Source organism: Acinetobacter rudis (assembly GCF_031157835.1).
Classification (GTDB): domain Bacteria; phylum Pseudomonadota; class Gammaproteobacteria; order Pseudomonadales; family Moraxellaceae; genus Acinetobacter; species Acinetobacter rudis_A.
This window is the reverse complement of sequence record NZ_JAVIDR010000005.1, coordinates 57,672-115,342: the sequence shown is the minus strand read 5'-3', so window position 1 is coordinate 115,342 and position 57,671 is coordinate 57,672. Positions and strand designations below refer to the sequence as shown.

The 57,671-nt window shown below is 38.9% G+C and carries 47 protein-coding genes (2 of these 47 cut by a window edge); 25 read left to right on the top strand and 22 right to left on the bottom strand.

Going from position 1 to position 57,671, the window contains the following annotated elements; translation table 11 throughout:
• Nucleotides 1–349, bottom strand: the beginning of a protein-coding gene (locus tag RFH42_RS07310) for an O-acetylhomoserine aminocarboxypropyltransferase/cysteine synthase family protein (RefSeq protein ID WP_308974942.1). The gene continues 929 nt to the left of window position 1, outside the view; 349 of the gene's 1,278 nt are visible here — the first part of the coding sequence; it begins with the start codon at nt 347–349; the stop codon falls past the left edge of the window.
• A 309-nt stretch (nt 350–658) separates the two neighbouring features.
• Between RFH42_RS07310 and ettA the strand changes: the two genes are divergently transcribed.
• The 12 genes from ettA (at nt 659) to RFH42_RS07250 (ending at nt 12,069) form a co-directional block, all read left to right on the top strand.
• A complete protein-coding gene (gene ettA, locus RFH42_RS07305; protein ID WP_308974941.1) occupies nt 659–2,320 on the top strand; it encodes an energy-dependent translational throttle protein EttA in 1,662 nt (553 codons plus the stop codon).
• Nucleotides 2,321–2,497: 177 nt separating this feature from the next.
• Nucleotides 2,498–3,019: a type IV pilus modification protein PilV gene (gene pilV, locus RFH42_RS07300; protein WP_308974940.1), complete on the top strand. Its 522-nt coding sequence runs from the start codon at nt 2,498–2,500 to the stop codon at nt 3,017–3,019.
• Entirely contained in the window at nt 3,009–3,980 is a 972-nt protein-coding gene (locus RFH42_RS07295) for a PilW family protein (RefSeq protein WP_308974939.1), read from the top strand. The genes pilV and RFH42_RS07295 overlap by 11 nt, the downstream gene beginning before the upstream one ends.
• Entirely contained in the window at nt 3,973–4,641 is a 669-nt protein-coding gene (locus RFH42_RS07290) for a hypothetical protein (protein ID WP_308974938.1), read from the top strand. The genes RFH42_RS07295 and RFH42_RS07290 overlap by 8 nt, the downstream gene beginning before the upstream one ends.
• 77 nt (nt 4,642–4,718) lie before the next feature.
• Complete coding sequence (locus RFH42_RS07285; RefSeq protein WP_308974937.1) at nt 4,719–6,194, top strand: hypothetical protein; 1,476 nt, start codon at nt 4,719–4,721, stop codon at nt 6,192–6,194.
• A 257-nt stretch (nt 6,195–6,451) separates the two neighbouring features.
• A complete protein-coding gene (rpsP, locus tag RFH42_RS07280; protein WP_016657713.1) occupies nt 6,452–6,709 on the top strand; it encodes a 30S ribosomal protein S16 in 258 nt (85 codons plus the stop codon).
• 13 nt (nt 6,710–6,722) lie between these two features.
• Complete coding sequence (gene rimM / locus RFH42_RS07275; protein WP_308974936.1) at nt 6,723–7,271, top strand: ribosome maturation factor RimM; 549 nt, start codon at nt 6,723–6,725, stop codon at nt 7,269–7,271.
• 41 nt (nt 7,272–7,312) lie between these two features.
• Nucleotides 7,313–8,053 carry a tRNA (guanosine(37)-N1)-methyltransferase TrmD gene (gene trmD / locus RFH42_RS07270; protein ID WP_308974935.1) on the top strand — a complete coding sequence of 247 codons (741 nt, stop codon included), beginning with the start codon at nt 7,313–7,315 and terminating at the stop codon, nt 8,051–8,053.
• Nucleotides 8,054–8,199: 146 nt separating this feature from the next.
• Nucleotides 8,200–8,571, top strand: a complete 372-nt coding sequence (gene rplS, locus RFH42_RS07265) for a 50S ribosomal protein L19 (protein WP_016657710.1) — start codon at nt 8,200–8,202, stop codon at nt 8,569–8,571.
• A gap of 140 nt (nt 8,572–8,711) precedes the next feature.
• Entirely contained in the window at nt 8,712–9,617 is a 906-nt protein-coding gene (truB, locus tag RFH42_RS07260; protein ID WP_308974934.1) for a tRNA pseudouridine(55) synthase TruB, read from the top strand.
• Between the two features lie 65 nt (nt 9,618–9,682).
• The gene (locus tag RFH42_RS07255; protein ID WP_308974933.1) at nt 9,683–10,450 is read left to right on the top strand and encodes a sulfite exporter TauE/SafE family protein; all 768 of its coding nucleotides are present in this window, start codon (nt 9,683–9,685) and stop codon (nt 10,448–10,450) included.
• Nucleotides 10,451–11,166: 716 nt separating this feature from the next.
• Nucleotides 11,167–12,069, top strand: a complete 903-nt coding sequence (locus tag RFH42_RS07250) for a LysR family transcriptional regulator (protein WP_308974932.1) — start codon at nt 11,167–11,169, stop codon at nt 12,067–12,069.
• Between the two features lie 53 nt (nt 12,070–12,122).
• Here the strand turns inward: RFH42_RS07250 and RFH42_RS07245 are convergent, their stop codons facing one another.
• The 4 genes from RFH42_RS07245 to serA all read right to left on the bottom strand — a co-directional run bounded on the left by RFH42_RS07245 (nt 12,123) and on the right by serA (nt 17,029).
• Nucleotides 12,123–13,145 carry a hypothetical protein gene (locus RFH42_RS07245; RefSeq protein ID WP_308974931.1) on the bottom strand — a complete coding sequence of 341 codons (1,023 nt, stop codon included), beginning with the start codon at nt 13,143–13,145 and terminating at the stop codon, nt 12,123–12,125.
• A gap of 563 nt (nt 13,146–13,708) precedes the next feature.
• Nucleotides 13,709–14,614, bottom strand: a complete 906-nt coding sequence (locus RFH42_RS07240; RefSeq protein ID WP_308974930.1) for an EamA family transporter — start codon at nt 14,612–14,614, stop codon at nt 13,709–13,711.
• Between the two features lie 70 nt (nt 14,615–14,684).
• A complete protein-coding gene (locus RFH42_RS07235; RefSeq protein WP_308974929.1) occupies nt 14,685–15,602 on the bottom strand; it encodes an EamA family transporter in 918 nt (305 codons plus the stop codon).
• A gap of 194 nt (nt 15,603–15,796) precedes the next feature.
• Entirely contained in the window at nt 15,797–17,029 is a 1,233-nt protein-coding gene (serA, locus tag RFH42_RS07230) for a phosphoglycerate dehydrogenase (RefSeq protein ID WP_308974928.1), read from the bottom strand.
• A gap of 406 nt (nt 17,030–17,435) precedes the next feature.
• Here serA and RFH42_RS07225 point away from each other — a divergent pair, with 406 nt between their 5' ends.
• Nucleotides 17,436–18,848 carry an FAD-binding oxidoreductase gene (locus RFH42_RS07225; protein ID WP_308974927.1) on the top strand — a complete coding sequence of 471 codons (1,413 nt, stop codon included), beginning with the start codon at nt 17,436–17,438 and terminating at the stop codon, nt 18,846–18,848.
• A gap of 141 nt (nt 18,849–18,989) precedes the next feature.
• The gene (locus tag RFH42_RS07220) at nt 18,990–19,415 is read left to right on the top strand and encodes a hypothetical protein (RefSeq protein ID WP_308974926.1); all 426 of its coding nucleotides are present in this window, start codon (nt 18,990–18,992) and stop codon (nt 19,413–19,415) included.
• Between the two features lie 2 nt (nt 19,416–19,417).
• Here RFH42_RS07220 and RFH42_RS07215 read toward each other — a convergent pair whose 3' ends face one another.
• The 10 genes from RFH42_RS07215 to RFH42_RS07170 form a co-directional block, all read right to left on the bottom strand.
• Nucleotides 19,418–20,368, bottom strand: a complete 951-nt coding sequence (locus tag RFH42_RS07215; RefSeq protein ID WP_308974925.1) for a helix-turn-helix domain-containing protein — start codon at nt 20,366–20,368, stop codon at nt 19,418–19,420.
• 113 nt (nt 20,369–20,481) lie between these two features.
• Complete coding sequence (locus tag RFH42_RS07210; RefSeq protein WP_308974924.1) at nt 20,482–21,843, bottom strand: aminotransferase class III-fold pyridoxal phosphate-dependent enzyme; 1,362 nt, start codon at nt 21,841–21,843, stop codon at nt 20,482–20,484.
• A gap of 312 nt (nt 21,844–22,155) precedes the next feature.
• Nucleotides 22,156–23,166, bottom strand: a complete 1,011-nt coding sequence (locus RFH42_RS07205) for a fimbrial protein (protein WP_308974923.1) — start codon at nt 23,164–23,166, stop codon at nt 22,156–22,158.
• On the bottom strand, nt 23,163–25,718 hold the full coding sequence (locus RFH42_RS07200; RefSeq protein WP_308974922.1) for a fimbria/pilus outer membrane usher protein: 2,556 nt from the start codon (nt 25,716–25,718) through the stop codon (nt 23,163–23,165). The genes RFH42_RS07205 and RFH42_RS07200 overlap by 4 nt, the downstream gene beginning before the upstream one ends.
• 70 nt (nt 25,719–25,788) lie before the next feature.
• Nucleotides 25,789–26,523: a fimbrial biogenesis chaperone gene (locus RFH42_RS07195; protein WP_308974921.1), complete on the bottom strand. Its 735-nt coding sequence runs from the start codon at nt 26,521–26,523 to the stop codon at nt 25,789–25,791.
• A gap of 80 nt (nt 26,524–26,603) precedes the next feature.
• Nucleotides 26,604–27,137, bottom strand: coding sequence for a fimbrial protein (locus RFH42_RS07190; RefSeq protein WP_308974920.1), 534 nt, complete (start codon nt 27,135–27,137; stop codon nt 26,604–26,606).
• Nucleotides 27,138–27,487: 350 nt separating this feature from the next.
• Complete coding sequence (locus tag RFH42_RS07185) at nt 27,488–29,107, bottom strand: ABC1 kinase family protein (RefSeq protein WP_308974919.1); 1,620 nt, start codon at nt 29,105–29,107, stop codon at nt 27,488–27,490.
• Between the two features lie 12 nt (nt 29,108–29,119).
• Nucleotides 29,120–29,815: a ubiquinone biosynthesis accessory factor UbiJ gene (locus tag RFH42_RS07180; protein ID WP_308974918.1), complete on the bottom strand. Its 696-nt coding sequence runs from the start codon at nt 29,813–29,815 to the stop codon at nt 29,120–29,122.
• An 11-nt stretch (nt 29,816–29,826) separates the two neighbouring features.
• On the bottom strand, nt 29,827–30,774 hold the full coding sequence (gene ubiE / locus RFH42_RS07175; RefSeq protein WP_308974917.1) for a bifunctional demethylmenaquinone methyltransferase/2-methoxy-6-polyprenyl-1,4-benzoquinol methylase UbiE: 948 nt from the start codon (nt 30,772–30,774) through the stop codon (nt 29,827–29,829).
• A gap of 149 nt (nt 30,775–30,923) precedes the next feature.
• On the bottom strand, nt 30,924–31,637 hold the full coding sequence (locus tag RFH42_RS07170; RefSeq protein WP_308974916.1) for an FFLEELY motif protein: 714 nt from the start codon (nt 31,635–31,637) through the stop codon (nt 30,924–30,926).
• Between the two features lie 253 nt (nt 31,638–31,890).
• On the opposite strand from RFH42_RS07170, the gene pap reads away from it, so the two are divergent.
• On the top strand, nt 31,891–33,321 hold the full coding sequence (gene pap / locus RFH42_RS07165) for a polyphosphate:AMP phosphotransferase (RefSeq protein ID WP_308974915.1): 1,431 nt from the start codon (nt 31,891–31,893) through the stop codon (nt 33,319–33,321).
• A 16-nt stretch (nt 33,322–33,337) separates the two neighbouring features.
• On the opposite strand, the gene RFH42_RS07160 is transcribed toward pap, so the two are convergent.
• A complete protein-coding gene (locus tag RFH42_RS07160; RefSeq protein ID WP_308974914.1) occupies nt 33,338–33,850 on the bottom strand; it encodes a hypothetical protein in 513 nt (170 codons plus the stop codon).
• Nucleotides 33,851–34,229: 379 nt separating this feature from the next.
• On the opposite strand from RFH42_RS07160, the gene RFH42_RS07155 reads away from it, so the two are divergent.
• The 6 genes from RFH42_RS07155 (at nt 34,230) to RFH42_RS07130 (ending at nt 48,118) form a co-directional block, all read left to right on the top strand.
• Nucleotides 34,230–37,910 (top strand): exodeoxyribonuclease V subunit gamma, encoded by a 3,681-nt coding sequence (locus tag RFH42_RS07155; RefSeq protein WP_308974913.1) that lies wholly within the window; start codon nt 34,230–34,232, stop codon nt 37,908–37,910.
• A gap of 3 nt (nt 37,911–37,913) precedes the next feature.
• Entirely contained in the window at nt 37,914–41,630 is a 3,717-nt protein-coding gene (locus RFH42_RS07150; RefSeq protein WP_308974912.1) for a UvrD-helicase domain-containing protein, read from the top strand.
• 79 nt (nt 41,631–41,709) lie between these two features.
• Nucleotides 41,710–43,476, top strand: a complete 1,767-nt coding sequence (gene recD / locus RFH42_RS07145; protein WP_374990821.1) for an exodeoxyribonuclease V subunit alpha — start codon at nt 41,710–41,712, stop codon at nt 43,474–43,476.
• Nucleotides 43,477–44,187: 711 nt separating this feature from the next.
• Entirely contained in the window at nt 44,188–44,457 is a 270-nt protein-coding gene (gene rpsO / locus RFH42_RS07140; protein WP_308974910.1) for a 30S ribosomal protein S15, read from the top strand.
• A gap of 268 nt (nt 44,458–44,725) precedes the next feature.
• A complete protein-coding gene (gene pnp / locus RFH42_RS07135) occupies nt 44,726–46,813 on the top strand; it encodes a polyribonucleotide nucleotidyltransferase (protein ID WP_308974980.1) in 2,088 nt (695 codons plus the stop codon).
• 87 nt (nt 46,814–46,900) lie between these two features.
• Nucleotides 46,901–48,118, top strand: coding sequence for a magnesium transporter CorA family protein (locus tag RFH42_RS07130; protein WP_308974909.1), 1,218 nt, complete (start codon nt 46,901–46,903; stop codon nt 48,116–48,118).
• On the opposite strand, the gene RFH42_RS07125 is transcribed toward RFH42_RS07130, so the two are convergent.
• The 5 genes from RFH42_RS07125 to RFH42_RS07105 all read right to left on the bottom strand — a co-directional run bounded on the left by RFH42_RS07125 (nt 48,119) and on the right by RFH42_RS07105 (nt 54,319).
• On the bottom strand, nt 48,119–48,409 hold the full coding sequence (locus tag RFH42_RS07125; protein WP_308974908.1) for a YdcH family protein: 291 nt from the start codon (nt 48,407–48,409) through the stop codon (nt 48,119–48,121).
• 147 nt (nt 48,410–48,556) lie between these two features.
• Nucleotides 48,557–48,883, bottom strand: a complete 327-nt coding sequence (locus RFH42_RS07120) for a chaperone modulator CbpM (RefSeq protein WP_374990743.1) — start codon at nt 48,881–48,883, stop codon at nt 48,557–48,559.
• Between the two features lie 289 nt (nt 48,884–49,172).
• Nucleotides 49,173–50,048: an Hsp33 family molecular chaperone HslO gene (hslO, locus tag RFH42_RS07115; protein ID WP_308974907.1), complete on the bottom strand. Its 876-nt coding sequence runs from the start codon at nt 50,046–50,048 to the stop codon at nt 49,173–49,175.
• Between the two features lie 50 nt (nt 50,049–50,098).
• Nucleotides 50,099–51,985, bottom strand: coding sequence for a cation:proton antiporter domain-containing protein (locus RFH42_RS07110; protein WP_308974906.1), 1,887 nt, complete (start codon nt 51,983–51,985; stop codon nt 50,099–50,101).
• A 111-nt stretch (nt 51,986–52,096) separates the two neighbouring features.
• Complete coding sequence (locus RFH42_RS07105; protein ID WP_308974905.1) at nt 52,097–54,319, bottom strand: primosomal protein N'; 2,223 nt, start codon at nt 54,317–54,319, stop codon at nt 52,097–52,099.
• Nucleotides 54,320–54,469: 150 nt separating this feature from the next.
• Between RFH42_RS07105 and gspF the strand changes: the two genes are divergently transcribed.
• From gspF to RFH42_RS07085, 4 genes are all read left to right on the top strand, one after another.
• The gene (gspF, locus tag RFH42_RS07100) at nt 54,470–55,675 is read left to right on the top strand and encodes a type II secretion system inner membrane protein GspF (protein ID WP_308974904.1); all 1,206 of its coding nucleotides are present in this window, start codon (nt 54,470–54,472) and stop codon (nt 55,673–55,675) included.
• 76 nt (nt 55,676–55,751) lie between these two features.
• The gene (gene gspG / locus RFH42_RS07095; RefSeq protein WP_308974903.1) at nt 55,752–56,189 is read left to right on the top strand and encodes a type II secretion system major pseudopilin GspG; all 438 of its coding nucleotides are present in this window, start codon (nt 55,752–55,754) and stop codon (nt 56,187–56,189) included.
• A gap of 273 nt (nt 56,190–56,462) precedes the next feature.
• Complete coding sequence (locus RFH42_RS07090) at nt 56,463–56,816, top strand: hypothetical protein (protein ID WP_308974902.1); 354 nt, start codon at nt 56,463–56,465, stop codon at nt 56,814–56,816.
• Between the two features lie 129 nt (nt 56,817–56,945).
• Nucleotides 56,946–57,284, top strand: coding sequence for a tRNA-binding protein (locus RFH42_RS07085; protein ID WP_308974979.1), 339 nt, complete (start codon nt 56,946–56,948; stop codon nt 57,282–57,284).
• A 68-nt stretch (nt 57,285–57,352) separates the two neighbouring features.
• Here RFH42_RS07085 and lnt read toward each other — a convergent pair whose 3' ends face one another.
• On the bottom strand, nt 57,353–57,671 hold the end of the coding sequence (gene lnt / locus RFH42_RS07080) for an apolipoprotein N-acyltransferase (protein ID WP_308974901.1). 1,241 nt of this gene lie beyond the right edge of the window; the window shows 319 of its 1,560 coding nt (coding positions 1,242–1,560); its start codon lies beyond the right edge, outside the window — the gene reads right to left on this strand; the stop codon is at nt 57,353–57,355.

The following is a 57,671-nucleotide window of genomic DNA, read 5'->3' as shown; positions in this document are numbered from 1 at the left end:
CAAATAAGTTGTAACTGCCACCATAAAGTGTAGAAACTGAGGCAATGTTATCGCCAGCTTCAGTAATGGTTTGAATTGCATAAGTAATAGCTGACATCCCTGATGCTACTGCCAATGCTCCAATCCCACCTTCAAGTGCTGCAAGGCGTTGTTCAAGCACTGCAGTGGTTGGATTCATAATACGTGTATAGATGTTGCCTTGTACTTTTAAGTCAAACAAATCTGCGCCATGCTGTGTATCATCGAAGGCATAAGAAGTGGTTTGATAAATCGGAACGGCAACCGCTTTGGTTGTACTTTCAGGGCTGTAACCCGCATGAATAGCTAGGGTCTCATCTTTATACGTCATGATTCCATCATCTTTGAGTGACATTATTTGTGCAACAAGTGTAGCACTTATCCTTTGCAAAGAAAGAGTGTTTTTATCTCAATATTTATATTTAAAAATTATATAGATAGATCAAATTTTATAAAATATTTACCAATATTTTATAACTGTTATAGAGACATAATCTTATTTTACTTACGTTGATGGCGACTTTGTCATGTTTATCTTGATTGTAAAGACATGCCTTATTTTTTCGCTACTTTCATCGTATAATGCTGGGGAATTTTTTCGCATACGCGATATTTAGGTTATTTAACTGAGGAGTCCTACGTGGCCCAATATATTTACACGATGAACCGTGTGTCCAAAATGGTTCCGCCTAAGCGCGAAATCTTAAAGGACATCTCTTTATCATTTTTTCCTGGTGCGAAAATTGGTGTACTAGGTCTAAACGGTGCAGGTAAGTCTACATTGCTCCGGATTATGGCGGGTGTAGATAAAGATTTCTCGGGAGAAGCACGTGCTCAACCGGGGATTAAAATCGGTTATCTAGAGCAAGAGCCACCTCTTGATCCAAACAAAGATGTTCGTGGTAACGTTGAAGATGGTGTGCGTGAAGCACTTGATGCTTTGGCTCGTTTAGATGAAGTATTTGCAGAGTATGCTGCTGAAGATGCTGATTTTGATGCGCTAGCGAAAGAGCAAGAAAAGCTTGAAGCGATTATTCATGCTTGGGATGCACACAATCTGAATAACCAGTTGGAAATTGCTGCTGCTGCATTGAATTTACCAGCTTGGGATGCAGATGTGACTTTACTCTCAGGTGGTGAGCGTCGTCGTGTAGCACTATGTCGTTTGTTATTGTCTAAACCTGACATGTTGTTACTTGACGAACCGACGAACCATTTAGATGCAGAATCTGTGAGTTGGTTGGAACGCTTCCTTAAAGACTTCCCAGGCACAATTGTGGCAATTACCCATGACCGTTATTTCTTAGATAATGTTGCCGAATGGATTTTGGAACTTGACCGTGGACATGGTATTCCTTATCAAGGTAACTATTCTTCATGGTTAGAGCAGAAGAATGCGCGTTTAGAGCAAGAGCAGAAACAAGAAGAATCTTTTGCGAAAGCGTTGAAAAAAGAATTGGAGTGGGTACGCTCTAATGCAAAAGGTCAGCAAAAGAAAAACAAAGCACGTATGGAGCGTTTTGAGGAACTTAACTCTAAAGAGTTCCAACAACGTAATGAAACTTCAGAAATTTATATTCCACCAGGCCCACGTTTAGGCAATAAGGTGGTTGAAGTTGAAAACATCAGTAAGTCATTTGATGGTCGTTTACTCTACGAGAATTTAACATTTACTGTGCCACCAACTGCGATCGTTGGGATCGTGGGTCCAAACGGTGCGGGTAAAACAACGTTATTCCGTATGATGACAGGCGAACAAACACCTGATACAGGTACAGTAACTCTAGGTGAATCTGTAAAAGTTGCTTATGTTGGTCAGATTCGTGACACTTTAGATAACAATAAGACTGTTTGGGAAGAAGTTTCAGGTGGTCTTGATATCCTAAAAGTGGGCGATTATGAAATTGCTTCACGTGCATATATTGGCCGTTTTAACTTCAAAGGCCAAGATCAGCAAAAACGTGTAGGTGAGTTATCTGGTGGTGAGCGTAACCGTTTACAGTTAGCGAAAATCTTACAGCAAGGCGCTAACGTAATCTTACTCGATGAACCATCAAACGATCTTGATATTGAAACTTTGCGTGCGCTTGAAGATGCTATTTTAGTCTTCCCTGGTACAGTTATGGTTGTTTCGCATGACCGCTGGTTCTTAGACCGTATTGCAACGCATATTTTGTCATTTGAAAATGAGCAACCTGAATTCTATACGGGTAACTATGCTGAATATGAAGCATATCGTCGCGCTAAATTGGGTGATGAAATTGATTCAAAGCGTAAGAAGTACAGAAAGATTACAGGTTAATCTGACCGTGATTAAGCTTTTATAAGCTTCAATAAAAAATTCCAGCTTAGGCTGGAATTTTTTTATATAGATGTTTATTTTGATCATCCGATTTTTTAGCTATCTGATCAGCATTTGATTGGTATGTAATTCAGAATGATTATGATGCTTGGAGGCCAATAATAAAAAGAACTCACTATGAACATGGCATCCAATTCAGACCTGAAGTCTCAGCAGCAAGGTGTTGGTTTGGTCGAAGTTTTAGTGGCCTTATTTTTACTCATGGTCAGTATTTTGGGGTACACCACTTTACAAGTACGTGCATTATCGGCAACTCAAGAGGCGGGTCATTATATTGAGGCTTATCATTTAGCACGTGATTTATCAGAGCGCATTCGCGTTAATCCTCAAGGGTTTATGCATAAAAAGGATTTTTTATCTAATGGGGTAAATCACTCTTGTATGGCGCCCATATTTTGTTCTGCTGCAATGATGGCTGAGTTTGATTTTATGCAAGTGAGGCAAAAAGCACTGACGAAATCAATGAATATTGCACTTTTACCTTGTAGACCGGCTTGGACAAATAAGCAGTGTATTTACATCGCTTGGCAGAAGAAGGCATTAGCATCAACTCAAGACATAAAAGATTGTACTCAAACAGCAGTTTATTCTACCCATACACGTTGTATGGTGCTGGAGGCCTATACTTATGTGGATTAGCTCAGACGGCTTCAGTTTGTTAGAACTCACCATGGCTTTGGTGCTTGGCGGCATTGTGATGTTAGCTGCTATAACCTTATTTATTCATACTCAGCGTGTGTTGCAGACACAATATGCTTTGGATGATATACAGCAGCAAGAAAATTGGGGAGTCGGAGTACTCACAAAAGATTTAAGACAAATTAACTTCAATACGCTTTCTAGAGGCCACATAAGCCCACATGTTGAGGGATCTGGCATTATTTTTATTCAAACTAATTTACCTCAAAGTATTAAGCAAAATATTGATGCATTTGTGACTAAGCATGCATACAGTGAGGGTGGGACCGTAGAAAAAAGTGATCAACTCCTTATCCAATATCAACCACCCTATGTCGCAACAGAGACTGAGCAAATTAAACCACAGCATATGAAAACATCTGTTGTGGGTATTGATTGTGAAGGACGACAAATTGAGAGAGATGAAGTAGAAAATGAAAGCACCAAAATGATTGTTAATCGTTATTTTATTGCACCAGATCGACAACAGATGACTGAGGGGAGGGAAAGTTATTCTCTATTTTGTGAAAGTGGGTGGTATAGATCAGGTGATAGCACAATTCATGGTTTAAATGGTGGAGGACAACAACTGATCAAAGGGGTTGAGGCATTCAAGATAAAGTTGGGGGTGCAAAATATTAAGGGGCAATTAACCTATATGGGTATTGATCAGTACCAGACTGCGATGGCTGCACAAGTATTTGATTCGACACAGCCCTATCAGGTGGTATCAATTGAAGTCGGGCTATTATTGCGCTCAAATTTGCCAAGTATGAGTTCGAGGCAAAAAAGTGTACCTCCTCATTATCCATTACTTGGGCAGAATTTAGTTTTAAAAAAAGAGCAGCAACAGCATTTGCGTAGAGCCGTGAGTCAAGTGGTTATGTTACGAAATGTGCAAGGCCAAGTGGGTCATGATTAGACAGAAAGGTGCAACTTTATTATTGGTCTTAGTCGTTATTTTGCTTTTGTCCTTGATTTCAACAATAGCAATTCGATCGAGCATTTTGAGTTTGGGGCAAGCACGTCAAAGTCAACTTTATGTTCAATTATGGCAAAACTCCGATGCAGTTTTATTTGCTTTAGAAGATAAAAAACTGATCAATCAACCCATGGCTTGGCCCGCGATATGGGTATATTTTCAGGATCATCAACACGACCAAAATGAATTGGTGTCCTGTTATAGGACAACAGTTCTAGCACTTGATATACAGCAGATGGGAGTGATTAATGACCGCGGAAAAGTGAGCAGTCGCCGTGGTTTTTGTCAGATAAATTCATCAAATATAGAGCATGGTCGAGTGTTATCTCAGTTGTATATAAGAAAGAATCATCATCGGCTTCCACCTTTGATGGGGAGTCCTGTTGCAATGAGTTTAGGACAAAGTCACTTCACAAATTTAGCTCAGCAATTTGAAGTCACAGTAATTTCGGTTGTCACTCAATCGGATCAACAAGCCTTATCACATATAGAAGGTTGTTTACAACAAGCTCAACAGCAGGCGCAGTTTTGTTTATCTCAATCAAATGCTAGGTTTAATGTGCAGCATGCAGTTTATGGTATATATGGGCGTATTGGGTAGGTGAATGAATTAGAGTAATTTGCTTAAGGAATAATGTGAAGATAAAACAAAGAATAATAATATTTATATGCACTTTGATGTTTGTTGTCGGTTTAGGGCAAACTGTACCCATAACAGATCATAATGAAACACAGTGCCAGCCAGCAGTAGAAGCATTCAGTGTACCTGCTGAGGCAACGTTATTGGCTGTAACAGACATGCAAAAGAGGCGCTATGTTGGAGCAGGATCTACAGGACGTCGCTATCAGATTGAACAGATCAGTGATCGAGAGAATACGTCGCTTCCTTTGCTGAGTATTGAACCAGATCAACAACAAGTCGTCATGGGGAATCATCGGAATACTTTTGCAGCTTTACGCTATATGGGGCAGAGCTGGTCTAAGCCAAGTTTGGGTTATATTAACTGGCAAGGGCAACCCAAATTAGTCTTCTTTGTTGGTGGTGGTTATGATGCGATTGGTGCTGTAAATTGTAGAGATGTTCGATTTCAAGATCAGGGATATTGGTGCCCACATTACAATCCAGCCCTTGCGAATGGTGCGGGTATTTATATGTTTGATGCCCAAAATGGAGCGTTATTATGGTGGGCGAGTGCAAATGCAACCCAGACATTAGGTGCGGCCCAAGCTACATATCATGCAGCATTAAAATATAGTGTGGTTGCTCAGATTAATACGATTGACCGAGATGCAGATGGTTTGGTGGATACATTGTATTTTGCAGATTTGGGTGGGCAAGTTTTTCGTGTGGATTTGAATAATCAGGTGCGAGCAGAACAGTCCTTGGTTAAACGTATTGTAAAGATATTAGATGTGCATCAAGAGCAAGGGGCAAGCCCTCGTTTTTATCATATGCCTAGTGTGTCAATTCATTTGCAATCGAATCAGCAAACACCGTATGTCAGTATTATTCTACATTCAGGCCATCCTTTAATTGCTTTAAATGAGGTTGAGACAAACAAGTATGATGGTTTATTTGCAGTTTATGATTATGATCTCGGACGGCCAGATTTGTACTCTACAAAGCAATTAAATACAGAGAGTGTGAAATTTGATCAACTTGTCCGTATTGAATCAATGGATAATGCTTTAAAAAATAACCCTAAGCAATATGGTTGGTGGTATCCATATCAGGCACCAATACAGCAGGCTGAGGTAAATACAGGCATTGGCAATATTATTGTCATGAATAATGTCTTATATGCGCATGTTTATAGGCAAACAAAACAAAACTTGAGTCTGCATCCATATTTAAAACAGTGCCAAAATGATTTTAAGCAAGGGCAAACTTATTTATATCGGTTGTGCTTGCCTAGGCAAATATGTCTTGCTCAAAATTTGAGTCCTTCAGGTGTTGAACAAGTATTGCTTGGTGGAGGCATGATTACAGATCATTTTTCATGGAAGCTCAAACAAGAGACATGGAGAAATATTTTATTGAATGGATTATTTAATATACAAAATAAAATTTGTCAGAGTCTAAATCAAAATCAATGTCTACAACTTGATATGCAGTTACAAAGACTTAATTGGACAGAAACTCAACCTGAATAAGTTTTAGGGTATATGTGTTGAGCACTTTTGATTTCAACTATTATGTGACTGGAAAGTATTTAAAGTTGATGTAAATAAAAACATTACCAAAAGACGAGGTTAGAGTTAAAAATCGCGTTGGCTTAGACAAGAATAAATTCAAAATTGCGGATAACTCAAATATTGAGCTTTCACTTATCTTTAAAATATCGTAAAATATCCGCCTTTTTAGGTTCAACCGAATCTAAAAAGTTTTTCCTTCATGTGAGAGTATTAACATGGTCGTAATTCGCCTAGCACGCGGTGGTGCTAAAAAACGTCCGTTCTATCAAGTTATTGTAACTGATAGCCGCAATGCGCGTGACGGTCGTTTCATCGAACGTATTGGTTTCTTTAACCCTACAGCTCAAGGTCAAGCAGAAAAACTTCGTTTAGATGCTGATCGTTTTGCACATTGGGTTGCTTTAGGCGCTCAGCCGTCTGAACGTGTTGCTTCTTTAGCTGCTCAAGCTAAGAAAGCTGCTGCAACTGCATAAGTGTAGGTAACCCATGATACCAGCACAGAATGTTCCAGAAGATCGTATTCAGATTGGACAGTTACGTTCAGCATATGGATTAAATGGGTGGCTCTGGGTCTATTCCAATACAGAACCTATGAGCAACGTGTTTGATTACCTTCCTTGGTTTATTGAAACTAAAGCAGGTTGGCAGACAGTAGATGTTAAACGTTGGAAACCACATGGCAAAGGCTTGGTGGCTTCGCTAAAGGGCGTTACAGATCGCACTATGGCGGATAGCTTGGTTGGCGCTAATATCTGGATTGCAAAATCACAGTTACCTCAACCTGGGGTCGATGAATACTATTGGTCTGATTTGAAAGGGTTAGTTGTACTAGGCCTTGATGATCAAGAGCAAGAAATTAATTTCGGGAAAATTCACGAATTATTCGAAACAGGTGCCAATGATGTCATGGTCGTTCATGCAACGGCTGAAAGCATTGATGGTGAGGAACGTATGATTCCATGGCATAAAGATGTGGTACAGCGAGTTGATCTCGAAGCTGGTCGTATCTACGTAAATTGGGGCGTAGATTATTAGTCCGAAAGGACCAACACAGCAGGAAAATTGAGGAGTCTGCGGTGTATTTTGCAGTCATAACGCTTTTTCCTGAAATGTTTGAAGCGATTACAGCCTACGGCATTAGCGGACGCGCAGCAAAGCGTGAATTGATACAAGTTGATTGTATTAATCCTCGTGATTTTGCTGAGGGCAACTACAGAAGAGTGGATGAACGTCCATTTGGTGGTGGTCCAGGTATGGTGATGATGGCAGAACCTCTGTCTAAAGCGATTCAGCATGCCAAACAGCTTGCAAAGCAAGCAGGATGTGTTCATGTTCCTGTGGTGTATATGTCGCCACAAGGTAAGACCTTAAATGAGTCAGCAGTGCAACAATTTGTCAATTATGACGGATTAATTGTGTTGTGTGGACGATATGAGGGCGTTGATGAACGTTTGATCCAGAAATATGTCGATCAAGAATGGTCGATTGGTGATTATGTTTTATCAGGGGGTGAACTTCCTGCGATGGTTTTATTGGACAGTATTATTCGGCGTTTACCGAATGCAATGTCTGATGAACAATCGGCAGAGCAAGATTCTTTTGTGGATGGTTTATTAGATTGCCCACAATACACCAAGCCAGACCAGTTTGAAGGTTTGGATGTGCCTGCGGTTTTAAAATCAGGGCATCATGCAAATATTGAAAAATGGCGGTTTTTGCAGCGTTATCAGCGTACACAACAACGTCGACCAGAATTGGTTGAACAGGTGGAACTGACAAAGCAGCAAAAGAAATGGCTCAAAGATTTGAAGTCTTAAGAATTTAAATCTTTTCATATAGGCCCTTTATTGTTTGAAAAGGTCAACAATAAAAGGGAAAGATAACCGGGTCGATACGCGTTTTAGCCTCTATCCCCAGCAGTCATCAGACCTCTTCTGATCTGCACATATTGGAGATTCCCACAATGAGTGGTAAACATCCTTTAGTACAAGCTGTTGAAAATGCACAGTTAAAAACAGATATTCCTGCTTTTGCACCAGGTGATACAGTCATCGTTCAAGTAAAAGTAAAAGAAGGTGAGCGTGAGCGTCTTCAGGCATTTGAAGGTGTTGTAATCGCTAAGAAAAACCGTGGCTTGAACTCTGCTTTCACTGTTCGCAAAATCTCTAGCGGTGTTGGTGTTGAACGTGTTTTCCAAACACATTCACCAATCGTTGCTAAAATCGAAGTGAAACGTCGTGGTGACGTTCGTCGTGCTAAACTTTACTACCTACGCGAATTGTCTGGTAAAGCTGCACGTATTCGTGAAAAATTGCCAGCTCGTAAACAAGGTTAATCAACCGCGTTTATTTGCAGAAAAAAGTGCGCCGATTGGCGCATTTTTTTTGTCTAAAAATCATTGCAACCAGCTTTTTCCTATAAATATTGCACATGAATTGTTAACATGAGCGCACCTTGGATCAACTCAGCTTTTTTATGAATGTAGCTCGTCCCAAAATTAAGCGCCGTCAAATTAGTGGTGTATTTCTTCTGAATAAGCCATTAGGTTTAAGTTCTAATGCAGCCTTACAAAAAGTGCGCTATTTATTTCGCGCTGAGAAGGCTGGTCATACAGGGGCACTTGATCCACTCGCAAGTGGCCTATTACCGATTTGTTTGGGTGAGGCGACCAAATTTTCACACTTCTTACTTGATTCAAATAAACGTTATCACACAGTGGTAAAGCTTGGCAGTTGTACTACAACAGGCGATATTGAGGGAGAAGTGTTGGAAGAAAAAGCTGTACCTGTGCTGAATAAGGCGATGATTGAACAGGTGCTTGCACAATTTTTAGGGGAAACTCAGCAGATTCCACCAATGTATTCGGCTTTAAAAAAGCAAGGACGTCCTCTATATGAGTTGGCACGTCAGGGTATTGAAGTTGAACGTGAAGCGCGTCCGATCAAGGTGCTTTCTATTGAGCTTCTTGATTTTGATCAGGATAGTATTCATCTAGATATTTGCTGTTCGAAGGGTACATATATTCGTGTATTAGGTGAAGATATTGCTAAGGCCTTAGATACAGTGGGGCATCTTACATATTTGCATCGTGTACAAACCGGTGATTTTGAGTTATTACCTGAATATACCATTGAATATTTAGAATCTTTAACTGAAGCCGAACGTGAAGCATTATTACTGCCTTGTTATGCTCCGGTTGCTCATTTACCTCAGATCCAAGCGCCAGAAGGTCGTGCGGAATATTTTAGTCGGGGTATGGAGAGTAATATTGAACATGCTGCAGCAGCACAAGTGTTGGTATTTGATGGCGAGCGTTGTTTGGGGCTTGCTGAGATTAGTGATAAAAAACGTTTAATCCCTAAACGAGTACTTAATCTTTAAAAATATAAACTTATATATTACACATTAAAGCTGAAATCATTGTCCTGCCAAAAGAGTAAATACGCATGGAATTAGATTTAGTTCTGACTTTGGTGTTCTTTGCCTTTTGTGCAGGAGCAATTGATGCCGCTGTGGGCGGTGGTGGTCTAATACAAATTCCCGCATTAATGGGTGCTTTGCCTTCTACTGCACCTGCAACTATTTTTGGTACCAATAAACTGGCCTCGATTTGTGGTACGGCATCTGCTGCATTTTCATTTATGCGTCGGGTGCGTTTGCCTTGGCGATTATTGCTGGTGGTTGGGGGCTGTGCTTGTATTGGGGCTTATATCGGGGCAATGGGCGTAAGCTATGTACCGACTGAGGTACTTAAGCCTTTAGTTTTAGTGATGCTTATAGTGATTGCGCTTTATACTTTTTTAAAGAAGCAGTTTGGGCAAGACCATGTTGAACAGGTAATTACTACTCAGATCTTATTATTGGCTGGGCTAGGTAGCTTGTTGATTGGTTTTTATGATGGAATTTTTGGCCCAGGTACGGGTAGTTTTTTTATTTTCTATTTTATTCGTTATTTAAAAGTTGATTTTTTACATGCTTCTGCGCTGTCTAAGATTGCAAATTTTATGACTAATTTTGCAGCATTAAGTTTTTTTATTCCTGCTGGGCACATTATTTTTCAATATGGTTTAACTATGGCGGTCGCTAACGTATTAGGTGCAATTGTTGGGGTTAAAGTTGCTTTAAAATACGGTAGTAGTTTTATCCGAATTTTATTTTTAATCTTGGTTAGTGTATTAATTTGTCGTTTGGCTTATCAGGTTTTTTTAGTTTAAGTTCAGCTGTTTTTTATGTGAATACTCTGAATAAAGTGATATTTGATATTGTCTTTCAAGTTTCATTTTTTGGCATTTTACAGTGGACACAATGTTTTCGAAATAGCAGATTACTATCCATACCCATCCCTGTGCTAAAGAAATTTTGTTTACACCAAGGACAAATATCTTTAGCTAGAAAGAAAAGTTGACCAAAGAGCATACTTAATAATGCTGATATAAGACATGTGAGAACAATGATAGAAGTTCTAATTTCAAAGAACGTCATAATTTGGAAAATACCCCATAAAAAAGAGGCCATCCAAAACCTGCACTTATAATAAAAAGCGTTCTGAATTTTAATAGCTGACGATATTGTTGTTGCATTTTATATTCGTTTCATAGAGATAAAAAAAATATAGCAGAAGTTTTTAATGCTGACGAGGTATTTGATATTTAGAAGGAAGAATTGGGCATGACTAGAATGAAATCATGTCATGCCATTATAGTTAATCAGTAAGAAGATCTATAGAAGGCGGCTCTGTACTGCTATGGGTGCCAGTATAAGTATCAAAAGACTGAGCCAGCAGACAGATGCCTACAACAATAATGAAAGCGATGATTTTACTTTTAAGTGCCATATCTATCTCAGCTAAGAAATACTTTATGAAAAAGATATAAGAATTTAATGATCTAATCTAATATGGAAATAGTCGCCATCTATCTAATTATGAGATATGTTAACATTCAAACAATGCACTTATTTGATTACGATCGTTGAGGAAGGGAGTTTTATCTCAGCTTCTGAAAAATTATTTATTGCCCAATCGGCTTTGAGTCGGCAAATTAAAAACTTAGAGGATGAATTGGGTTTTACTATTTTTGATCGCTCAGAAAAGAGAATTAAATTAACTGCAGCAGGCTCTTTTCTTTATAAGAATATAAAAAGGAATTTGGAAAATTTTAAGCATTCAATTGAATTGGCAAAAGGAATGAGTCGAGGTGAAAACAGGACACTTAACATTAGCCACTCAAGTAGTATTATTTTAGATCAAAGAAAACTACAAATTTTCGATCAGTTATGTCAAAGCTACGATATTAATATTGAGCTAAATACACTGTCTTCTGAGCTTCAGATTGAGGCAATACTGAGAGGTGATATGGATCTTGGCTTTATTCGCCCCCCTGTTTACCATGCCTTGGATGAAGTAAATGTCGTTGATTTATATACCGAGCCTTTATATGTGGCGGTGTCATCTTTAGATCCGCAATTTGATGGAAAAAGCAGTGTGAGTCTAAGTGATTTAAAAGCGTCAAACTTTGTATCTACTCCGCATGCTGAACGTGGAGGCTTAAGTTATTTAGTCTCTAATCTTTGCCTAAGTCATGGATTTTCCCAGAAAAAAGCACGAATATCTTCTAGAAAACTATCTCAATTAGACCTGGTCGCACAGGGTTTTGGTGTGTGTATTGTGCCTGAAGAATTTTCAACGGTACTCCCTAAAAATGTTAAATTGCTCAGAATAATTGATCATAATAGTTTGTCAGAAGTTAAACTTGTATGGAAAAAAGATCATGACTTGGTCGTAGAGCAGTGCGCTGAGTCGATTCAGAATTTTTATAAACTTGATAACTTTTAAATTAAGCCATAAACAATCCCTTACTCTAGCCCAAGTAGAGTAAGGGGGCTTGATTAAAATGATTTACTGATAGACATATTTAGAATATGCCCCGTTCTTTGTTGAACACCATTTAGATTTTCATGAAGTGGAATCATGTATTCGGCACCTACACGAAGCCCGCCTGCAGTAGGAAGAAGGGTATTTATACCTAAGCCTGCAAAGGTCTGCTCACCACCATAGTTCGTTTGAATATCTGCAGGAGAACCATGATTGTGAGAAGACTTATAGTGTCCTTGAATAGTATCTGTATTGTTATATTGAATTCGTACTGAGGTACTTAGTGATGGATTCCATAAATAGCTTAACCATGCAGTCGCACTTCGTTGATCACCAGCATAATATCCCAATCGATTTAAACGGTTAAAAATGGGCTGTCGAGTGAGAAGTTGTAGGCCTATTTTTAGGTTGTCTACACTATAGGTGTAACTGATACTTGGAATCGCTTGCCATACACCTGCACCTATTTGCATACCATAGTGAACTGGATTGCCATCGGGACCATATTTTTTATAGTTTCCAGTTGGTGTTGATAAACCTAGCGTTGTGATCAACTGATGTCTGTCATCTTCAAAGGCACGATAGGATGCGCTGAGAATGGTGTCTCCCCAGCCAGATACACCATGAGATGCAGAGGAGCCATGAGCCATATGTTCATTGTCATTCACAGAGTCTGTTTGCTGCGGATTGGTTTGCATAGACATATTCATACTCATGTACATCGGCATGAGGGTTAGCGTGAGGTTATCTGTAGGCGCATACATGAAGTGCAACATATGCATATACATTTGGTGTTTGTGGGTGAGCATGCTGTAGTTCTGCATTTCATTGCTTGCTGCTAGATGGGAGCCGCTATAGTAACGACCACCTTGTTGTTGGCTTTGAATATTATAGCCCAACATCAGTTCACCTTTTTTATGCATATGTTCGTACATTACCCCAGCTGGCGCATGTAAGTCTGCACGAGAGTGAGCGAGAGCATAAGAGCAATTTAGCCCAGTGAAACAGAGTGTGAGGAGTATAATTTTAAAATTCATAGTGCTACCTATATTTATAGATTTGAATAGCTTATTAGGAGATCAATGTGAGAGGGCATGATAGATATACAACTGGAGGGGCATGTTTATAAGGATGTTGGAAGGTGAGAGGCGTGTATGGTTGGGATACATCGCGAAGTTGAGGTGTATTTATAATAAAATAAGCTTTAAATTTTTTTGCCTGATGCATAAGGCAGCCAAGGAGTCTGTTCTGATTCTTAAGGTGAAAATAGCAGTTGCTTCAGTATTACAACTTATAAGAAATGTAAAAAGTGATGAATAATATGTTTATATAAATCAATAAATTATATTTATTTTTTCTTGTTATTTAGGTCGCAAAAATATCTGATGATGTCTAGGTAATTGCTAAATTACGAGGTGTAATATGATTACGATCATGCATTCAGAGATATTTTGTTTGCTTGTAGCTGTGGTGAATTATGATTGGGCTGTAATTCATTGAGCAGGTGATTGACTTCATTCATGAAGAATAAATAGTTGTTTAGAACAAATTGTGGATAACTTTAGTGTTGTCCACATTGCTATTAAATATACAAAATAGATTAATCTTTATTCTGTTGGTTTTTGGGTGTTAAAATTTTTTGTTCAGTTTTTTGACGTGCCGAACCGATGGTTACACCAATCGAAGCAATAATAATGCAGCTTAGAGCAATAATTTGTAATGAGCTAATACGTTCATTAAGTAGCACAAATCCTGCTAAAGCAGCGAGTGCAGGAGAAAGGCTAGATAAAGTGCCATAACTAAGCTTGTTCAGACGTTTGAGTGCCATAAGATCAAGTGTATAGGGGATAGCTGTTGCTAATAATGCAATCAACAGGGCTTGTCCCCAGTACTGCGTATCTAATACAGCTTCGGCATTATGGGCTAGACTAAATGGAAGTAAGCAAAGTGCAGAGATACAAATGGCGATACTTAAAGCATGCATACCAATATTTTGGTGTGCAACACGTTGACCAAAGTAAATATAAATGGCCCAACATACGCCTGCTCCCAAAGCATAAGCTGCACCAAGATAAGAAAAATGCGCTTGAGCTGCATCTTGCCAAGGAACCATTAAACCGATACCTGCAATAGCAAGGCATACCCAAAGGAGGTCCATGCGTTGTTTAATAGAGATCAGTGCTAAAGTCAGTGGTCCCATAAACTCTAAGCCCACAGCAATACCTTGAGGAAGTTTACCTAAAGAAGCGTAGAAGAGCACATTCATCAGCGCAACAGCACCAGAGTATAAGAGTAAATCTCGCCAGTGTAGATCACCTAAGCGTTTGATAATACGCCAAGATCGAAACATGACAAAAATCATGATCGAAGCAAAACATAAACGTAAAGTGACGACAGTTAGTGGGTCTAATACTGCAATTAGCTGTTTTGCATACGAGGCACTAACTTGATAAGCCAGCATTGATAAAATCATAAAACAAATGGCAGTGAGCTGAGTATTAGGCATGGACAAAATTCATATATGAGGGTGGAGGCTATGGTTTGATCTATACATCAGTATAGATCATTACTTGAGGTTATTTAGATTCAGTAGATGCAGCTTTTGCCAATAGTTCTTGTTGTTCACGTTGTTGTCGCGCACGTTGGGTGGTGTAAGTACAACCCATAGATGCCATGACAATCGTGAGCAATGCGAGCCACTGTGTCCAAAGTAAATACTCACCTAAGAAGATAAAACCAGATAAAGCAGCAATCGCTGGTTCTAGACTGGTGAGTGTACCAAAACTAAGTGGGCTAAGATTACGTAGAGCAACCATTTCTAGGCTAAATGGCAGTGCGCTGGCTAATACAGCAAGGGCAATAAAATAAAATAGTGCAGGAAACTCAGCCACTTGTGCTAGTGCTGGCGAGAAGAGTAAAAAGGGCAGCATGACTAGCATACCAATACACATGCCTAAACAGACAGTGTGATTTCCAGAAACACCTGAAGGTTTTTGCCCTGCAACGATATAGAGTGCCCAACAAGCGCCTGCTGCAAGCGCGAGCGCAATACCGATCAAATCTAGGTCTTGTGCCGTTTTTTCAAAGGGAAATAATAAAACAATACCTAAAATAGCCATGCCTACCCAAACAAAATCAAAACGTTGTTTTGCATAATAGAGCGCGACGCCTAATGGGCCAATAAACTCAAAAGAGACAGCGATGCCTAAAGGTAAGCGACTAATAGAAGAATAAAATAAAATGTTCATGCCTGCTAAAGCACAGCCATAACTGACTACTGACTTCCAGCGTACTTTACTAAAATCAATTTTCCATGCTCGGAATATGACAGTAAGAATGATTGCGCTGAGTAGAATGCGCATAGCTGCAACAGTGAGTACAGGGAACTCATTAAACAAGATTTTAGCTAATGAACCACTACTTTGTAGTGAGATGATCGCTAAAAGTAGCAAGCCGATTGCTCGCAACTGTGGAGTATTTTTAAGGACGGACATAGTCTCACCAAGTCGATAGGCTTGTGGCTTGAGATCACTTTGGAGATCTGATCATGCTCTAATGTTAGAGCCAAAAAAAACCACAGCTTGCATTTGATAAAAATAACACGATATCAAAATGCAAGTGTGGTTTTTAGCGTGAAAATGTATTGCTAAATTAGCTCTAGCTCAATATTTTCAAGGGATAGAGATGTTTAGAATAAAACACGAACGCGGATTGTTCCTTCAACTTCGTGTAAAGTATCTAAAGCCTCTTTAGATGCAGTTGCATCTACATCCATAACTAAATAACCCACATCACCTTTAGTCATTAAAGATTGACCAGAGATATTGATGCCATGTTCTGCAAATAGGTTGTTAATTTTTGACAACACACCTGGAACGTTTTTATGAATATGCAGTAAACGATGTTTGCCTTCTGTTAATGGTAAAGCAATTTCTGGGAAGTTAACCGCAGACAACGTCATACCTTTATCAGAATAAGCAACGAATTTTTCAGCAACTTCAAGACCAATATTGGCTTGAGCTTCCATAGTTGAACCACCAACGTGTGGTGTCAAAATCACGTTATCTAGGCCACGAAGCGGAGAGATAAATTCTTCACCATTTGCTTTTGGTTCTTTAGGGAACACGTCAACTGCTGCACCAGCAATATGACCAGACTTAATTGCATCAGCAAGATCTTCAATAACGACACAAGTACCGCGTGCTGCGTTAAGGAAAATTGAACCTGCTTTCATTTGTTCAAATTGAGCTTTGCCAAAGAAATTACGTGTAGATGGTACATCTGGCACATGTAAAGTCACAACGTCAGCATTGGCAAGTAATTCATTAAGACTACCAACTTGACGTGCATTACCCATTGGTAATTTAGTCACGGCATCATAATAAATAACGTGCATACCAAGACTTTCTGCTAACACAGAAAGTTGAGAACCAATAGAGCCGTAACCTACGATACCGAGCGTTTTTCCACGAGTTTCAAATGAACCTGCTGCAGACTTGTTCCAACCACCACGGTGACAAGATGCAGATTTTTCAGGCACACCACGTAACAATAAAATTGTTTCAGCAAGTACAAGTTCAGCAACTGAACGTGTATTTGAGTATGGTGCGTTGAATACTGGAATTCCACGTTCCATTGCTGCTGTTAAATTCACTTGGTTTGTTCCGATACAGAAACAACCCACAGCGATGAGTTTATTGGCAGCTTCAAATACTTCTTCAGTCAATTGCGTGCGGGAACGGATCCCAACAAAGTGCGCATCAGCAATAGCTTCTTTAAGTGCATCGCCCTCAAGTGCTGTTTTGCGATAATCAATGTTGGTATAACCTGCTGCATTTAAGGTGTCGATTGCATTTTGATGCACACCTTCAAGCAATAGAAAACGAATTTTATCTTTAGGTAGTGAAAGATGTTGACTCATTACGGCTCCGCTACAAAGGCCAAATTTAGTGGCAGTATATTAGCACACCAAAGTGAGGTTAAGCATTTGCTTTCAATCGTTGTATGCTGATATTTTTTAAACATATTTAGTTTATAGGGTTAGTTTTAATCACTTTGAGCGAGCACAAGGGTGGAATATCAGCAGTTTAAACCTTGGCTTGAGGCTTATATGGCGGTTTTTAATTAGGATTAGGATGAGCCTAGGCAATTCAAACAAGCCGATCGCTTAAAAATACCTTATACTAAAGAGCCTAATTTGGCAGTATTTGCACTGCCGAGTCAAACTGCATGTTTTTGTTTGTATTTTAGACAAAACCCGACTCGCTACTGCTCATGATTTTGCTTAAATTTTATCTCTGTGTCTTACTTTGCTAGGTCTGCTGACAATGAATGCTCCAGTCGCTTTAAACCCCGAATTACTGACCCAATTGACCGCCATTGTTGGTGAAAACCGAATTAAAACGGATAGCGATAGTCTCGAAAATTGGGGACGAGATCATACCAAACACTTTGATCCAAATCCGTCGGTTATTGTGTTTCCATCAAGTACTGAACAGGTTCAAGCTATTGTCCAATTGGCAAATCAGTTCAATGTGGCAATTACACCAAGTGGTGGCCGTACTGGTTTATCGGCAGGTGCTGTAGCGAGTAATGGTGAAATTGTAGTGAGTTTGGACAAGATGAACCAAATCCTACAGTTTTTCCCTGCTGATCGCATGGTGCGTGTTCAAGCTGGTGTTGTGACTGAGCAGTTGCAAGATTATGCCGAGCAGCAAGGGATGTATTACCCTGTTGATTTTGCCTCTGCTGGTTCCTCACAAATTGGTGGCAATATTGGTACCAATGCAGGTGGTATTAAAGTCATTAAATATGGCATGACACGTAATTGGATTTTGGGTCTTACTGTTGTGACAGGTAAAGGCGATATCATACGCTTGAACAAAGGCATGATTAAAAATGCAACAGGCTATGCCATGCAGCATTTGTTTATTGGTGCAGAAGGAACTTTGGGTATTGTTACCGAGGCTGAGATTAAGCTTGAGCGCCAACCGCACGACTTACAAGTTTTAGTATTGGGTGTACCTGATTTTGCAGCTGTAATGCCAGTACTACATGCTTTTCAAAACAAAATTGACCTTACTGCATTTGAGTTCTTTGGTGAACTTGCTATGCAAAAAGTACTTGATAATGGCCATGTGCAACGTCCATTTGCGACAGAATGCCCGTTCTATGTACTGCTTGAGTTTGAAGCACCTTATGAGCCAATCATGGATGCGGCAATGGAAATTTTTGAGCATTGTATGGAGCAAGGATGGGTGCTGGATGGGGTGATGAGCCAGAGCCTTGAGCAAGCACAGAATTTATGGCGCTTGCGTGAAGATATTTCAGAATCAATAGCACCGTTTATTCCATATAAAAACGATATCTCAGTTTTGATTACACATGTTCCTGCATTTATTGAGGAAATCGACAAGATTGTTTCTGAGAATTATCCTGATTTTGAAATTTGTTGGTTTGGTCATATTGGCGATGGTAATTTACACCTGAATATCTTAAAGCCTGCTGATTTGAGCAAAGATGATTTCTTTGCAAAATGTCAAATCGTAAATAAACACGTTTTTGATACAGTAAAAAAATATGATGGCTCGATTTCAGCAGAACATGGCGTTGGTATGACGAAAAAACCATATTTGGATTACACACGTAGTGCAGAAGAAATTGAATACATGCGTGCACTAAAACAAGTTTTTGATCCTAATGGTGTGATGAACCCAGGAAAACTCTTTGATTTAAAATAGTTATAAATTGACTGTTTAAATGAGAGACCGCAGGGACCTTGGTGTTCTTGCGGTTTTTTTAATGGAAATGTAAGAAATATTGCATGGTCTATTCATATGGCTTAGATTGTGGAGACAAGATTTATAGATAGAGATATCAATATGCGTTTGATTGTTGCTGCAGCATTCGTGACAACATTGGGTTTGACTGGCTGTAATAGCTTTCCATCTTTTTATAAATCAGTGAATAAAACTGAACATAAAGTAGAATCAAAAACAGTAACTCAGCAGGTACAAGTCAAGGTACAAACCCCATTACAACAGCTCTTTAGCTTGCAACCAGAACTGGTCAATGAGCTGAATCAGGTTTCAATTCAACAAGTTTTTAATCAAGCAGAGTCACCTACTGCTGCTCAAGTCACTGTACTGCGTACTGGACTTTTAGATGATTCAGTACAAGCAATCCGCACGGTATATCAGTTTAAACTGCAAGATACAGGGCATTGGCAACTCAAACAGGTACAAAGTAGTTATCAATGTCAACGAGGAAAAAATAGCACTAAGTTTCAATTAGAACTTTGTTCCTAACCTTATTTCATAATTAAAGTTTTGGATGGGCTCTCGTTAAAAAGGCGTTTGTAATCGGTTGAGAATTGCGAAAGATGCCAAAAACCCCAATCACTTGCGGCATCACCAATGGTGACTTTATTTTTCGCTTGTTGGAGCATTCGACGTACACCATTGAGGCGCCAATTCTTTAAAAATAACGAAGGGCTTTGTCCTGTAACAATTTCAAAATAATTCTGTAAGGTACGTTTCGAAGTTTGTGTGAGCTCACAACATTTTGCTAGTGAGATCGGTTGGTCTTTATTTTGAATCAAATAATCAATGAGATATTTAACGACCTCATAAGCTTTGCTTTTAGTTATTACGTCATGAAAAGGGCGGTCGTGTTCTGTATGAAAGAAACGATAAGCTAAGTCCACTAAATCAGATTTAAGATATTCACATTGCAATGAACTCAGTTGGCTATGAGGGTGATGCTGAATAAATGTAATCATTTCTGACATCTTTAAATAGAGTTGCATATTCAATCTTTTGTTTTTAATAATATTTTTTGTATTTTCTAATAATGCTAAATCAAACTCATGAAGTAGATCGAGTGGAAAATGTAAGGCATAAAATAATGAATTTTCAGGTGTTTTAATTACAACTTCCTGATCTGGATAAATACACATTACATCATGCTGATCGATGGCCTTGCCCATCCATAATACAGGTTGTTGAATTTGCCTGAATAAACCAATACAAATAACATCATCTTTCGCTTTACCTTGTTGAAAGATACATGGTGAAAGATGCTCCTCATAAATACCAATATTATCGAGCCAAAAGCTGTTGAGTTGACTTGTAAACTTTCCTGCTGAGACTTGATGATATAAAAAGTCCCATTCATTGATTAAAGCAGTATGCTGCGAAAGGTTGTTAATATCACGATAGGATTGATAACCTAAGTCGGTTGCTTGGTATTGTGTCATCATCACTAGCTCCATCTAAATACAGTAAACTCATCCTAAATTCACTTAAAATATCAATAGACTCTAATGTACTGAACTCATACATAGATTGCTATGAGTTCAGCAATAGATAAGGTTTACAGCGAAACTTGTTTAAATGCAGATTTGAGTGCATTAATTAATACATCACAACCTGCTTGATCAATAGTGAGGGGTGGCGCTAAACAAAGTTTTGTACCAATTGGACGAATTACTGCACCTGCATCACGACAGGCTTCAGTTAAACGACTTGCGATATCACTTTGAGCATCAATTGGTTCTCTGGTTTTTTGATCTTTAACAAGATCTAAGGCCAACATTAAACCTTTGCCTCGTACTTCACCAATAAGTGAGTATTGCTGCTGAATTTTTTGTAGTTCGCTTAATAAATAGCGGCCCATTTGTGCTGCATTTTCTGGAAGATTTTCTTTTTCTACAATATCAAGTACGGCTAGGGCAGCGGCGCAGCCTAACGGATGTCCACCATAGGTATAGCCATGCATGAATAGGCCTTTATGATCATTATTGTCATAAAATGCTTGTGCAATACGATGATTAAATATGGTGGCAGAAAGTGGGACGTACCCTGAGCTGAGGCCCTTGGCTAGAGTCATCATATCGGGTTTTACGCCCCAACCACGTGAGCCAAACATACTGCCTGAACGTCCAAAACCCGTAATGACTTCATCAGAGATAAGGAGGATGTTATGTTTATCGCATAATTGGCGCAACAAAGGCCAAAATGCATCTGGTGGAACAATAATGCCACCTGCACCCTGAATAGGTTCTGCAATAAAGGCTGCGATACTTTCTGCGCCGTGATATTGAATGGTTCGCTCTAATTCATCAATGACCAAGTGGGCAAGCTGATCAGGATCATCACAATTCCATGGGTTTCGATATAACCAAGGGGATTCAATTTGGATACATTGTTCAAGAAGAGGACCATAGTTCATTTTAAAAACAGGCATTCCATTTAAGGAAGTTCCTCCAATATTTACGCCATGATAGGCATTTTTAAGAGAAATAATGCGAGTTCGTTGTGGTTGGCCTTTGAGTACCCAGTATTGACGTGCAATTTTAATTGCTGTTTCAACTGCATCTGATCCACCACTGCCATAAACGACATTGGCCATGTCCTCTTGGGCTGTCATTGCGATTAACTTGTTAGAAAGTTGTTCTGCAAGTGGGTGGCTTACTCCAGCAAATAACTGATAATAAGAGATTTCGTCCATTTGTTTTTTTATGGCATCTTTAACCTCAGTACGATTATGCCCAACATTGACACACCAGAGCCCCGCGAATCCATCTAGCATTTTATGGCCTTTGTCATCCCAAACATAAAGACCATCACCTTTGACAACGCGGAACGGTTGTTGGCTGCGCCATTCATTTGGGTGTGATAGTGCATGCCAAAATTGATAAGTGCTCTGTGTTTTGTTTTCAACAAACTGATTCATAATGTCTTTCCTGATCTATATTTTTTGATTCATCGCATGAAATAAAATTATTGCGATTGCTTAGAGCATAGAAAATAAAAAAACCTCAGGGTTATCGATATTATGCAAAACGACAGATTATTTTTTAATGTGTAGTAAACTGAATATAAGTTTAATGATTGTGATTGAGTATTTGTTTGATTTTTATATAATTTATGAGAAATTATTAAGGTGGTAATCATTTAGCCTGCTTAAAATAGATCTATCTCAAGCAGGCTATGATTGTAAGACATTTCCAATTCGATGAGTTGGAAATGAGAGAGGCTTTAAGCTCTAGTCATACTGAATAGTCATGGTGGCAAGTCCTGTGACTTTACCTGGTGTTACAGTTGCACCACTTTGATAGTAACGTGCAGTCATCGGAATTTGATATTCAATGGTTTGATTCGAGTTTACTGTGCCCAGATGGAACTTATCTTTATTGTTGATGACTTGTTTATTTGGGCCATCCCATACCAATTGAGTGGATACACCTTGTGCTTTTGAACCATTTGCAGCAATGTTTTTAATTGCATTTTGTGTATTTGCTTCAGGGGTAAAATCATAGCTTAAACTAATAATATTTTTTTCCATGTAATCAGTAGGGTTTGCTCCACCATTACATAAAATAGTCATATTAAATGCTTGTTCTCCTTGAGTTGAACCAATGCCTTTGAAATCAGACTTGCTTACAGGTGCAAGTGTAATAAAGCGGTTTGTGTTACCTTGAATTTCACAAGAAGAAGATGCAATTGTGATTGCATTACCATATACCGTTGAAGTGAGTGCTGGTTCAGTAGTATTGGGATAACCATAACTACTATAACGACCTGGGGTAAAAGATCCAGAACCCGTTGTTGTCGCTGTTTTAATAATTTCTACAACAAAATAACCATCTGCTAGATTATAAGTTGTAAAAGGCTCTGTATTTCGAACATATGGGTAATAGCCTGAAAAGTAAGAGGCGTCTAAGGCTTCACGATAAAGTCGAATACCAATACCTGGAATATTGGTATCATACACAGAATTGCCTACAGCACTGAGTTTTGGATTTTTACTTAAAACGGCATTGATGGTTCCACCATAAGCATCACAGACTGCAGTAGAACCATTGGGTGTAATAATAAAATTGGCTTTATGTATTACTTCACCAACAGCATGACTTGGACGCACAACAACACGTCCTACATTCATTGGGATATCTACAGATGTAAAGCCTCGCTGTGGGATACATGTTGCACTAATTCCTTGCCATGCACCAAAGCATAAAATTGATAGGGCTGTTGTAGTTAAAAGCTGTTTCATTGACAAACTGCCTCCGTGACAATTGCATCCTGCTTTTTATTCTGCAGTTGTTGGCTAATGTCATAGTTAATATGACACTGGATAGAATTATTCTCACCCCAAAGGACCGTGATACGGTCTTTACTAAGTGGAGTACGTAGATAAATCATGCTACCTTGAGCAACCATGCCAATCACTTGTTGATCTTGGTTCATGACTTGTGCAGCGAAAGGTAGATGGCCTCCTTCAGGTGTACGTGCATTAATATAAATGGCGTAACCCTTTTTAGTATTGAAATCGACTTTGGCAATTGCCCCAGCAAAAGGAGCAATACGTTGACTACTTTCTTCGAGCTCTACACGAGTAGACATGTTTTGTGGATCTAAAGTGACATCATTTAGACGATATGGTGTTACGTACGGAATAACGGCATAACCTGATTTATTAATACTGAGTCCTGAAACATTATTCACTTTGGCACCGGTTGCATCTGGTGCATAGACTAAGACCATTGTTTGTCCTTGTTCAGCCCCAAACAACACTCCATCTGCGTGGGCAATAATATTACCACTCGCATTCAACATTGCTTGTTGGTATTGATCTGCAATGCTATAGCTACCACTGAGCGTGGCGTAATTGGTGCGATATCGAGCATTGACGTTCAGCGATGGATTATAAAAATCTTGATGAGCAAACGATGCGCCATAACTGAGGCGATCATTGACCATACTGCTGATTCCAACGTTTTGACTGTGCTGAGTTGTGATTGTATTGACATTGATAGATTGTTTTTTGAAGTCCAGTGGGAAGGACAAACTCATCATATATTCAGTATCATTACTGGTACGTTCAGAACCATATTGTACTTCACGTTTGTTTGCAGATAAGCCATAGGTTAGCCCATGGTAGTTGTTTGCATAACCAATTTGGTATTGTTGCGTGGTCTCGTTACGATTCCAATAGTCTAGCCATGAGCCAACAATATATAAGTTACCCCAATTCTTAGGTAAACCTTGGTTAAGTGTAATTTGAAACTCACTGCGTTGTTTACCATGCGCGTGCGTATCAACACCTCTACTTTCTAAATCTCGTACCCAAAGTGCATCTCGTAAACGATAAAAATCTTCAGTTGAGTAGCGGTACGCAGCCAAGGTTAGGTTGGTATTGGTTGGTGAAATAAGTTTGCTATAACTGAGTTTAAAACTCTGCCCAACTTTAGAACCTTGGTTTTCAAAGTTAGCATTTGAATGGGTGATATCAAATGCAATTGAACCAATTGGTGTTGCAACAGCACTACCAACTAAAGCTGCAAAATAATTTTCAGAAACTTGTAAACCCGTATAACCAGTTAAATAGTTATTAATACCGTGCTGATATTTGATTTGGCCAAACCAAGGTGTGTCATCAATATTACGATCACGAAATTGGCCAACTGTTGCAGAATAGCGATTGAGCCCAGGACGGAGCATTTGCACAACGGATGAATAAGGTACAGAAAAACGTTGTATCTCACCATTCGCTTCAATGACCGCGACATCTAACTCACCACCAAAGCCTGTTGGATAGAGGTCATTAATTTCAAAACTACCCGCAGCAACTGTTGTTTGATACAGTAATTGGCCTTGTTGACGAATTTCTACTTTAGCATTTGTTTTTGCATTACCACGAATCTGAGGTGCATAACCCAACATACTATTCGGTAACATGCGGTCATCACTTGCGAAATCGACACCACGATAACCAATAGAATCAAACACTTCACCATCAGTAAAACTATCACCAATCGTGAGCATTCCTCGATAATCAGGAAAAGCGCGCTGTAAGTAAGTACTATTGGCTTGATAGTCAGATTTAGAGTGGCCTTCTGCGGGTTTATCTTGCCATTGCCACTGACCATTATGGCGAAGTTGCCAACCTGCTAAGTTTAGACCCGTACTTAGACTGACAAAAGCATTCGTTGTTTCTCTGTTTTGATTTGAGGCTCGATTAAATATTTTGTAGGCACTACCACTATATGACAAAAAGCCCGCATTGATACCACGATTCCATACACTAGGATCGATATAACCTTGCGCATTTTTTTGTAATGCGATTTGAGGTATAGAGATATCCATACGTAAACGGGAGCTATCAAAATCATAAAAAGCAGAATCTACCCACTGTTCAATGAGATAACACCCAGTAGGAGATAAATTACTTTGCTGTGTAAGTACGTGTTTTTTCACCCCAAATTCGAGTAGTTCTGTTTCAGTAAAACACGTTTGAGCTTTTGCTTTATTTTCACTCGCTTTAAACATCATCCGACGTTTACCAAACCAAGTATTGTTAACATAAATATCAACGTTGTATTCACCTGGTAAGACTGGGTTTCCATATTTAAAATTAGAAATATCAACTTTTTGTGCATCACCAATCAAGAAACTAGAGTCAAAATCAGCTTCTGTAACTGGAGCAGGGGAAGTTGAATTTTCCGCATGCAGGCTAAATGGAATCGCTAATGTTATGATGCTACTGGCAAAATAATAGCGAATACGATGTCTAAGGAAGCGAGAGGGTGAGCTGTATGTGGACATAATTACCCCGCCTATTCAAAGAAATAGGTCTTTTATGAATGTTTAGAATTTTTAGATTGTTGGTAATCTGCTATTGCAGCTTAATTTTGTATTCAACCCGACCACCATAGTCGTTGATGTTGATAAAGCTCATGTCTTCAACTGTATTGCTTTGTAATGCGACTTCTTCAGTTGAAAATGGTTTCAACATCAGGCCTTGAGGCAGTAAATCTACTTGCTTATCGCCTTTTTTCTGGCGAATCGTTGTCAACGTGACGTGAAAAGGTGTTGGGTTTTTTACGTTGAGCATATTGCCCGACCTTGACCATTGCAACTGTTCTGGGGCAGTACGGACATCTTCTTTAATGGAAGCGGGACGGTAGAAAAATTTAATCCGTGAACGAATAGCCAACTGTAAAAAGTTTTCAGGTGCATCAGCAGCACCATCTGTGCTTGGTTTTGGTGGAATATCAACCACATTGAGCCAGAGTACAGTTTCTTGGTTTTTGTTAAATTGAGCAGCTTGAGGAAGTGCAGTTATTCTTAGTGTTTGACTACGTTCTGCTTCCACGCGTGCAATCGGTGGACTGATCATAAAGGGAACTTTCGATTGATCTGGAGTGCTTTGAGGGTCTCCTTCATCAATCCACGCTTGGACTAGTGATGGTTTAGTACCGTTATTACTCAATTGTAAGGTCACTTCCCTAGCATCCGAAGGATAAATTACCCGTGTACCGTGTAGGATAATTTCGGCATGAGAGGAGGTAGCCATTACAGCAGTGCTAAGTGCGGTTGCTAATAATATATTACTCAGATTAAATTTCATTTCAGCATGCTCATCAGTGAGGAAAGTGCGCAAAAAATTACAGAGTTTTTATGCGAACATAAAAACTCTGTAAGTGTTTCTTACTGATAAATAATGCTGTATTGAACTGAAGTTTTAACGAAACCAGCAGTTGCAGGAGCAGTTGCATAGTATTCAGCATAATAGTTTAGGTCTGCACCTGCACCATCAGCAACCGCAATCCATTGTGAGTTATCTTGAGCACCAGAAGCACCTTTCGCTACTACAGGAATAAACAAGTTATTACTACCTAAAAGCTGAACATTTACGTGTTTTGCACCAGCAGCTTCAGTGTTAAGTAGACGGCCTGTATTAAAATCAACATTCACACCTGGTTCAAAGTAAGTTGCAACTTTACCTTCTGAGCAGTTTGCAAGGTTAATTTGGAATGGTGTACGACCTGCTACATTTCCAGCAGCCCCTAGTGTAGTTTTAGAAACAGTTGGTAATGAAACCGTAAAGTCTTTACCTGCTGGTGTTACGATGTCACAGGTTTTATCAGTAACTAAACCGTTAATTGTAATTGTTCCGTCTGCTGCATATAAGTTAGACATTGCGGCTAAAGTTACTGTTGCGATTAATGCAATTTTTTTCATATCGTTGTCTCTGAGTTAATTTTAATCATCTCTTGGTTAAGAGGGTAACCAAGAAGTGTTATGAAATTAACATTTTTTTATAATATGTCTACGCAATAGGTATTTGATATCTTAAACGATTGTTTGTATTAATTTTTTTAAATAAAGCATGATTTAATCACACTATTTTTGTCAACATGGCACTTTAAAATAAGTTTACATACCTGTATATACAGATTGTGAATTAAATACTTGCTATTCTTTGTTAGATAATTTAAAGAAAACATAGAATTTATTAATAATAATTGATAATAAAAAAGCCATGGGTTTACTCCATGGCTTTCAACTTAATCTTGTATCTGTTCGAGATGCTATTTACTCATGCGCCAAACTGCAAAAAGCGAGCTTAGAACAATAAGAATAATAGACACATACCATGGGCTAATGATTGCAATACTCAGTAATATTGCAATTAAACTGCCAAATATCCAGCTACGTTTTTGCTGATATTCCATCTGTAAACGCATATTTTGTAGTTCACGTAGCTGCTTTTCATGCCATGCAGATTGATTTTTTAAACCATTCAAACTATCAATCATTAGACTCGGTAAGTCGTGGGCACCCAGCAATAGATCTGGAATCTGTTGGCCTATCTCTTTAATATTTTTAACTGGATTTGCATTAGATTTAATCCATTCAGTGAGTATCGGTTTTGCTAATTTCCAAATGTCTAGTTGCGGATAAAGATCAGTTCCTAAGCCTTCTACATGAACTAATGTTTTGAGTAATAACATCAGTTGAGGTGGAATTTCCAAACGGAAGCGGCGAGCAATATCCATGATCTGCACCAGAATACCAGCAAAATCTAGTTGATCCATTGGTTTTGATACCATTGGGCCAACTGTACGGCGCATTTCACGGGCCAATGCATCTTGATCTGTGTCTGGTGGAATCCAACCTGCTTGATGCACAATTTGAATGAGTTGCATGAAATTACTGTTCATAACTGCAAGCAGCATACGTGCTACAGTCATTTGATCATGCTTAGACAATTCACCCATGATGGCGCAGTCAAGGGCAATGAAGCGTGGGTTTGATGGATTGATCGTTTCAACAAATACATTACCTGGATGCATGTCGGCATGGAAGAAGTTGTCACGGAAAACTTGGGTAAAGAAGATGGTTAAACCTTTTTCAGCCAAATCAGCACGATCCATAGCTAAACGATCAAAAGTTTCAACCTCAGAAATAGGCACACCAGTAATTCGTTCTGCAACCATGACATCTTTACTGTCCATATAGACTTCAGGCACATACATCATGCTTGAACCTGTAAAGTAGTGGCGCATACGACGAGTATTATCGGCTTCTAAGGTAAGATCCAGTTCATTTAAAATAATTTGACGATAATCTTGAATAATTTCAGTTAGGTGCAGAGCTCTTGCCGCTTCCAAACGTTTTTCAAGGCGCTCACCTAACCATTGTAGGATTTCAAAATCTTGTAAAATTTGTTGACGAATATTAGGGCGTGTAACTTTGACAACCACTTCACGCCCATCATGTAGGGCAGCTGTATGTACTTGCGCAATAGATGCAGCTGCAAGTGGTTGTACATCAAAACGAGCAAATAAAGTTGAAATATCTGCCTTGAGAGATTGCTGAATTCTATTTTGAGCAACCTGACTGTCAAAAGGTTTTACTCGATCTTGTAGTAAAACCAATTGCTTTAAAATTTCAGGGTCAATTAAATCACGACGGGTAGAGAGCAGTTGTCCCATCTTGATGGCTAAAGGTCCCATTTCCTCAAGCGCGAGTTTGAGTTTTAAGGGGTTCTTACGCTCTTTACTAGACCATGCCGCAGGATGTAGACGGATTAATGCTAGTGCATGCCGGGCTTTTTCAGGTAATTCATCCGCAGGAAACAACGTGTCGAGTCTATAGTGCGCTGCAATACGCCAAAGTTCGAGTAAACGTGAAACGTGCGGAATCATAATGCGTATTACCTAGTCTTGATTGGGAGAAGTTGGGGCTGCGATCTTTTGCAGTTTTGAATTTAATTTCACTTTGAGCTGTGCAACTTTAGCTTCAAAGCGATCTAGTTCTTGATTAAGTTTGCGAGTCTGTTGCTGTAAATCATCTAGCTGCCAGCGTGCAGCAAATAGACCACTGTCTTCTTTAATGAAATCCTGAGCAAAAAATAATTTACTTGAGAGACTACGTTGCAATAGTTTTGGGATTGCCTGTAGTTTTCCAATTTCATGTGCCAAAGCCGGGCTAACCCAAGGACTAAGTTGAGCTGCTAGATCAGGCTCAGCATTTTGCATAATATGCTGAATTTTCTGGAGCAGGTGATAATCACCTTGAACTGGAATGGTTCCAACATCGGTGTTTAAAAGCAATTTTAGTAAACTTACAACATTATCAACATGTAATGTTGCATTCGCTTGAGTAATGGGTGTTGCTTGATCAAAAGGACGTTGTTCAAATATTGAAATATGCTGAGCATGTCCTGTAATCGTTGGCTCAAGGCGAACTTTATTTTCATCGAAAAAAACATCGATAGAAAGCTGAGGGGAGTCAATGACTACCCTCAACATTTGGCCTTGTAATTGGTTAACTTGGATACGAGCAATTGCATCCAAGTTAATTGTATGATGAATGATTCGTTCAATTGCACCAAGTGCTAGAATCGACCACATAATTAGAAACCTTAGAGTTTAAAACCACGGTGTACAGCAACAATACCGCCAGTTAAATTGTGATAGTCACAGTTTTGTAGGCCAGCATTTTCCATCATCCCTTTTAATGTACGTTGGTCTGGATGCATGCGAATTGATTCGGCTAAGTATTTGTAACTTTCGGAATCATTTGCTACTAATTTACCCATCAACGGTAGAGCAGTAAAAGAGTAAAGATCATAAAGTTTTGAGAAAGGTTCAAATACGGGTTTTGAAAATTCTAAAATCAGTAAACGGCCACCTGGTTTGAGCACTCGGTGCATGGCTTGTAATGCTGCATCTTTATCTGTGACATTACGTAGACCAAAACTAATGGTCACGAGGTCAAAACTGTTGTCTTCAAACGGTTCTAAAGTTTCAGCATTAGCTAAAACAAAGTCGACATTGGTACAGCCAGCATCAATTAAACGATCACGACCAACATTGAGCATTGATTCATTAATGTCTGATAAGACCACATGACCAGTAGGGCCAACTTCACGACTAAATACTTTGGCTAGATCACCTGTACCGCCTGCGATATCAAGTACACGTTGACCACGGCGTACACCAGACATATTAATTGCAAAGCGTTTCCAAAGACGATGAATACCAAATGACATTAAATCATTCATAACATCATATTTTGCTGCAACAGAATGGAAGACTTGGGCAACTTTTTGTTCTTTGTCAGATGTATTAACTGTTTCGAAACCGAAGTGAGTTGTTTCACCAACATTACCCGTTTGAGCTCCACGCGGTAAGTTGTAATGTGGAATATTTTGATTTGTTGAATTTTGCTTGGTTGTCGTTTGCGCTAAACTTTGCTGTTGACCTTGAGCTGCACCTTCAGGAAGTGTTTGGTTGAGAAAAGGACTTTGTGTCTCATTGGGTTGTGTTGCTTCAGGCGTTGATTGCGGCTTTTGATTTTCATTCGACATTCGAGTCATTCCTCAACACAAAAAAATTAATATCTCGCAAGGTATTGCATATTGCTAGATTGTTCAAGTTTTTCAGCTTTGATCTAGCAATCGTTGTTCATTATATACTGCAAAAACAACAAAAGGTTGTGCTGTTTTTTATACAGTTTCTAGTTGAAATTTTGAAAAGGTGTAAGGTGTCCGCTGTGTACAGCATCAATGATTAAACGTTCTTTTTCAATAAACTGTTGTAAAAATTTACTGGTTGATTTCATAGGTTTTATGGCTGCAAATCCTTCACCAATAAAACTGTACATTAAGTCAAATTGATATTTATGAGCGATTCCTTTACACATTTTAAAGGCAGTCAACAAAATAAATGAACGTAGATATTTATCTAAACTATGTCCTAGATCATCAAGTAAAGCGAGTTGTTGTAATCGTGCTTGTTGTTGGTTGAGCTTGATTAAAGTCACTCGCATCATTTCGTCATCAATCGTTTGTTCAGCTGGAAAGTCTGCCAATAATTGAGCCGCAACTTGTTCGTCCAGCTGCATGGCCAGAAGGGCGAGTTGAATGCTTTTAACGCCAGTTTGAATTGCTGTATCGGGGATTTTTTTTTCTGCTTTGTGAGCGTATTTGAGTAAACGTGCAATCTGCGCAGCTAATGCATCAAACTCAGGACCACCATAGAGACGATTCATAAAGTACTCAGCCATCAGCTGATTTGCTGGTTGCGCAAAAAGTGCTTGATGAGTACGTTCGATCCGTTGTTTGAGCCAAGCTTGAGCTTGTTCTAAGCGAAGCTTGAGCTGTGGATCTTGATGATAAGCCAGTTGTTGGTACTGTTGTAGTAGTTCATCAAGTGCTGCAAGTTTTGACATATAAAAGACCAAAGACCAAATAATTCGCACAGCATAATAGCTGTAGCATTTTATCTCTATGGTCATGTGTAAAAAAAACAACAAATTGAGTCAGTAATAATCAAAAATGTATTGAATTTAATTTAGACTTATTGAAATCTTATCCAAGAGTATCGTTTGGTAAATTTTTATACATTCTTTATTTTACAAAGTTGTTATACACTTCGATCAACTTTAACTCTAAATATTTTCAACACGCTGGTTGAACATCATTATGCTAAAAAATAATACCCATTTTAAGGTTATGGACAAGGACGAATTGACCTTAAAACTGATAGAAGCACAATATGCTTTGCTGAACTCGGCTGGGCGAGATAATGCAAAGAGTTTAATCATACTTGTGAGTGGTATTGAGCTTGCTGGTAAAGGTGAAGCAGTTAAACAGCTTCGAGAGTGGGTTGATCCTCGTTACTTAGGGGTTAAAGCTGATCCACCAAACCTTTTTTCAGAGAAAGAGTGTTTTTGGCAGCCTTATGTACGTTCAATTCCGGGTGAAGGGCAGATTCAGATTTTATTTGGTAACTGGTATAGCGATTTACTTGCAACGGTCAGTCATGTTTCTCGACCTTTAACAGATAGTGTTTATGATGCATATATTGAGCAAATGCGTGCTTTTGAACTCGATTTGAAAAATAATAATTGTGAAGTCATCAAAATCTGGTTTGATCTTTCGTGGAAAACATTACAAAAACGATTAGATGAAATTGATGCCTCTCAACAACGTTGGCAGAAGTTACATGGTCTAGATTGGCGTAATAAAAAACAATATGACATGTTGCAAAATTTAAGAAAACGTTTCACGCAAGATTGGACCATCATTGATTGTGAAGATGGTTGTATGCGTAATCAATTATTTGCACAGTATATTTTGCATGTATTGAAGCAGTTACCTCCACATAAAACGAAATTAGTTGGCAGTACTTGGCAACAAAATGTAGTACCTGAGCAGCTGCTTAGTCCTGCTGTAGAAAAAATGGATAAGGCAGAATATAAAAATCAGCTAAAAGATCTTAGCGCTAAAGTTGCACGTAAGTTACGTAAAGATAACCGCAATATTCTTATTTTATTTGAAGGGATGGATGCTGCAGGTAAAGGGGGAGCGATTAAACGTATTGTTAAGCAGCTCGATCCACGTGAATATGAGATTTATAGTATTGGGGTTCCTGAGAAATATGAACTACGCCGACCTTATTTATGGCGGTTTTGGACACGTTTAAAAGGGAATGGCACCATCTCAATTTTTGACCGTACTTGGTATGGTCGTGTTTTGGTTGAACGGATTGAGGGGTACGCTAAGCCAGCTGAATGGCAAAGAGCGTATGATGAGATCAATCGTTTTGAGGAAAATCTAAGCTTAAATCAAACACTCGTGATTAAGTTTTGGTTGGCGATTAGCTTAGATGAACAGGCAAAACGTTTTGAATCTCGAGAAGAAATGCCACATAAACGTTTTAAAATTACACCTGATGACTGGCGTAATCGTAGCCATTGGAAAGAATATTTAGACTCCGCAGCAGATATGTTAGAGCTAACACATACCTCTTATGCCCCTTGGAATGTAATTGCTACAGACGATAAATACACGGCTCGGATACAAGTTTTAAATACTATTTTACAGCGACTTCAGGCGGATGAATCGGCCTGAAGCCAATAAGTTAATTTTATACGGTGTGTGCTGTAGACATCTGTTGTTTTGAACGGATGTCTTTGGCAAGCTTATAACAGTCTTCAATATGTGCCTGAGCAATCTTTTTCATAATGATATAACCAAGACCAGCAGCGACAATTTGTCCTCCCAGGGGGATAAATTTAGTTACTTGTTTCGTAATAGTTTTGGTTGCAAAATTATTGATTGATTTTTTTATTGCTGTGCGTGCAAGGACAAAACCAGAGAACTCGAAGCCACGTTTACGTAATTCATTCCAGTGAACTTGTTTCGTTTTAGGATCATAAACACTGATTTGCTCAGGTGATAGACCAAAGCGATTATTAACCTCGGGAATAAGTATGGAAAGCATACTGACATCAATGAGGACATCAAAAAAAGGAATCGGTACAATTGCAGCGCCAGCAGAAATATAGGCACGTTTTTGTACTAGAGCCAAACATTCAGTACGAATGCGTTCTAAATCTAAGTTTGGGTCGATTGCATCTGGAATATTATCTATTTTCATGAAAGTACCCACAATAAAGTTAAGGGTTAAAATACGTGATTTTTACCAGTAAGTGAACTGTTAGTACTTAGCCCACTTTTGTTTTAGCTCAGACTAAGTTAAACAATTTGAATGAATACACTCAAGTCTTTGGTCAAAATACAATGTTGATCACAAGAGCTTAACCATAACACGCTTAAATTGTAGTGCTCATTGGCTGAATTACTATCGAATTCACAAAAGCATGATAGTTGTTTGTCAATAATGAAGATAAAGCCGATTATACTAGAGCGATTATGCAGAAAAACAACAAGGATTGATTATTCGGTCCAGAGATTTTTGTTTAGATGAGTGTTATTGATTGCCATAGTTGAAAGCTTAAGTATTAAATCGAGGGAATATGGGGATTCATGTTATTCAAAGTCAGCGTATTGACGTTTTATTAAATGCGACTGTAAATATGACTACACGCTCAAGTCGTGATGTATTTACAGTATTTAAGGCTCAGCACTTTGTAACTCCCTCAGCCGCAGTAGAACAGTGGTTAATACAAAAAATTTCTGAGCATCAAGGTATTAGTGCTAACTATCAATTTCACCAAAGTATTCGAGGCTTACAATGGTATGCCTATCAGCAGCTGCTTGAAGATAAGGATAAAGTCCGGAAATCGAATATTCCACGTCTGATTATCAAATGGCGAGTGTTTCAAATCTTAAAACCAATGATCGAGCCGGATGTCATAGATTTAGATGAAAATCATCCTGCATTTCGCTTAATTCAGCGAATTTATGACAGCGCAGCCCTTCTAGATCATGGCATTGAAAAGCAGTTGAAGAAGCAACGAATGCTTTATTGGATTGCTCAACAAGTTGCACGATTATTCAGTCATTACATGGTATACCGTGGGCATTGTCAGAGGTCCTGTCCACCAGGACAATGTACTTGTCCTTCTAACTGGTTACAAATTTGGGGAAAAGATCAGCCTTTAGATATTGAGAAGTACTTTGGCTTATTTGATCAACAACTTTCAACTTTTCAATTAGAGCAAGCGCAGCAATTAGAGCAGTGGCAGCGTTGGTTATGGCAGCAAGGCTTTCAACAAGACTTAACCGATATTGAGCAAATTGACCAAGAGTTTTGGCATGTTCTAGCAGATCAAAACCAAGTTAAAAAAGCATTAACTCAATTACCTTCACAATTAATTGTTTTTACTTTACTTGAGCTTCCACCAAGTCAACTGAACTTTTTAAGACGCTTAGGACAGTACATTGATATTCTTATCTTGCACTACAACCCCTCGCAAGAGTATTGGGCGGATAGTGTCGATCCAAATTGGAAAAAACAATATGACCTGAAAGTTAAACAGCGTTTTATTGATAAGCATCCGCAGGCAAATGATGCTGAGATTGCTCATTTTTTTCAGGCATTCACAATGAATTTTAATGCCGAGGTACGTGAGTCTAGACACCCATTACTCACTCGTTTTGGTAAACAAGCACGTGATCACTTCTCTTTACTCTCTCACTTATCTTCAGGTGAAGAGGGGAAGTGGATTGATGCTTTTGTAGATGAGCAGCCTAAGCATTTATTGGGTCAAATACAGTCCGATATTTTATATTTGGCTGAACCTGTAGCACAGTGCTATTCCTTGGCAGCAGATGATGAGTCTATACAACTGCATGTTTGTCACTCAACATTACGTCAACTTGAAGTTTTAAAAGAGCAACTTAGTCAATGGCTGGCGCAGTCTACGCTTGAACAACCACGTCGACCAAGTGATATTTTGGTTTTGCTACCGAACTTGGCTGATACTGAGGCATTAATTCGTCATGTTTTTCCACATGTACCACAGGCGAATTCAGTGTTTATTCCAGTAAAAATTGCTGGTGTAGTCGCTTTAGATGTACAAAATGCTTGGTATGCAGTTGTTGGACGCATTCAAATTAGTCAAGGACGTTTAGGTTTTGACGAGTTTGCTGAGTGGCTAGCATTGTCTGCTAATCAAATCCGTTATGGTTTAGATATAGATATGACTGAACGCATGTTGAATTTGCTCAGTCAGGCAGGTTTTAAACGTGGCTTAGATGAGGTACAACTGAGCCGCCATTTACCAGCAGATGATCAAGACTATCGTTATAGTTTTAAATTTGCGTTGGATCGTTTGGTGCTAGGGGTGGCTATTCCTGAGCAACGAATTTTCGCAGATGTACTTGCGAGTACAGAGGTGGGGCGTGATGATTTTGAATTGGTGAGTAAACTAATTGAAATTTATCAAGATATTTCATCTAGACGTGATTGGATGATTCTGCATGAATTAGGGCAAGCTCGTTCAGTGGATCGTTGGCTTAGGTGTCTACTACAAGATATTAATGAGTATCAACAGGCTGGAGTAGAAGTTCTTAAAGTCGTTGCTGAGATTGTACAGAAGCAAGAGACTATGCTGACATTAGCGAGCTTTTATGCTGGGCAAGAACAGTCGAAACTATATCAGTTTCAATTACCTCTACCGTATTTATTAGATGAAATTCAAAGCACTTTAGATATGCAGGTAGATCAGGCTGTACCAACAGGGCAGGTAACTTTTTGTCAATTAGGGCAGATTCGACCACTCCCTTATCAACTGATTGTAATGCTTAACTTAGATAGTGGTACATTTCCAAATCGAAATCAGCAAATTCCTTTTGATTTAATGCAGTTGTTACGGCCACAGTTGGGTGACCGCTCTCGTCTTGAAGATGATCAGGGGGCTTTTTTAGATGCGCTTTTGCTGGCCCAACAGCAGGTATGGATATTTTATAATGGTTTTGATATGCAAGATGCTGAACCACGTGATCCATCGAGTGTGGTGCAAGAACTTTGTCAACATTTAGCTTTGATTTGTCAGCCAGCAGAGACAGATGTTGAGGATAATCAAAGCATTGTTAAAGATGAGCTTGAGATTCCGACACAAATTCGTCAGTTATATCATATTCATAGTTTGCAACCATTCGATCCACTGGGCTTTCAAGTTGAAGAGCAGATACGTTATCAAGATCATTGGTTCGATTTGGCAAAACAGCTGTATACGAAAGAAACAAATGCACAGCGTCAGTCTTGGGTCGATACAAGCTTAAGCATTGAGACAATGCCAGTAAAAGTTTTACAGGCAAAGCATTGGATACAAGATATTCTTTTTCCTGCACGTTTGTATTTACAGTGTTTGGGTGTGGAAAATATTGCGGCAGTAGATGATCTTGATCAAAGTGAGCCTTTGCTCCTTGATGGTTTAGGCCGATACCATATCCGAGCGGCTTTACAAAAACAGTATTTAACTCAAAAAGATATGGCAGTCTTAACTGATTTAGATCCAGCGCTATATCAAGATCAATTACCTGTTGGAAAGGTACGACAAAGTGCGTGGCAAAGTAGCATTGAAGAACAGCAAGCTTTGTTACTTCGTTTGCAAGCTTATGCAACGTCACCAACAGTAACAACACAAGTACAGTGGCGTATGCGACCTGATTTAACCATTAATCTAAGCTTACCTGTGCATAATGTGAGTGATTGGGTAAGTTTGGAGGCTTCTAGTGCTCGAGCTAAACGACGTGCTCAAGTCTGGTTAAGTTATTTATTTTGGCTCAATTATCTTAAGCTTGAAGATGGCAAAGCCCAGAAACTCCGCCGTATTGTGGTTTTTAGTGATACCACTATTATTTGTGAGGGTTTAACTACCACACAAGCAGAATGTTATTTGGCCGAATGGTTTAAAGCTTATGAGTATGCTCAGCAACAGCCTTTAGTGTTACCTGCAGCTTTACTGTTACAGGCTGCGGAAACGGAGAAAACATTAACTTGGACTGCAAGTGAAACAGGCTGGGAATTACAAGATTTTGATCGACTTTTAAGTAGCTGGCGAGCAGATGCTGCTCGTTTTGTTAGTAGCTTTGCTCCAGAGCAAAATGAGGCCACGATGCTACACCGTGATTGGCAGTTCATTTTACATGAACAAGATAGTTGTGCTTTATTGAAAGATGCTTGCGACCACTATAGTTATGCATTGTATCAGCCAATCTATCAATACCAATATCAGGTTGAGGATTAAGACATGCAACAGACTCAAATGTCGACTCAACCCATTACAGATATACAATTTAATGGCTTACATTGGATTGAAGCCTCTGCTGGCACAGGGAAAACATATACTTTGTCTAGTTTGATGGTGCGGATTTTATTAGAAAAATACTTACCTAGCCAAGTTATTGCAACAACCTTTACGCGTAAAGCAGCAGCAGAGTTAAAAAGCCGGATTCGTTTACGATTGCAAGATACATATAAAATGTTTGATGCTTGTCGAGAGTTGGATGAAAAACAAGTGTTGGATTTAGCTAAAAGCGAACAAGATCCACTTTATGCTTATGTACTCCAGCTGTTTAGTGCTCGAATCGCTTACGCTTGTGAACGTTTAAAATTGGTTATTGATCAGCTAGATGAGCTTTTTGTTGGGACATTAGATAGTTTTAGCCAAAAATTATTGCGTGAATTTAGCTTTGAAAGTGGAAAAATTGAAGTTGCGAATATTAGCGACGATGCACAGAAATATATTTTAGAGTTAGTACACGACATTTTGCGTGAATGGATTCAACAGCAAGACCAAGCCTTGATTGATATATTGGTGAGTAGTAAACGCTTACAGGGACCATCAGCATTTTTAGCGTTGGTTGAGCAACGATTAAATTTTGCCTCAGCAGAGTTAGTTGAGCCGCAGACTCAAATTGTTGATCATCAGCAATTTCAAATGGCTATTAATGAATTAATGCAGATGTCCGTTGAGCAGTGGCAGGGTTTGGCTGAATACTACATTGATGGTGGTGCTTATGCTACACAGTATAATGGCAGTAAATTTAGAAACGGGCGGTTTCAGCGTATATTTACCCATAGCTTACCTCTGTTAGTTGGGCAATTGCAGAAATTGGGCGCTAACTACTATTTTAATCTTGAACTTGCAGAAGCAAGAGATGATTTAAATGTGTTGATTAAAAATGTTGAGGCAGAGCAAGTATTTAAAAAATCTACCTCTACAGAGATACAATCAGCTTTTTATCAGCATCCGTGTATTGTCACTTTGCAGAAGGTGTTGAATATACTTCAGCAATATGAAACAGCTTTAGATGATGTGCTAATGCAGCTGAAGTTTCATATTGCAGCACAAGTGAAAATACGTTTACCGCAGCGATTACAACAGCAAGGTGAAACTACTTTTTCTGAACAAATTAGAAGTCTAGCCGAAGCACTGAATGCTGAAAATGGGCAAGATTTCGCACGCTTTATACATGCACGTTTTCCATTAATCTTAGTTGATGAATTCCAAGATACCAACCAAGACCAAGATGATATGTTGGCACAAATTTGGCGTCATCCAAGCCGTGTACAGCAGGGCTGTATGATTATGGTTGGAGATCGAAAACAAGCGATTTATGGTTTTCGTGGCGGAGATATGTTGACCTTTTTAAAAGCACATCAAGATGTGTTTTCACAACAAGGTCGACTTTATAATCTTGTGCATAACCATCGCTCTGTTGCCCCCTTGGTTGAAGTTGTTGATGCCTTATTTCAACGACAAATGGATTTTGGGGAAGAGGTGCGTTATACACCAGTGCAAGCAGGAGCTAGACCTCATCCTGCATTGGTGGATCAGGGTATTGAAAATCCTATACCACTACGTTGGGTGATGTTAGAAGATAAAGAACAAGAGGCAGAACAAGTTGCATGGAAAATTCGTGATTTATTAAATCAAGCGATAGAAGGACAGCTCTATTTTGCTGAAAAAAATGCAAACCGTCCGTTACAAGCTGATGATATTGCTGTACTTTCAAAGAATCATCGTGGTTTAGATCAAGTTCAAGCTGCTTTAGAGTTCCTCGGTATTGCGTACCATCGTCCAGCGAAGAAAAGTGTTTTTATGGGGCAGTTGGCCCAAGATGTTGCCGCTTTATTGGCAGCTATTCGTCATCCACATGATGAGGCTAAAATTCGCCGTGCTTTATTAACTCGTCTAATGGGTTTTAGTCTTTCTAAATTGCAATTGCTTGAGCAAGAAACCGATGGGCTTAGTCGTTATATTGCTGATTTTGAACAATTCCGTGAAATGTGGCAAATTCAAGGGTTTTTAGCAACTTGGCAAGCTTTATTTAGTCACTTTGATATTTGGCAAAACATGGTTGCACAGCCAAGTCGTGATAATGAGCGCGTGATTGTTAATTTAAGGCATATTAGTGAACTTTTAAGTCGTCATAGTCGTCAATATGCTGGTGTGCATCATCTTTCTCAATGGTATATGCAACAACTCACCGAAGCAGGACAGCGAGAGTGGGAGTTAGAACGACGTTTATCTAATGCTGCTGGAGTGCAGTTGCTCACGATTCATCAATCAAAGGGCTTAGAGTTTAAGGTTGTATTTTTACTTGGTGCAGATAAGAGCTTTCAAGACGCACAATCTGCATTTAATTTTTCCAGTCAAAAACAGCAAGATCCTAAGACTGGCCAAGTACATGAACAACGTATTTTAGCTGTAAATCAAAAACAATATATTTCTGAGCAAGATTTGGCACAACATCAAAGTCGAGCTTTGGCTGAACATCATCGACTATGGTATGTTGCATTAACACGTGCTAGTTATCGCGTATATGCAATGCTGCAAGATCAAAAGGCTAAATCAACAACTGGATTAGCTTTTTGGCGCGGTCAATTACCTCAGCAATTTGAGCATCCATACAGTCAACTAGAGGCGTGTTTGACAGCCAGACCAATTACCCTAAAAGCTGAAAAGTCACAACAACGACCTTTATATGCACAGCCACAACCTACGCAAAAGTTTTACCCTCGAGGAAAAACCAGCTTTAGTGCTTTAGCTCAACATTTAAGTCGACAACAAATCCAAGATGCTATGGTTGCAGCAGAATTAAATCATAATCAAGCCGATGATGAAGTGCATGTAAAGCAGCAAGGCTTAGGTTTAAGAGTCGAGACAGCAGCTCTTAGTTGGATTCAAGCACAATTCCCTATGGGGGCTTTGGCAGGTAATTGTATTCATGAGCTTTTTGAACAAATTGATTTTCAAGATCAGTCACAATGGCCCCTGATTATTCATCGTCGCTTTAAAAATAATTATCAAAGTCTTTGGCAAGCGTTGCTTGAAAAATATAGTCAGGACTTTGGTCCACGAGATTCAGCAGAACATGAGTTGACTGAGTGGATCATACAGTGGCTAGCACAAGTGCTTGCAACGCCTTTGCACAATGGTTTTCAACTTAATCAGTTAAGGCTTAATACTTATCTTAACGAGTTTCCTTTTTATATGGCCTTGGCTGACCAGCGCTTTGGGGTACATCGTATTCATCAACTCTTTGCTGAATATAATATTCATATGCCACGTTTTAATGAGGCTAATGCGGTACGTTATCTCAATGGTTCAATAGACTTAGTATTCTTTGATGGCCAGCGTTATCACATTGCCGATTATAAAAGTAATTTCCTAGGTGGAAGTTATACAGATTATGTTGAAGATGCTGTTGAAACCAGCATGACCTATGCCAGCTATTGGTTACAAGCGGCATTATACTTGGTTGCATTGCATCGTTATTTGATGGTTAATTTACAAGATTATCAAATTGAAAAAGATTTAGGTGGAGCCAGTTATTTATATGTACGTGGGATGAATACGCAAACTAGACAAGGTTATGTTTACTGGCAACCTGAGGTTGAGTTTATCTTGCGTTTAGATGCAATTTTGGGCAATCAGGTTAGTCATCGAGTAACTGGTTAATAGAGTCAATCATTACAAAATAGAGTATTGAATTAGCGTGAAAATGGATAAGTCTGTGGATAACTTTGAGGATAACCATGTGGACAATGCAGTTGCATTCGTTGATGAAGCGAATGAATGGATGCTTCGTTTGAGCCAATATTGGGTACAGCAGCTTAGGGTAACAGCGCCAGAAATAGCAGTATATTATATTCAAAATTTATTATTGGCTTTGGAACGAGGTGAAAGTTGTATTTCCTTTCCAGCTGAAGAGCTCAAACAACTTGAGGGTATTGTACAAGAGGCTGTGCATTTACCCACTGAGATTGCACCTTTAATTTATCATGATAAAAATTTATACCTTTATAGATACTGGCAGTTAGAACAGCAAGTTGCTCAGCATATTTGGCGGTTGAAACAACAGTCACTTGCTTCAGTGGATGTGTCTAAATATCAGGATTTATTGGTAGATCCACATCAACAGGCCGCATTACAAATGGTGGCAAGTCAGGGCTTGAGTTTAATTACTGGAGGCCCAGGTACAGGAAAAACTTATACTTTAGCGCGTATTATTGCTGTCTTAAATCATTTGCAGCCAGGATTACGTATTGCAATGGCAGCACCAACAGGTAAGGCTGCTCAGCGTATGAAAGAGGCTTTAGCTTTGGCCTTTGCTGATCCAGTGTTGAATGAATTGGGACTTGTTGATGAGACCTTGCGTGAGTTAGATACTTTTACACTGCACGGACTTTTGGGACTAGGTTTTCATCGCCCAGCCCGTTTCAATGTAGAGCAACCTCTACCTTATGATCTGATTGTGGTTGATGAAGCTTCAATGCTGGATTTACAACTAGCAAGTCAGTTACTTATGGCAATTGCGACACCATGTCGTCTGATTTTGTTGGGAGATGCGAATCAATTAGCCTCGGTTGATGTTGGAGCTGTTCTAGCCGATTTGCAACAGGTTGATGTCCTGCAGGTGAATCGGGTTAATTTAGTAACCAGTAGACGCTTTAAAGCAGGTGCTTTGATTGGTCAAATGGCACAGTTTATTCAAACTGCGGTAACACTGAAACAATCATCTACTCAGTTAATTCAGCATTTTGAGCAGACTATAGTTTCAGCTAGCACTCTAAAAGATATTGAACTGAGCCGTGATATGGCTGATCAAATTCAGTTGGAGTTTTTAGCTGAGCATATCAATCCACAACAGTTACCAGATTATTATCGTCGTTTGGCTTGGGGGTTTGAAGCTTATTTTTCTGCATTAGATCAAGCTGAAAAACAGTATATTGAGCAAGGCCAAATTCAGCCAGAGATGCTTGATCAGGTGATAAGGCGATTTGATCAATATCGAATTTTAGTCGCAGTTCGTCATGGTGATTTTGGTTTATATCGTTTGAATCAAGAAATGGAACAGCATTTGTTAAATTCTCAAGAAAGATGGGTCAAACAAGGAGATTGGTACTTGGGGCGTCCAGTGATGGTGACGCAAAATGATGACCAGCTGGGTTTAGCCAATGGGGAGGTTGGAATTTGTTTAACCCATCGGGAAAAAATGGGGCAATATGAAGTGTACTTCCCTAGTTTAAAACTGTGGATAGCAGCGACACGTTTACCTAAAACGCTAGAAACTGCTTTTGCAATGACAATACATAAGTCACAAGGTTCAGAGTTTAGACATGTAGCGGTTGTTTTTGATCAGGCAGCAAAACGACTACTTAGTCAGGAGCTACTCTATACTGCTATCACTCGTGCGCGTTCAGTAGTGAGTTTATTAGTGGAACCAAAAACTTTTGCACAGAGTTTAGAACAAAAAACATGTAGGAAAAGTGGATTGGCTGAGAAAATAAATACATTGATCTGATACACATATTTGCTTACAGACGACAGTAGTGTAAGTAAATGCTTACAACGATTCGAGAAATTTACCCATAGTGAGTTAAGGTGCTTTTTGAGATGATGCCAATACATAAGAAGTACAGCACGGAATGCTGATTAAAATCGCAAATAAGAACAATATTAATCGAGAGATTGCGAGCTTACAGGAAAGTGAGTGATAAACGAAGAATCTTACAGCCGCTAAGCCTCATAGTTTTGGGAGAGACTATGAGGCTTTTTTAATGCTTTTAAAAGCTTCTAGTCTTTATTTGTATTACATAAAGTTAACATTTTTTAGTTTATGTATAAATTATATTTATGGCATGATGGTTTTGTATTTATTTATTGGTGGTTTTAATTTAGCAGAAGAACAAAGTGAATGAACACTTCAGAATAACCATAAACGAAATTAGTAGAATGATAAATTAAAGAAATTCAGCGCGGAAAAGCCTTTAAGTTACGATTTAAAGGCTTTTTCTTATCGTATTGTTATTGGATTTGATTACGATTTTGCTCATGTTTTTCATCTTATTTGATATTTCTTAATAGCGTCATATAAATATGTCACGCTTGTTTTGCAATCTGAGGGTAGTTCCTTTAAAATGTACACATGCTGTAGTGATGCACGGCAGTCAGGAGGGTTGTAGAACCTGATTGATTTATATCTTTTTTTATATAAGCATCTCGGAGAAATCGAATGGCTTTAACTAACACAGATCGCGCAGAGATCGTTGCTAAATTTGCACGTGCTGAAAATGACACTGGTTCACCAGAAGTACAAGTTGCTTTGTTGACTGCTCAAATCAACAGCCTTCAAGGTCACTTTAAAGATCACAAACACGACCATCATAGCCGTCGTGGTTTGATCCGTATGGTTAACCAACGTCGTAAGTTGCTTGACTACCTTAAAGGTAAAGATACAACTCGCTATACAGATTTGATCGCTGCTCTAGGTCTACGTCGTTAATTCGATTGGCCTGATTTCAAAAATGTGCATGTTTAACTTGCAGTTGATGAAATTAAGCGTTTGCCTGATGTTCATCAGGTAATCATGAGGAAGGGGCGAATATTCGCTCCTTCTTTGTGTGTTTTTATTGGGTTTGCATTTTGCAAACAAGAAAAACTAGTGAGGTCGGCTTCTAAGCTTTGTCACTTGAGTGCTGTAATGCAGTATGCTAGGTGCTAAAGCTTAGGGGTCTCCACTAGAAAAAATCAGGAAATATAAATAAATGTCTATGTTTAATATCATTCGTAAAGAATTTCAATTTGGTCAACATCAAGTTGTCCTAGAAACTGGTCGTGTAGCACGTCAAGCGAATACTGTATTTATTACAATGGGTGGGGTAACTGTATTAGTTGCAGTTGTTGCACAGCCTACAGCGAAGGCAGGTCAAGATTTCTTCCCATTGACTGTTAACTATCAAGAAAAACAATATGCTGCTGGTCGTATTCCTGGTGGTTATGGTAAGCGTGAAGGCCGTGCTTCAGAAGCAGAAACTTTAATTTCACGTTTGATTGACCGTCCTATTCGTCCATTGTTCCCAGAAGGTTATTACAACGAAATCCAGGTAACTGCGACTGTTGTTTCTTCTGACAAAACAATGGATGCAGATATTGCTGCAATGTTAGGTACTTCAGCTGCACTTGCAATTGCTGGTACACCATTCCGTGGCCCAATTGGTGCTGCACGTGTTGCTTTAATTGATGGTGAGTATGTACTTAACCCAAATCATGAGCAAATGCAGTCTTCTGATCTTGACCTCGTTGTTGCTGGTACTGAATCAGCAGTATTAATGGTTGAATCTGAAGCGAAAGAGTTATCTGAAGATCAGATGCTTGGTGCTGTATTGTTTGGTCATGATGAAATGCAAATCGCGATTCAAGCAATTAAAGAATTTGTTACAGCAGTTGGTGCGGCTGAGTCTACATGGACTGCTCCAGAACACAACGAAGAATTGCGTGCTAAGCTTAAAGCAACATTTGAAGAAAAAATTTCTCAAGCATATACCATTGCTGTGAAACAAGACCGTTATGCGGCTTTAGATGCTTTACATGAACAAGCTGTTGCTGAATTTGTGCCAGAAGAAGATACAGATGGTATTGCAGACGAATTAAACTACTTATTTGAAGATTTAAAATACCGTACTGTTCGTGACAACATTTTGTCTGGTAAACCACGTATTGATGGTCGTGATACTAAAACTGTACGTGCTCTAGATGTACAAACAGGTGTATTGGCTCGTGCACATGGTTCTGCATTGTTTACTCGTGGTGAAACTCAAGCCTTGGTGACAGCGACTCTTGGTAATACACGTGATGCACTTATGGTTGATACCTTAGCAGGTACAAAAACTGACAACTTCATGTTGCACTATAACTTCCCTGCTTATTCAGTAGGTGAGACAGGTCGTGAGTCTGGTCCTAAGCGTCGTGAAATCGGCCATGGTCGTTTAGCACGTCGTGGTGTACAAGCTGTATTGCCAACAATTGATCGTTTCCCATATGTACTTCGTGTTGTATCTGACATTACTGAGTCAAATGGTTCTTCTTCTATGGCATCTGTATGTGGTGCGTCATTGGCATTGATGGATGCTGGTGTACCATTAAAAGCACCTGTTGCTGGTATTGCTATGGGCTTGGTAAAAGAAGGTGATCGTTTCGCAGTACTTTCTGATATTTTAGGTGATGAAGATCATCTTGGTGATATGGACTTTAAAGTTGCTGGTTCAGCAAATGGTATCACTGCATTACAAATGGATATCAAAATTGAAGGTATTACTGAAGAGATTATGGAAGTTGCATTGAACCAAGCTTATGCTGGTCGTATGCACATCTTAAATGCAATGAATCAAGTGATTTCACGTGCTCGTCCAGAAATTTCTGCACATGCACCTACATTTGAAGTCATTACCATTAATCCTGATAAAATCCGTGATGTAATTGGTAAAGGCGGTGCTACGATTCGTCAATTAACTGAAGAAACTAAAGCATCTATTGATATTGAAGACAATGGTACAGTACGTGTATTTGGCGAAACTAAAGCTGCTGCTAAAGCTGCTATTGCTAAAATTCAAGCTTTAACTGCAGAAGTTGAGCCTGGCACAATTTATACTGGTAAAGTCATTCGTATTGTTGAGTTTGGTGCATTTGTAAATATCTTGCCTGGTACAGATGGTTTATTACATATTTCTCAAATTTCAAACGAGCGTGTTGCAAACGTGACTGATGTATTAACTGAAGGTCAAGAAATCAAAGTTCAAGTACAAGATGTCGACAACCGTGGACGTATTAAATTGAGCATGAAAGACGTAGAACAAGCTTAAGTTATTAAAGAATTGAAAAGCCCACTTGATGTGGGCTTTTTTTATGGCATGATTTAATCTAATGAATTGAATTATATTGGGCTGTAGATGCAAGCATATTATTTTTATCAGCAAACCAATGATGTAAATTTCTATATACAAAAACAATTAGGCGAACAAGCTGCAGAGTTTATCTGGGTAGATTGCCGCCGTGAAGATGTAGTGAATGATGCTGAGAATTGGCAAAAAAAAATCACAGCATTAACTGGTCTAAATATTAATGAATTTCATGTCCGAGATATTCTAAATTTAGAACACCCTTGTGTTTTTGATACTTTGGAAGATTATGATTTATTAATTTTTCGTAAGCTCATTACACCAAACGATGAGATTAGTTTGAATGAGCCAAATGAACAGCACGAACGCTTGTTTGGACTTGAAACTTCACCTATTGTTTTTATTATTACTTCGCAAGTACTGATTACGATCAGAGAAACAGGTAATCGCGCTCTTGAAAATTATGTACATCGGGTAGAAACAATTTCAACGCGAAAAATTGAAGAACAAAATAATCCACGTAAATTAGCCACCTCACCTTTAGATTTAGCATTACGTTTATTAAATAGCGTTATAGATGATTATTTAGAGCTGAGAATACCTTTGACAAAGCGTGTTGAATATTGGCAACAGGCCTTATTACAGGGTAATCAGCGTTTTAAAAAATGGCATCAATTACTTCATGAAAACATGGCTTTTCAGCAAATTGAAAATCTATGTGAAGAACAGATTGAAGCATTACAAGAGTTTCGCGATGATGTAATTGAAAACTACCAACATATTAAGGGGCGTAAGAGTGCCGAAAGACAAGATATTATGTTGGTGAGAATAAACGATCTTTGTAATCATATTGAGCGTATCCAATCGCATACCATACGTTTTAGAAATGCCATTCAAGCAGCAATGAATTTGCATTTTTCTGCTATTTCAAATCAGACCAATGAAAATATGCGTATATTGGCTATTATTACCGCTGTTTTTGCACCATTAACTTTATTGACAGGTATTTACGGAATGAATTTTGAGTTTATTCCTGGGCTAAAATCACCGCATGGTTTTTGGATTATGCTGTTGTTGATGTTGCTGAGTACAATCTTGTTAATCTATTACTTCTATCGGCAACATTTGGTTGGGCGTGGTGAAAAAAGTGTGATTGACCTATTGGCTCAACAACATCGTGATCAACGTGTGAATATGTTTTGGTTTTTAGATTACGAGCCAATTAAACAAACAATGAAAGAAGTCGGTAAATTGACTCGATTCAAATAATTATTCGTTGTTTGATGAATGAGTTAATGAACTATTTGAACGATGCGCTGCTTTTTTGAGTAGGGCATAAAGGCGATCTTTGTATTTGAGTTTTTGTCGTTTGAGTGCTTCTAGGTTGTGATTAATGACGTGGACGGGATTCAATTCCAAACGTGCAATTTCACGATCGAGTTCGTCATGGGCTTCTAACATTTTTGCAAAATGGGGATCATTTTGTTTGAGTATAGCCATTAATTCTGAATATTCAGGGAACATATGTTTTAGCTTTTTGTTCATCAACTTGATATTCATGTCTTTTTTTACACTCCTTCCTTGTGTATGAAATTTCATAAAGAAATACAGATGTGGTGATGAGTATTTAACTGAGCTTATCACCACATAAGTGACGACAGGCAGGTGAACTGCCTGTGATTGAATAGAAAAAAATGGGTTTACAGTTTAGTGATGACGTCGTATTTGAAGTTTAAGTTGCTGAATTTCATCAATGAGATCCATCATCATGGCAACTGCTGCAAGGCTTGCTTCAAAGTCTCGTTGTAGGCGATATGCGCGTTGAGCGCGGACAAGATCTTCGCTAAAGAATTGATGGATGCGATGATCTGGGCGTGCAGTTAAAATCTCATATTCGAGTAATTGCAGAATCCATTCAGGGCTTTGGCCACAGGCTTGTGCAAGATGGGTTAAATCAAAATATTGTGTGTTTGGGACCTGATCAAGCCGAGGGCTGCTATTGTGATGATCCTCTTGAGGATAGTGTGTAGCCATAGATCTTATTCCTTGAGCTAAACAAGGATCAAATCTGTGTGAATACTCAGCTATACAGACTCGATCACTTGAAAAGTAAATAGTAAAACTGGGCAATACATCAACTTTAAAAAGTACTCGCTTATTATGCTACTTATAGTATGAAAAATAATCAACATACTTATGTGTAGATTAAAATAATAAATAGATGAGGAGGGTATAAAAAATCGTTTTTATTTTTTATAAATTTAATTATATCAATTGGTTGTAGGCACTACCTCTTAATGGATAGTGCCATATTGGGGGGAGCTTAACTGAGGTGCTCACCAAAAAGTGCCAAAGCTTCTTCAGCGCTAAATTGGTACTGAGTATTACAAAATTGGCAATCCATTTGGATTGGATTTTGAATTTCTAAAGTTTCTCGAACACCTTCTACACCAATCTGTATGAGTGCTGTCGCACAACGTTCTTTAGAACATGTACATGCAAAATATAACCGTTCAACTTCGGGTAAACGTACTTGTTCCTCATTATATAGACGATAAAGAATCTCTTGTACTGGAAGCGTCGTGAGTTCTTCCGCTTTTAGTGTTTGAGTCAGCATGGTTAAACGTGGCCAAACATCTTCGTCAATCCATTGCTCTTCCTCTTCATTATTACGAGGTAATAGCTGAATGAGTAATCCACCTGCTTGTTCAGCAGTACTGGCAAGTACGATTTTAGTTGGAATTTGTGCTGATAAATCGTAATACTGCATGAGGCAGGCCGCAAGTGTAGGTTGATCTAGGGCAATAATGCCTTGATAACGCTCACCATGTTCTGGTTCGATGTTAATAAATAACACGGGATTGACCAAACTACTAAGCACGGTACTACTGTCCTCAGCTTGGTTAAAGTGAGGGTCATCTTGGTAATTTGCTAAAGCACGGACTTCACCTTTATGGGTACATTCGGCCATTGCCCATTTAAAGGTGCCTTCTGCTTGAATTTGTAGGCTAATACGTCCTTGAATTTTTAAGGTACTTGCGAGTAATGCAGTGGCAGCCAGCATTTCACCAAGCAAAATTTGAATGGCAGGGGCATACTCTCGCTGTGCCAAAATCGTGTGTAAGCTTTGCTGCAAATGCACAACTTCCCCACGAACAGGGCAGTTTTCGATGTAAAAGCGTTGACGTAAATCAGACATATTATTCTCCAAATCTCGATATAAATGGTGACAACTGTAGAAATCACAAGTCAATCAAACTCATTTTTACTTACATCGATTCGATACTGAGCATGATGTGGTACTGAGTTGGTTGATTCTGGAGATGAATCAGTTGTTACATCTGCGTCATCAGTGCTAGGTGAGTTTGATACAGTTGTATTTAAAGCCTGATCACCTTCAAAGATATAGTTTAACTCTTCAATAAAACTACTGTAGCTTTCATAGACTTTTGTATCGTCATTATAAATGCGTTGTTGCTCTGCAATGAGTGCTTCATCATGGTTTCTAAATTGTGCTATAAGCTGCTGGGCTTGTGCGATTGGAATGTTTAATTGGCAGAGTGTCTGATAAGCCATACCCAAAGAAGATAAATATGTTTCTCTCCAAATATGATTAATACCAAGCTCTTTAAGTAAATGTAAATGATGACGATCTCGCGCACGAACAATTAGGCAAAGTGCTGGGTAGTTGAGGCGAAGATAACGGGCAATTTGCATAGAAGACTCAACATCATCAATGGCTAGGGCAAATACTTTTGCCGATTCAATGCCTGCATTGGTGAGAACTTCAATATCGGTGGCATCACCTTCAATAATGCTAGCGGTACTGTCATCTAAGGCTTGAAGGGAGACAGGACTATTATCAATCGCCGTAAACGGAATTTTCTTGATATGGGCAATACGCGCAATGATTTGTCCACTGCGGCCAAAACCAGCAATGATTAACTGCGGATTTACAGTATCTTCTATATTTTTTGTTGCTTGTGGTTTTGGATTGAGTATATAGCGACGCATAAACCAAAAGAGAGCAGGATTGAGCATCATTGATAAGGTAACGACTATGAGTAATAGTTGGTATTGAATTGAACTCAGATGATTCGTATTTAGCAGTAATTGAATGCTTATAAAAGCAATTTCGCCAGCTTGAGCAAAGCTTAAAGCGAGTAATAAGGGTTGTTGCCATTTACGTTGATAAAAATAAGCGACTGCAAATAGACAAAGCGCTTTCAAGGCGATAAATATGATTAACGCAGAAAATATCCATAAGCTATGACTTATGAGGATATTGAGGTTCAGGCTCATACCAATGGCAATAAAAAACATGCCCAGCACAGTACCTTTAAAAGGTGCAATAGTCGTTTCAAACTCGTAGCGGTATTCTGCATCAGCGAGTAGTACACCTGTGAGTAGTGCACTTACTGTTGCTGGAATAGAAAGACTGGTGAGAATTAAGAAAACGATGACCCCTTGTAAGATCGCTGAGGCAGTAAGCAGTTCTGTTGTCGCATTTTTACTTAAAAACCGCTGTAGTGGGCGTATAACATAGCGGCCCATTAAGAATAGACCACTAAAAGCAGCAACTAAGGCCGCACAATAGGCAATATCATATTGAATATTTTGTGTGTTTTTTAAAAATAATGGGCTAAGTGCAAGCAGCAATAATGCTAGAACACCTTGCTGAATGAAGAGTAAAAAGCTTTGCTGACCAAAGCGGCTGTTGGTGAGTTGTTGCTGTTGTAGCGATTCTACTAATAGAGTACCTGAAGCTATACTCAATGCTACGGCTAAGAATAAACTTGTGAATAGACTAAGTTTAAAAAGTAGCAATAATGCGACCATGAGAACCAGCGTACATAAGAGCAGAGATAGACTACCTAATGCATTGATTTGGCCGCGAAGTTGCCATAAACGTTGAGGCCTTAACTGTAGACCTAAGAGAAATAGCAGGCTTAGACTACCCAAGTGAGCGAGTTGTGTTGTAAAGGTGCTTTCTTGGTTTAAGTTTAAAAGATGTGGGCCCAGCACAAGACCAGTTAAAATAAAGGCCAATACATGATTTAGACCCAAACGTTTTGAGAGTGGAACCAAGATTAATGCGGTTGCCAATAAAATTGTGATTTGTACTAACAATGACATCTAATTGTCCTGTGGATCATTGTTGAAGAAGACTACCTCATTGAGTTGATTACACATGAGGTCGATTTGATGTATGGTCTTTACATCTCATCGACATGAGATTGAACATTGCTAGTTTAATTCTTGTGGATCAACATCAATATTGACCTTACAGTCATTTGGTTTCAATTTAAGTAGTTGCTGCCACCATGTTCGCACATAAAAATGCATTTGGGCACGTTGAGGGGATAATAATACCATATGTGCTTGATAACGGCCGGCTTTTCGTTCCATTGGGGCTGGAATCGGCCCCCAGATATCAATGCTATTTTGGCTTTGCTGACGTAGTGTTTCTGCCATTTTGGCTAGAAATTGTTGGTTATGCGTTTGGTCTTTTGACTCAGCGCGAATTAAGATGGTTGAGCGATATGGTGGCATCTGACTGATTTTACGATCATGTAAGGTTTGTCGCGCAAAGTGACGATAATCTTCATGGATAAGTGTTTGCAGTAAAGGGTGATCAGGACGATAGGTTTGTAAATAAACATCTCCTTTTTTCTCGCCTCGACCAGAGCGTCCAGCCACTTGCACAATCAATTGAGCAGTACGCTCAGGAGCGCGAAAATCTACACTCAATAGGCCAGCATCAATATCTAAAATAGCAACTAAAGTAACATAAGGAAAATGATGTCCTTTGGCCAACATTTGTGTGCCTAATAAGATTGCAGTTTCATTTTTATGAATGGTGTCTTGGATTTTTTGCCAACTGCCCACTCGACTAGTTGAATCTCGATCTACTCGGATCACTGGATATTGTGGAAACAGGGCTTGTAGATTTTCTTCTACTTTTGCGGTACCCATACCAATAGGTTTGAGGCTTTCTTGCTGGCAAGCTGGACAATGTTCAGGCAGACGTTTGATTGTACCGCAGTGATGACAGTGCAAATGCTGATAAGGTTGATAATGTAATGTCATGTTGGCATCGCAATGTGAACATTTGGCTTGCCAACCACATTGTTCACATAGCAAAACAGGTGCATAGCCACGTCGGTTAAGAAAAATGAGGACTTGTTCTTTTTTTTCGAGCCGATGTTTAATTTCAAGTAATAACTGTTGACTGATACCATGCTGTTTTTGAGTCACAGTCAAATCGATAATATGCATTTTAGGTAATAAGGCTGTTCCTGCACGTTGGTTAAGTTCTAGACAGCTTAATTTTTCTTGTTCAACTAAATAATAACTATCAATACTGGGTGTGGCGGAACCTAAAATGACAGGACACTTGCGCTGTGCCGCACGGTATAAGGCAACATCGCGCGCATGATAACGAAAACCTTCCTGCTGTTTAAATGATAAATCATGTTCCTCATCAAGAATGATTAAGCCTAAATTCGGCATGGGGGTATAGATAGCAGAGCGAGTCCCCAATACGATGGAGGCTTTGCCGGTTTGAGCTGCCTGCCAAGCCTGTAAGCGCTTGTTGTCATTGAGTCCTGAATGAAGTAACGCTATATGGCAGTGGAAACGAGATTGGAAACGGCTCACTGTTTGTGGTGTTAGGCCAATTTCTGGAACCAGCACTAATACTTGCTTACCCTGTTTAAGCACTTGCTGCATAACTTGCAAATAAACTTCAGTTTTACCACTCCCAGTAAGACCATCAAGTAAAAAAGCTTGGTATCGATATTGCGCTTTTAAAATCGTTTGAATCGCGTGACTTTGATCTGGATTGGCGCTCAACGGCATTTGTGCCATTTGCATGGGCTCAGGGCTAAAATCTTGTGGTTCGAGTTCGCATTGAATAATATTTTTATTATCTAATGCTTTCAATGTTGCATTATCAATACCGCTTAGGTTCAGAATGTGTTCAAGTGTGCCTTGCGGATGTAGCTTTAAGATTTTATAAGCATCTTGTTGTTTTTCCGAACGCTTGAGTTTTGCTTCAGCTTCTAAATCGAGTACCTTCCACACACGGGCCAGTAAATTATAAGGCTTGCCTTGGCGTAATAATGCCGGTAATGCGGTTTGTATTACTTCACCAATTGGAAATTGATAATAGTTTGCAGACCATGTCAATAAAGTTAAAACTTCAGGGGGTAGTATGGCCTCTTGGTCAAGCAGTTCGCTAATGGCTTTGAGTTTAAAACGGGGATCGACAGGGTGATCAGGGGCAAGTTTTTCAACAATAACACCAACCAAGTTTTGGCGACCAAAAGATACTGCAACACGAGCCCCAACTTGAGCTTGCTGATATTGCTCAATGCTAAGGCGATAATCAAAACAGTCAAAAATATGGACAGGTACCGCAACGCGAACACGGTAAACATGGGGCTGGGTAGAGGCTATATTTGTCATATAAAATTATGGGGAACTCTGTGTGGAAAAGTATCGTGAATAGGATTGGCTTATGTTAGAGTACCAAGCGGCAACTTGCTTGAATATGAACAAACTTCATAGCAGGATGCAACTCCTTAAACAAAAATATTTGGCAACTAGAGCAAGATAATGCCGACATACCAATTTACAGCACTCGATTCTGCTGGTAAGCAACAAAAAGGTCGACTTGAAGGTGATTCTGCTCGACAGATTCGACAACAATTACGTGATAAGAGCTGGATTCCACTAAGTGTAGAGGCAATTGAACAAAAAGATAAAAATCAAAAGTCCTCATTTTTCCAGAAAAAATTTAGTGCTTATGATTTAGCACTTTTAACAAGACAACTTTCTGTTTTGGTTGCTGCTGCTATTCCACTGGAAGAAGCATTACGAGCTGTTGCCAAGCAAAGTGAAAAACAACATGTACAGAATTTAATTTCCTCTGTGAGATCTAAAGTTTTGGAAGGTCATACTTTAGCACAGGGTTTGGAACAATCTGGCCGTTTTCCTGACTTATATATTGCAACAATTGCGGCAGGTGAGCGTTCTGGGCATTTAGATTTAATTTTAGATCAGTTATCAGATTACACTGAAAATAGTTTTGCTATGCAAAAGAAAATCCAAGGTGCAATGATCTATCCGATTATTTTAATGTTGATGTCTTTTGCTATTGTTATGGGGCTAATGACTTTTGTTGTCCCTGATATTGTTAAAACTTTTGATCAAAGTAAACAAGCTTTGCCTTGGATTACAGTTGCAATGATGAAGTCGAGCGAATTTATTCGTCAGGCATGGCCATTTTTACTTGTAGCCATTGTTGTGATTTTTACCTTGTTGACACGGTTTTTAAAAACACCAGCAGGTCATTATACTTTCGATCGTTTACTACTCAAGTTGCCATTATTTGGTAAATTATCTCGTGGTATAAACGCTGCACGTTTCGCGAGTACTTTATCTATTCTTACACAGTCTGGTGTTCCTTTAGTGGATGCTTTAAAAATTGGTGCAGCGGTTAGTAATAACTGGATTGTTCGCGATGCGATTAATGCAGCAGCGGAGAAAGTTATTGAAGGCGGGAATCTTGCAACTCAGCTTGAGCGCAGTGGTTATTTTCCAGCAATGATGGTACAAATGATTAAAAGCGGTGAAGCTTCAGGTGAATTAGATCGTATGCTGTCACGAGCATCTGAGATGCAAGAGCGTGAAGTGACCACTTTTATTTCGACTTTGCTGGCTTTACTTGAACCTCTAATGTTGGTGATTATGGCGGGCATTGTTTTGGTCATTGTGATTGCTGTGATGCTGCCAATTGTGAATATGAATAATATGATCTAAGTTGATTATTTGGCTTAGATCTATATGTAACAAACGAAGTGTTATTTTTAAAATGAAAAATTGAGAGAGTAAGTAGATGCAACTAAAGCCTAATCCAAAAAAACAATCTGGTTTCACCCTCATCGAAGTCATGGTCGTGATTGTGATTTTAGGTGTGCTGGCAGTGTTAATTGTACCCAATGTGATGGGGCGCGGTGAAAAAGCCAAAGTTGATGCAACCAAAATTAGTCTAAAAGGTGTTGCCAGTGCATTAGATCAATACAAAATGGACAATAATCATTATCCAACTGAGCAAGAAGGTGGACTTGAAGCTTTAGTGAAACAGCCAGAGACAGCTAAAAATTGGGTTCCTGGAGGATATGTAAAAGGTGGTTATCCAAAAGATAGTTGGGATAATGATTTGCAGTATTCGCAACCAGGTACAGATGGCCGACCATACGACTTATATTCTTTTGGTGCCGATGGTAAAGCAGGTGGTGAAGGAAACGATGCTGATATTTATTATCAACCATAGAAAATGAGCTAGAACGGGATATTCTTTTTAAGTTTTTAATCACGCCTTGTTATTTTGACGCTATAAAAAGTCATCAATAACAAGGTGTTTTTTTGAAAAAAATAATGAAGAAAACAAAGTATAACTAATTAATATTACATGATATTTATATTGATAATAATTCGCATATGTAATGGTTACAAGAAAGTTACTTCATGGAGATAAATAGACTTTTTATTTAATTTAAAGATTGCATAATAAAGCAAGTTTTAATTGAATTAAGTGGAGGGGGACATGAAGGCATTATTTTGGTCAGATGAGATTAATCAAACACATTGGACAATGCTCAAGTCAGCTCTACTTATTTTAAGTTTATTGCCTGTGAGCCATATATTATTGCAATTATGGCAAGGGACTGAAGGTGCAAGCCAAATTGTAGTCGGCTTTGTTGCTGTAACTGCATTAAGTAGTTTAACAATTTTAGGGTTTATTTCAGCATTATTCATTACGGTCTTAAAACTTAAGCATAATGAAGTTTTTACGTTGCTTGAACAGCGTATTATGCAGATTTATCGTTATTTCCCTATGTTTTTACTCACAGTTATGTTGTCTTATTTGTCATTCGATTTTGCCCAGCATCTATTATAAATTACCCCAAGCTTCATGTTGTTTTTGAAAAATGATGTCCGTTTGGACGAATGAAAAGTCCTAAATGAGTGATTCTGATGAAAAGATTTCGCTTATACTCAAAGGCGATTAACTAAGCAGGAAGCCATGATGCAACAAATTGAGTGGGATGATTTTACTAAGGTTGAAATACGAGTAGGCCAAATTATACAAGCAGAAGTATTTGAGAAGGCTCGTCGTCCAGCTTATATTTTGCATATTAATTTTGGTGAGGAAATTGGAATTAAGAAGTCCAGTGCTCAGATTACTCAGCTATATCAACCAGAAGATTTGGTCGGAAAAAAGGTTGTTGCAGTAGTCAATTTTCCTAAAAAACAGATTGGCCCAATTCAGTCTGAATGTTTGGTCACAGGTTTTCACAATGCAGAAGGGCATGTTGCTTTATGCGTACCTGACCAAGATGTCCCATTAGGTACAAAATTACTTTAATTATTTGTATGATATTAAAAAGCCTGTACGTCACGTGACTACAGGCTTTTTGCTTATTGGTTTTATGCTTAACGTCGAGATTTGAATGACACATCAACTTGACGGGGGCGGTAGAACCAGCCTAACACCAACAATAAACTAGAAAAAATTAAAATAGGCCAATCACTTAAACGAGAATACCAAGTATGACCTTGCATTGCAGGCAAATCACCACGTAAAACGGTGGCAACATCTTGAGGTGCTTGTTTAACAATATGACCATTATGGTCAATGAATGCGGTAATTCCAGTATTGGTTGCACGAATAAACCAACGGCCGTTTTCTTTAGCACGCATTTGAACCATTTGTAGATGCTGCCAAGGACCAGCAGTGCCAGTAAACCAAGCA

Bases quoted from the DNA above. Each gene is read 5' to 3' on its own strand.
- pilV (WP_308974940.1), top strand. From the start codon at position 2,498: ATGAACATGGCATCCAATTCAGACCTGAAGTCTCAGCAGCAAGGTGTT.
- RFH42_RS07295 (WP_308974939.1), top strand. From the start codon at position 3,009: ATGTGGATTAGCTCAGACGGCTTCAGTTTGTTAGAACTCACCATGGCT.
- RFH42_RS07290 (WP_308974938.1), top strand. From the start codon at position 3,973: ATGATTAGACAGAAAGGTGCAACTTTATTATTGGTCTTAGTCGTTATT.
- RFH42_RS07285 (WP_308974937.1), top strand. From the start codon at position 4,719: ATGTTTGTTGTCGGTTTAGGGCAAACTGTACCCATAACAGATCATAAT.
- rpsP (WP_016657713.1), top strand. From the start codon at position 6,452: ATGGTCGTAATTCGCCTAGCACGCGGTGGTGCTAAAAAACGTCCGTTC.
- rimM (WP_308974936.1), top strand. From the start codon at position 6,723: ATGATACCAGCACAGAATGTTCCAGAAGATCGTATTCAGATTGGACAG.
- rplS (WP_016657710.1), top strand. From the start codon at position 8,200: ATGAGTGGTAAACATCCTTTAGTACAAGCTGTTGAAAATGCACAGTTA.
- truB (WP_308974934.1), top strand. From the start codon at position 8,712: ATGAATGTAGCTCGTCCCAAAATTAAGCGCCGTCAAATTAGTGGTGTA.
- RFH42_RS07255 (WP_308974933.1), top strand. From the start codon at position 9,683: ATGGAATTAGATTTAGTTCTGACTTTGGTGTTCTTTGCCTTTTGTGCA.
- RFH42_RS07250 (WP_308974932.1), top strand. From the start codon at position 11,167: ATGTTAACATTCAAACAATGCACTTATTTGATTACGATCGTTGAGGAA.
- RFH42_RS07245 (WP_308974931.1), bottom strand. From the start codon at position 13,145: ATGAATTTTAAAATTATACTCCTCACACTCTGTTTCACTGGGCTAAAT.
- RFH42_RS07240 (WP_308974930.1), bottom strand. From the start codon at position 14,614: ATGCCTAATACTCAGCTCACTGCCATTTGTTTTATGATTTTATCAATG.
- RFH42_RS07235 (WP_308974929.1), bottom strand. From the start codon at position 15,602: ATGTCCGTCCTTAAAAATACTCCACAGTTGCGAGCAATCGGCTTGCTA.
- serA (WP_308974928.1), bottom strand. From the start codon at position 17,029: ATGAGTCAACATCTTTCACTACCTAAAGATAAAATTCGTTTTCTATTG.
- RFH42_RS07225 (WP_308974927.1), top strand. From the start codon at position 17,436: ATGAATGCTCCAGTCGCTTTAAACCCCGAATTACTGACCCAATTGACC.
- RFH42_RS07220 (WP_308974926.1), top strand. From the start codon at position 18,990: ATGCGTTTGATTGTTGCTGCAGCATTCGTGACAACATTGGGTTTGACT.
- RFH42_RS07215 (WP_308974925.1), bottom strand. From the start codon at position 20,368: ATGATGACACAATACCAAGCAACCGACTTAGGTTATCAATCCTATCGT.
- RFH42_RS07210 (WP_308974924.1), bottom strand. From the start codon at position 21,843: ATGAATCAGTTTGTTGAAAACAAAACACAGAGCACTTATCAATTTTGG.
- RFH42_RS07205 (WP_308974923.1), bottom strand. From the start codon at position 23,166: ATGAAACAGCTTTTAACTACAACAGCCCTATCAATTTTATGCTTTGGT.
- RFH42_RS07200 (WP_308974922.1), bottom strand. From the start codon at position 25,718: ATGTCCACATACAGCTCACCCTCTCGCTTCCTTAGACATCGTATTCGC.
- RFH42_RS07195 (WP_308974921.1), bottom strand. From the start codon at position 26,523: ATGAAATTTAATCTGAGTAATATATTATTAGCAACCGCACTTAGCACT.
- RFH42_RS07190 (WP_308974920.1), bottom strand. From the start codon at position 27,137: ATGAAAAAAATTGCATTAATCGCAACAGTAACTTTAGCCGCAATGTCT.
- RFH42_RS07185 (WP_308974919.1), bottom strand. From the start codon at position 29,107: ATGATTCCGCACGTTTCACGTTTACTCGAACTTTGGCGTATTGCAGCG.
- RFH42_RS07180 (WP_308974918.1), bottom strand. From the start codon at position 29,815: ATGTGGTCGATTCTAGCACTTGGTGCAATTGAACGAATCATTCATCAT.
- ubiE (WP_308974917.1), bottom strand. From the start codon at position 30,774: ATGTCGAATGAAAATCAAAAGCCGCAATCAACGCCTGAAGCAACACAA.
- RFH42_RS07170 (WP_308974916.1), bottom strand. From the start codon at position 31,637: ATGTCAAAACTTGCAGCACTTGATGAACTACTACAACAGTACCAACAA.
- pap (WP_308974915.1), top strand. From the start codon at position 31,891: ATGCTAAAAAATAATACCCATTTTAAGGTTATGGACAAGGACGAATTG.
- RFH42_RS07160 (WP_308974914.1), bottom strand. From the start codon at position 33,850: ATGAAAATAGATAATATTCCAGATGCAATCGACCCAAACTTAGATTTA.
- RFH42_RS07155 (WP_308974913.1), top strand. From the start codon at position 34,230: ATGGGGATTCATGTTATTCAAAGTCAGCGTATTGACGTTTTATTAAAT.
- RFH42_RS07150 (WP_308974912.1), top strand. From the start codon at position 37,914: ATGCAACAGACTCAAATGTCGACTCAACCCATTACAGATATACAATTT.
- rpsO (WP_308974910.1), top strand. From the start codon at position 44,188: ATGGCTTTAACTAACACAGATCGCGCAGAGATCGTTGCTAAATTTGCA.
- pnp (WP_308974980.1), top strand. From the start codon at position 44,726: ATGTTTAATATCATTCGTAAAGAATTTCAATTTGGTCAACATCAAGTT.
- RFH42_RS07130 (WP_308974909.1), top strand. From the start codon at position 46,901: ATGCAAGCATATTATTTTTATCAGCAAACCAATGATGTAAATTTCTAT.
- RFH42_RS07125 (WP_308974908.1), bottom strand. From the start codon at position 48,409: ATGAATATCAAGTTGATGAACAAAAAGCTAAAACATATGTTCCCTGAA.
- RFH42_RS07120 (WP_374990743.1), bottom strand. From the start codon at position 48,883: ATGGCTACACACTATCCTCAAGAGGATCATCACAATAGCAGCCCTCGG.
- hslO (WP_308974907.1), bottom strand. From the start codon at position 50,048: ATGTCTGATTTACGTCAACGCTTTTACATCGAAAACTGCCCTGTTCGT.
- RFH42_RS07110 (WP_308974906.1), bottom strand. From the start codon at position 51,985: ATGTCATTGTTAGTACAAATCACAATTTTATTGGCAACCGCATTAATC.
- RFH42_RS07105 (WP_308974905.1), bottom strand. From the start codon at position 54,319: ATGACAAATATAGCCTCTACCCAGCCCCATGTTTACCGTGTTCGCGTT.
- gspF (WP_308974904.1), top strand. From the start codon at position 54,470: ATGCCGACATACCAATTTACAGCACTCGATTCTGCTGGTAAGCAACAA.
- gspG (WP_308974903.1), top strand. From the start codon at position 55,752: ATGCAACTAAAGCCTAATCCAAAAAAACAATCTGGTTTCACCCTCATC.
- RFH42_RS07090 (WP_308974902.1), top strand. From the start codon at position 56,463: ATGAAGGCATTATTTTGGTCAGATGAGATTAATCAAACACATTGGACA.
- RFH42_RS07085 (WP_308974979.1), top strand. From the start codon at position 56,946: ATGCAACAAATTGAGTGGGATGATTTTACTAAGGTTGAAATACGAGTA.